The 55259-nt window shown below is 68.2% G+C and carries 57 protein-coding genes (2 of these 57 cut by a window edge); 39 read left to right on the plus strand and 18 right to left on the minus strand.

Translation table 11 applies throughout. From position 1 onward, the window contains the following. From FDA38_RS07080 to FDA38_RS07090, 3 genes are all read right to left on the minus strand, one after another. A protein-coding gene (locus FDA38_RS07080) for an endo-alpha-N-acetylgalactosaminidase family protein (protein WP_137253226.1) crosses the window boundary here: on the minus strand, positions 1–59 show its beginning. Its footprint begins 3694 nt before the window's first position; 59 of the gene's 3753 nt are visible here — the first part of the coding sequence; it begins with the start codon at positions 57–59; its stop codon lies beyond the left edge, outside the window. Positions 60–120: 61 nt separating this feature from the next. Further along, complete coding sequence (gene fahA, locus FDA38_RS07085) at positions 121–1305, minus strand: fumarylacetoacetase (protein WP_137253227.1); 1185 nt, start codon at positions 1303–1305, stop codon at positions 121–123. Continuing rightward, complete coding sequence (locus FDA38_RS07090) at positions 1305–2156, minus strand: hypothetical protein (protein WP_137253228.1); 852 nt, start codon at positions 2154–2156, stop codon at positions 1305–1307. Before FDA38_RS07090 ends, fahA begins: the two co-directional genes overlap by 1 nt. A gap of 74 nt (positions 2157–2230) precedes the next feature. Between FDA38_RS07090 and FDA38_RS07095 the strand changes: the two genes are divergently transcribed. Then, positions 2231–3424 (plus strand): homogentisate 1,2-dioxygenase, encoded by a 1194-nt coding sequence (locus FDA38_RS07095; RefSeq protein WP_137253229.1) that lies wholly within the window; start codon positions 2231–2233, stop codon positions 3422–3424. A 23-nt stretch (positions 3425–3447) separates the two neighbouring features. Next, positions 3448–4164: a hypothetical protein gene (locus FDA38_RS07100; protein ID WP_233714570.1), complete on the plus strand. Its 717-nt coding sequence runs from the start codon at positions 3448–3450 to the stop codon at positions 4162–4164. On the opposite strand, the gene FDA38_RS07105 is transcribed toward FDA38_RS07100, so the two are convergent. Beyond that, positions 4161–4949: a polysaccharide deacetylase family protein gene (locus FDA38_RS07105; RefSeq protein WP_137253230.1), complete on the minus strand. Its 789-nt coding sequence runs from the start codon at positions 4947–4949 to the stop codon at positions 4161–4163. The genes FDA38_RS07100 and FDA38_RS07105 overlap by 4 nt on opposite strands. Positions 4950–5078: 129 nt before the next feature. Here FDA38_RS07105 and FDA38_RS07110 point away from each other — a divergent pair, with 129 nt between their 5' ends. From FDA38_RS07110 to FDA38_RS07130, 5 genes are all read left to right on the plus strand, one after another. Beyond that, positions 5079–6896 (plus strand): bifunctional metallophosphatase/5'-nucleotidase, encoded by a 1818-nt coding sequence (locus FDA38_RS07110; RefSeq protein WP_233714571.1) that lies wholly within the window; start codon positions 5079–5081, stop codon positions 6894–6896. A 414-nt stretch (positions 6897–7310) separates the two neighbouring features. After that, positions 7311–8000: a FadR/GntR family transcriptional regulator gene (locus FDA38_RS07115; protein WP_233714572.1), complete on the plus strand. Its 690-nt coding sequence runs from the start codon at positions 7311–7313 to the stop codon at positions 7998–8000. 11 nt (positions 8001–8011) lie between these two features. Continuing rightward, positions 8012–8740 carry a creatininase family protein gene (locus FDA38_RS07120; RefSeq protein ID WP_170989610.1) on the plus strand — a complete coding sequence of 243 codons (729 nt, stop codon included), beginning with the start codon at positions 8012–8014 and terminating at the stop codon, positions 8738–8740. A gap of 93 nt (positions 8741–8833) precedes the next feature. After that, positions 8834–9754, plus strand: a complete 921-nt coding sequence (locus FDA38_RS07125; RefSeq protein WP_137253233.1) for an alpha/beta hydrolase family esterase — start codon at positions 8834–8836, stop codon at positions 9752–9754. Then, positions 9751–11283: an AbgT family transporter gene (locus FDA38_RS07130; RefSeq protein ID WP_137253234.1), complete on the plus strand. Its 1533-nt coding sequence runs from the start codon at positions 9751–9753 to the stop codon at positions 11281–11283. The genes FDA38_RS07125 and FDA38_RS07130 overlap by 4 nt, the downstream gene beginning before the upstream one ends. On the opposite strand, the gene FDA38_RS07135 is transcribed toward FDA38_RS07130, so the two are convergent. Then, the gene (locus FDA38_RS07135; RefSeq protein ID WP_137253235.1) at positions 11276–11854 is read right to left on the minus strand and encodes a nicotinamidase; all 579 of its coding nucleotides are present in this window, start codon (positions 11852–11854) and stop codon (positions 11276–11278) included. The genes FDA38_RS07130 and FDA38_RS07135 overlap by 8 nt on opposite strands. A 75-nt stretch (positions 11855–11929) precedes the next feature. After that, complete coding sequence (locus FDA38_RS07140) at positions 11930–12709, minus strand: SDR family NAD(P)-dependent oxidoreductase (protein ID WP_137253236.1); 780 nt, start codon at positions 12707–12709, stop codon at positions 11930–11932. A 137-nt stretch (positions 12710–12846) separates the two neighbouring features. On the opposite strand from FDA38_RS07140, the gene FDA38_RS07145 reads away from it, so the two are divergent. Then, positions 12847–13998: a cation:proton antiporter gene (locus FDA38_RS07145; RefSeq protein ID WP_137253237.1), complete on the plus strand. Its 1152-nt coding sequence runs from the start codon at positions 12847–12849 to the stop codon at positions 13996–13998. Beyond that, positions 13995–15032: a DUF2252 family protein gene (locus tag FDA38_RS07150; RefSeq protein ID WP_137253238.1), complete on the plus strand. Its 1038-nt coding sequence runs from the start codon at positions 13995–13997 to the stop codon at positions 15030–15032. The genes FDA38_RS07145 and FDA38_RS07150 overlap by 4 nt, the downstream gene beginning before the upstream one ends. On the opposite strand, the gene FDA38_RS07155 is transcribed toward FDA38_RS07150, so the two are convergent. Continuing rightward, entirely contained in the window at positions 15021–16169 is a 1149-nt protein-coding gene (locus FDA38_RS07155) for an NAD(P)/FAD-dependent oxidoreductase (protein WP_137253239.1), read from the minus strand. The two genes, FDA38_RS07150 and FDA38_RS07155, sit on opposite strands and share 12 nt — an antisense overlap. A gap of 95 nt (positions 16170–16264) precedes the next feature. Here FDA38_RS07155 and sigJ point away from each other — a divergent pair, with 95 nt between their 5' ends. From sigJ to FDA38_RS07175, 4 genes are all read left to right on the plus strand, one after another. Beyond that, entirely contained in the window at positions 16265–17122 is an 858-nt protein-coding gene (sigJ, locus tag FDA38_RS07160) for an RNA polymerase sigma factor SigJ (RefSeq protein WP_137253240.1), read from the plus strand. 79 nt (positions 17123–17201) lie between these two features. After that, on the plus strand, positions 17202–18746 hold the full coding sequence (locus FDA38_RS07165; protein ID WP_137253241.1) for a WD40 repeat domain-containing protein: 1545 nt from the start codon (positions 17202–17204) through the stop codon (positions 18744–18746). A gap of 132 nt (positions 18747–18878) precedes the next feature. Continuing rightward, on the plus strand, positions 18879–20075 hold the full coding sequence (locus tag FDA38_RS07170; RefSeq protein WP_233714573.1) for an MFS transporter: 1197 nt from the start codon (positions 18879–18881) through the stop codon (positions 20073–20075). A 19-nt stretch (positions 20076–20094) separates the two neighbouring features. After that, complete coding sequence (locus tag FDA38_RS07175; protein ID WP_137253243.1) at positions 20095–20859, plus strand: sulfite exporter TauE/SafE family protein; 765 nt, start codon at positions 20095–20097, stop codon at positions 20857–20859. Here FDA38_RS07175 and FDA38_RS07180 read toward each other — a convergent pair. Then, positions 20856–21851, minus strand: a complete 996-nt coding sequence (locus FDA38_RS07180; RefSeq protein ID WP_137253244.1) for a YdcF family protein — start codon at positions 21849–21851, stop codon at positions 20856–20858. The genes FDA38_RS07175 and FDA38_RS07180 overlap by 4 nt on opposite strands. 82 nt (positions 21852–21933) lie before the next feature. Here FDA38_RS07180 and FDA38_RS07185 point away from each other — a divergent pair, with 82 nt between their 5' ends. Further along, positions 21934–23169: a D-arabinono-1,4-lactone oxidase gene (locus FDA38_RS07185; protein ID WP_137253245.1), complete on the plus strand. Its 1236-nt coding sequence runs from the start codon at positions 21934–21936 to the stop codon at positions 23167–23169. Here FDA38_RS07185 and FDA38_RS07190 read toward each other — a convergent pair. Both FDA38_RS07190 and FDA38_RS07195 read right to left on the minus strand, forming a co-directional pair. Further along, positions 23159–23857: a cache domain-containing protein gene (locus tag FDA38_RS07190; RefSeq protein WP_137253246.1), complete on the minus strand. Its 699-nt coding sequence runs from the start codon at positions 23855–23857 to the stop codon at positions 23159–23161. The genes FDA38_RS07185 and FDA38_RS07190 overlap by 11 nt on opposite strands. Further along, positions 23854–24600: a FadR/GntR family transcriptional regulator gene (locus FDA38_RS07195; protein WP_137253247.1), complete on the minus strand. Its 747-nt coding sequence runs from the start codon at positions 24598–24600 to the stop codon at positions 23854–23856. Before FDA38_RS07195 ends, FDA38_RS07190 begins: the two co-directional genes overlap by 4 nt. 119 nt (positions 24601–24719) lie before the next feature. Between FDA38_RS07195 and FDA38_RS07200 the strand changes: the two genes are divergently transcribed. Genes FDA38_RS07200 through FDA38_RS07220 form a run of 5 tightly spaced genes read left to right on the plus strand, consistent with a single transcriptional unit; the run spans position 24720 to position 30125 of the window. Beyond that, positions 24720–26156 (plus strand): aminobutyraldehyde dehydrogenase, encoded by a 1437-nt coding sequence (locus tag FDA38_RS07200; RefSeq protein ID WP_137253248.1) that lies wholly within the window; start codon positions 24720–24722, stop codon positions 26154–26156. After that, entirely contained in the window at positions 26153–27223 is a 1071-nt protein-coding gene (locus FDA38_RS07205; RefSeq protein ID WP_137253249.1) for an ABC transporter ATP-binding protein, read from the plus strand. The genes FDA38_RS07200 and FDA38_RS07205 overlap by 4 nt, the downstream gene beginning before the upstream one ends. Positions 27224–27271: 48 nt before the next feature. Then, positions 27272–28477: an ABC transporter substrate-binding protein gene (locus FDA38_RS07210; RefSeq protein ID WP_137253250.1), complete on the plus strand. Its 1206-nt coding sequence runs from the start codon at positions 27272–27274 to the stop codon at positions 28475–28477. Continuing rightward, positions 28474–29316 (plus strand): ABC transporter permease, encoded by an 843-nt coding sequence (locus FDA38_RS07215; RefSeq protein WP_137253251.1) that lies wholly within the window; start codon positions 28474–28476, stop codon positions 29314–29316. Before FDA38_RS07210 ends, FDA38_RS07215 begins: the two co-directional genes overlap by 4 nt. Next, entirely contained in the window at positions 29316–30125 is an 810-nt protein-coding gene (locus FDA38_RS07220; protein WP_137253252.1) for an ABC transporter permease, read from the plus strand. The genes FDA38_RS07215 and FDA38_RS07220 overlap by 1 nt, the downstream gene beginning before the upstream one ends. Here FDA38_RS07220 and FDA38_RS07225 read toward each other — a convergent pair. Then, on the minus strand, positions 30105–30575 hold the full coding sequence (locus FDA38_RS07225; protein ID WP_137253253.1) for a MarR family winged helix-turn-helix transcriptional regulator: 471 nt from the start codon (positions 30573–30575) through the stop codon (positions 30105–30107). The genes FDA38_RS07220 and FDA38_RS07225 overlap by 21 nt on opposite strands. Then, positions 30572–31861: a nicotinate phosphoribosyltransferase gene (locus tag FDA38_RS07230; RefSeq protein WP_233714666.1), complete on the minus strand. Its 1290-nt coding sequence runs from the start codon at positions 31859–31861 to the stop codon at positions 30572–30574. Before FDA38_RS07230 ends, FDA38_RS07225 begins: the two co-directional genes overlap by 4 nt. Before the next feature lie 106 nt (positions 31862–31967). Between FDA38_RS07230 and clpS the strand changes: the two genes are divergently transcribed. From clpS to FDA38_RS07265, 7 genes are all read left to right on the plus strand, one after another. Then, complete coding sequence (gene clpS / locus FDA38_RS07235) at positions 31968–32255, plus strand: ATP-dependent Clp protease adapter ClpS (RefSeq protein WP_137253255.1); 288 nt, start codon at positions 31968–31970, stop codon at positions 32253–32255. Further along, positions 32252–32803 carry a DUF2017 domain-containing protein gene (locus tag FDA38_RS07240; protein WP_137253256.1) on the plus strand — a complete coding sequence of 184 codons (552 nt, stop codon included), beginning with the start codon at positions 32252–32254 and terminating at the stop codon, positions 32801–32803. Before clpS ends, FDA38_RS07240 begins: the two co-directional genes overlap by 4 nt. A gap of 445 nt (positions 32804–33248) precedes the next feature. Further along, positions 33249–36311, plus strand: a complete 3063-nt coding sequence (ileS, locus tag FDA38_RS07245; protein WP_137253257.1) for an isoleucine--tRNA ligase — start codon at positions 33249–33251, stop codon at positions 36309–36311. Between the two features lie 10 nt (positions 36312–36321). Then, on the plus strand, positions 36322–37299 hold the full coding sequence (locus tag FDA38_RS07250; RefSeq protein ID WP_137253258.1) for an aldo/keto reductase: 978 nt from the start codon (positions 36322–36324) through the stop codon (positions 37297–37299). Positions 37300–37370: 71 nt separating this feature from the next. Beyond that, the gene (locus FDA38_RS07255; protein ID WP_137253259.1) at positions 37371–37829 is read left to right on the plus strand and encodes a Mov34/MPN/PAD-1 family protein; all 459 of its coding nucleotides are present in this window, start codon (positions 37371–37373) and stop codon (positions 37827–37829) included. A gap of 1 nt (position 37830) precedes the next feature. Further along, positions 37831–38109 (plus strand): MoaD family protein, encoded by a 279-nt coding sequence (locus FDA38_RS07260; RefSeq protein ID WP_137253260.1) that lies wholly within the window; start codon positions 37831–37833, stop codon positions 38107–38109. Positions 38110–38111: 2 nt separating this feature from the next. After that, positions 38112–39059, plus strand: a complete 948-nt coding sequence (locus tag FDA38_RS07265; RefSeq protein WP_137253261.1) for a PLP-dependent cysteine synthase family protein — start codon at positions 38112–38114, stop codon at positions 39057–39059. Between the two features lie 84 nt (positions 39060–39143). Here the strand turns inward: FDA38_RS07265 and FDA38_RS07270 are convergent, their stop codons facing one another. Continuing rightward, entirely contained in the window at positions 39144–39437 is a 294-nt protein-coding gene (locus tag FDA38_RS07270) for a hypothetical protein (protein WP_233714574.1), read from the minus strand. Positions 39438–39668: 231 nt separating this feature from the next. Between FDA38_RS07270 and murI the strand changes: the two genes are divergently transcribed. The 3 genes from murI to FDA38_RS07285 all read left to right on the plus strand — a co-directional run bounded on the left by murI (position 39669) and on the right by FDA38_RS07285 (position 42163). Further along, the gene (murI, locus tag FDA38_RS07275) at positions 39669–40472 is read left to right on the plus strand and encodes a glutamate racemase (RefSeq protein WP_137253263.1); all 804 of its coding nucleotides are present in this window, start codon (positions 39669–39671) and stop codon (positions 40470–40472) included. Positions 40473–40599: 127 nt separating this feature from the next. Continuing rightward, entirely contained in the window at positions 40600–41346 is a 747-nt protein-coding gene (locus FDA38_RS07280; RefSeq protein ID WP_137253264.1) for an MBL fold metallo-hydrolase, read from the plus strand. Further along, on the plus strand, positions 41327–42163 hold the full coding sequence (locus tag FDA38_RS07285; RefSeq protein ID WP_137253265.1) for an alpha/beta fold hydrolase: 837 nt from the start codon (positions 41327–41329) through the stop codon (positions 42161–42163). Before FDA38_RS07280 ends, FDA38_RS07285 begins: the two co-directional genes overlap by 20 nt. Here the strand turns inward: FDA38_RS07285 and FDA38_RS07290 are convergent. Beyond that, on the minus strand, positions 42143–42979 hold the full coding sequence (locus FDA38_RS07290; protein WP_137253266.1) for an alpha/beta fold hydrolase: 837 nt from the start codon (positions 42977–42979) through the stop codon (positions 42143–42145). The two genes, FDA38_RS07285 and FDA38_RS07290, sit on opposite strands and share 21 nt — an antisense overlap. Positions 42980–43054: 75 nt before the next feature. Here FDA38_RS07290 and FDA38_RS07295 point away from each other — a divergent pair, with 75 nt between their 5' ends. Genes FDA38_RS07295 through FDA38_RS07305 form a run of 3 tightly spaced genes read left to right on the plus strand, consistent with a single transcriptional unit; the run spans position 43055 to position 45906 of the window. After that, the gene (locus FDA38_RS07295; RefSeq protein WP_137253267.1) at positions 43055–43756 is read left to right on the plus strand and encodes a TetR/AcrR family transcriptional regulator; all 702 of its coding nucleotides are present in this window, start codon (positions 43055–43057) and stop codon (positions 43754–43756) included. Positions 43757–43816: 60 nt separating this feature from the next. Next, positions 43817–45325: a DHA2 family efflux MFS transporter permease subunit gene (locus tag FDA38_RS07300; protein ID WP_170989611.1), complete on the plus strand. Its 1509-nt coding sequence runs from the start codon at positions 43817–43819 to the stop codon at positions 45323–45325. Next, on the plus strand, positions 45322–45906 hold the full coding sequence (locus tag FDA38_RS07305) for an acyl-CoA-like ligand-binding transcription factor (RefSeq protein WP_137253268.1): 585 nt from the start codon (positions 45322–45324) through the stop codon (positions 45904–45906). The genes FDA38_RS07300 and FDA38_RS07305 overlap by 4 nt, the downstream gene beginning before the upstream one ends. On the opposite strand, the gene FDA38_RS07310 is transcribed toward FDA38_RS07305, so the two are convergent. Continuing rightward, the gene (locus FDA38_RS07310; RefSeq protein ID WP_137253269.1) at positions 45907–46707 is read right to left on the minus strand and encodes an SAM hydroxide adenosyltransferase; all 801 of its coding nucleotides are present in this window, start codon (positions 46705–46707) and stop codon (positions 45907–45909) included. 163 nt (positions 46708–46870) lie between these two features. Continuing rightward, positions 46871–48043: a Gfo/Idh/MocA family protein gene (locus FDA38_RS07315; RefSeq protein ID WP_137253270.1), complete on the minus strand. Its 1173-nt coding sequence runs from the start codon at positions 48041–48043 to the stop codon at positions 46871–46873. 146 nt (positions 48044–48189) lie between these two features. On the opposite strand from FDA38_RS07315, the gene FDA38_RS07320 reads away from it, so the two are divergent. Genes FDA38_RS07320 through FDA38_RS07335 form a run of 4 tightly spaced genes read left to right on the plus strand, consistent with a single transcriptional unit; the run spans position 48190 to position 50966 of the window. After that, positions 48190–49044: an SGNH/GDSL hydrolase family protein gene (locus tag FDA38_RS07320; protein WP_137253271.1), complete on the plus strand. Its 855-nt coding sequence runs from the start codon at positions 48190–48192 to the stop codon at positions 49042–49044. Between the two features lie 10 nt (positions 49045–49054). Beyond that, positions 49055–49771, plus strand: coding sequence for a ribonuclease PH (rph, locus tag FDA38_RS07325; protein WP_137253272.1), 717 nt, complete (start codon positions 49055–49057; stop codon positions 49769–49771). After that, complete coding sequence (gene rdgB, locus FDA38_RS07330) at positions 49768–50373, plus strand: RdgB/HAM1 family non-canonical purine NTP pyrophosphatase (RefSeq protein WP_137253273.1); 606 nt, start codon at positions 49768–49770, stop codon at positions 50371–50373. Before rph ends, rdgB begins: the two co-directional genes overlap by 4 nt. 2 nt (positions 50374–50375) lie before the next feature. Beyond that, a complete protein-coding gene (locus FDA38_RS07335; protein WP_137253274.1) occupies positions 50376–50966 on the plus strand; it encodes an ASCH domain-containing protein in 591 nt (196 codons plus the stop codon). Here the strand turns inward: FDA38_RS07335 and FDA38_RS07340 are convergent. Together FDA38_RS07340 and FDA38_RS07345 are read right to left on the minus strand one after the other, a co-directional pair. After that, positions 50963–51559, minus strand: coding sequence for a VOC family protein (locus FDA38_RS07340; protein ID WP_137253275.1), 597 nt, complete (start codon positions 51557–51559; stop codon positions 50963–50965). The genes FDA38_RS07335 and FDA38_RS07340 overlap by 4 nt on opposite strands. After that, entirely contained in the window at positions 51556–51927 is a 372-nt protein-coding gene (locus tag FDA38_RS07345) for a DNA-binding protein (protein ID WP_137253276.1), read from the minus strand. Before FDA38_RS07345 ends, FDA38_RS07340 begins: the two co-directional genes overlap by 4 nt. 73 nt (positions 51928–52000) lie before the next feature. Here FDA38_RS07345 and FDA38_RS07350 point away from each other — a divergent pair, with 73 nt between their 5' ends. From FDA38_RS07350 to FDA38_RS07365, 3 genes are all read left to right on the plus strand, one after another. After that, positions 52001–53230: a PEP/pyruvate-binding domain-containing protein gene (locus FDA38_RS07350; protein ID WP_170989612.1), complete on the plus strand. Its 1230-nt coding sequence runs from the start codon at positions 52001–52003 to the stop codon at positions 53228–53230. Between the two features lie 174 nt (positions 53231–53404). Next, positions 53405–53920: a hypothetical protein gene (locus tag FDA38_RS07355; protein ID WP_137253278.1), complete on the plus strand. Its 516-nt coding sequence runs from the start codon at positions 53405–53407 to the stop codon at positions 53918–53920. A gap of 869 nt (positions 53921–54789) precedes the next feature. After that, on the plus strand, positions 54790–55259 hold the 5' portion of the coding sequence (locus tag FDA38_RS07365) for a hypothetical protein (protein WP_137253279.1). The gene runs 244 nt beyond the window's last position; only the first 470 of its 714 coding nucleotides appear in the window; the start codon lies at positions 54790–54792; the stop codon falls past the right edge of the window.

Below are 55259 nucleotides of genomic sequence, written 5' to 3' on the forward strand. Positions count from 1 at the left end.
CTCAGCACACCGGCAGCCAACGCTACAGCCAGTACTCCACACCCCACTGAACGTTTCATGCGGAGAAAGTTCGCACGTAACAGCCAAGAGGTCAAGAGAAACAAACACTAATGAACAGGATTACGCAGGAATGATGCGCCCGGTGACCTCTCCCAGGCCGAGGCCGTTCGTCCGGGCGGTGATCGTCACCTCGTCGCCGTCTTCCAGAAACGTGTGTTCTTTGCCGTCGACGATGAGGGGTTCGCGGCCGCCCCAGCTCAGTTCGATGAAGGAGCCGCGTTGGTTCTTCTCGGGGCCGCTGACCGTGCCGGACGCGTAGAGGTCGCCGGTGCGGACCGTCGCTCCGTTGACGGTCATGTGGGCGAGCATCTGCGCGGGCGACCAGTAGATCTCCCGGTACGGCGGACTGCTGACCAGGTGGCCGTTGAGGTACACCTCGAAGGTGATGTCGTAGTTGACCAGGTTCTTGCCCGCCAGGTACGGAAGGACGGGCGGATCCTGGGCCGGGAGGGGTACGGCGGATGCCGCGAGGGCGTCGAGTGAGACAACCCACGGCGAGATCGACGTCGCGAAAGACTTGCCGAGGAACGGACCTAGCGGGACGTACTCCCAGGCCTGCAGGTCGCGCGCGGACCAGTCGTTCACGAGCACCACGCCGTACACATGGTCCTCGAAATCGTCAACAGAGACAGGCTTTCCGAGCGTCGACGGCGTACCGACGACATAGCCGAGTTCGACCTCGATATCCAACCGCTGCGACGGCCCGAACGTCGGGGCCGCCGCGTCCGGCGCCTTCCGCTGACCGCTCGGCCTGACGATATCGGTGCCGCTGGCAACGATCGTGCCGGCCCGGCCGTGGTACCCGACCGGGAGGTGTTTCCAGTTCGGCAGCAGCGGCTCGGAGTCCGGGCGGAAGAGCCGGCCGAGGTTCGTCGCGTGCTGCTCGGAAGCGTAGAAGTCGACGTAATCCGCGACTTCGAACGGAAGCTGCATGGTGACTGCGGACTGCGGGATCAGATGCGGCTCGACGGTGTCCCGATCGTTGGCGTTGCGGACCAGCTCGAGCAACCAACTGCGAGTCGCGCGCCAGGCGGGCCGGCCGAGCGCGAGGAACGCGTTCAGTGTCGGCTCGGCGAACAGTTGCGCGCCGTCCAGCATCTGCGCCGACGCGACCGGCGCGAGGTCGATGATCTGGTCTCCGATCGCGGCGCCCACCCGGGGCTCCTCGTCCCCGTGCCGGAACACGCCGAGCGGCAGGTTGTCCGGCCCGAACGGCGAGCCGTCCGGGATGTCGATCCAGCTCATCAGCCCTCCATCAAACCCAGTGTCGTCAGGTCGTTCCGCGGTTCGTCGATGCTGCACGACCCGAACGACGTGAACCACCGCCGCGTACTCATCGCCTGATCGTCGGTCAACTCACCGGCTCGAGCAGCAAGCACCTTGCCGTCCCGCTCGTTCAGAACCGAGACCACCTCATCGTGCGCCGCGCCGTCGAGCGACGCCCGCGTAGCGAGCAGCACATTGAGGAACCCGTGATGCTCGAACCCGGTATCCGAAGCGGTATGCCGGACCGCGTTGTGCAGCCCGGCCGTGCACTTGAAGGCCACCTCACGATCCAGGCAGGCGATGACGAAGGACGCCACCTGCTCCGCCGACGGGAACAACGACACGTCGAGTCCACCGGTCCGCAGCTTGGCGGCGTACCCGGCGTCGGCGACCACGTCGAGCGCGCGCTCCCACGCGCCGTCGAGCCCGATCTCGACGTACGCCGTCTCCTCGTCGAGGCAGTCGTCACACGCGCGGACGACGCGCAGCGCGTTGCGGGACAGATCGTCCTCGTCGCGCAGCCGGACCTCGACTGCGGTCACCTCGACGTCCTTCGACCGGTCTCCCCAGCGGATCGCGGGCTCGATCCCGCCGGCGCCGCCGGAGATCACCACCGACACGCGCAGCGGCCCGTCGCCGGAGCGCGCCGCCTCGGCGGCCACGTCCATCAGGTCCTGGTCGGTGCAGACGAACGGCCCGACGAGGTCGGCGTACGGCGACGTCAGGTGGGACCGGTGTGCGGTGACGGCCTGCGCCATCGGAAGGTTCCCCGGCGGGAACATGGCTGCGTCGTCGACCAGGTGCCGGAACAAGGCGGGGACGGTTGACATGGCCCAGAGCCTAACGGATGCTTTCGGTAAGCGGACGCACGCGTTCGATTATCGGATACTCTGGAGCAATTCTGATGGCGTTCTACCGGCAGGTCGGGGAAGTTCCGCCGAAGCGGCACACCCAGTTCCGGAAACCGGACGGCGGGCTGTACTACGAGGAGCTGATGGGGGAGGAGGGGTTCTCATCGGACTCGTCGCTGCTGTACCACGCCGGCGTGCCGTCCGCGATCGTCGATTCCCAGGTGTGGGACCTTCCCGATCTCGCCACCGTCCCCAACCACCCGCTCACCCCGCGGCACCTCAAGCTGCACGATCTCTTCACCGACACGTCCAAGTCGAACGCGGTCGAGGACCGGCGGCTGGTCCTCGGCAACGGTGACGTCCGGATCTCGTACGTCGTCGCGGAGCAGCCGTCGCCGTACTACCGGAACGCGATCGGCGACGAGTGCGTTTACGTCGAGAAGGGCTCGGCGACCGTGGAGACGGTGTTCGGCGTACTGAACGCCGTCCAGGGCGACTACGTGATCATCCCGCGCGCGACGACGCACCGGTGGCTGCCCGGGCTGGAGGGCGTGCACGCGTACGCCATCGAGGGCAACTCGCACATCGCGCCGCCGAAGCGCTACCTGTCGCGGTTCGGGCAGTTCCTCGAGCACTCGCCGTACTGCGAACGCGACCTGCACCCCACGGCCGAGCCGCTCGTGGTCGAGGGGACGGATGTCGAGGTGCTGGTGAAGCACCGCGGGAACGGCGCCAGCGGGATCGTCGGCAGCCGGATGACGTACGCGACGCATCCGTTCGACGTGGTCGGGTGGGACGGCTGTCTGTACCCGTACACGTTCAACGTGAGCGACTTCGAGCCGATCACCGGGCGGGTGCACCAGCCGCCGCCCGTGCACCAGGTGTTCGAGGGCTACAACTTCGTGGTCTGCAACTTCGTACCGCGGAAGGTCGACTATCACCCGCTGTCGGTGCCGGTGCCGTACTACCACTCGAACGTCGACTCCGACGAGGTGATGTTCTACTGCGGCGGCGACTACGAGGCGCGGAAGGGCTCCGGGATCGGGCTCGGATCGATCTCGCTGCACCCCGGCGGGTACGCGCACGGTCCGCAGCCGTCGGCGATCGAGGCCTCGCTCGGCGCGGAGCGGTTCGAGGAACTGGCCGTCATGGTCGACACCTTCCGCCCGCTCGAACTGGGCGAGGGCGGGCAGGCGGTCGACGACGGCGTGTACGCCTGGACGTGGGCTGGTCGCCGCAAGTCGTAGCTGTTTGTGGGATTCTTTCCTCTGTGAGTGAGGACGGGGACACGTCGCAACAGGTCGTGGAAGAGGTTTCACCGGAGCCGGAGTCGGGCGAATCGCCGGAGGTGGAAGTGCAGATGCCACTGCACGACCCGGAGATGCCCTTTGTCGTCGGCGTCGATCGGGACGCGGTGGTCCGCCGGCGCGAGGTGGTCCGGACCGTGGAGCGTCGCGGTGCCTGGATCACGCTGGCGATCGGCGTGGTAGGTATCGCGGCCGCGCTCTACGCGCTGCTCGCGTTCCGCGGTTCGGGGATGTGGCCGTTCGCGATCTTGTTGATCGTGGCAATGATCCCGCTGGTCCTCAGCACGGTGATGGTCTACCGGCTGCAGGCCGAGCGGCAGCAGTGGTACGACACCAACGAGCTGCAGCCGGTCGCGATGCGGATGTCGCTCAAGGGACTCGAGCTCGCGTGCGACGGAGCGGCGTACCCGGTCGTCCTGCAGTGGCAGACCGTCCGCGGCTTCCGGCAGCAGAAGCTGCTCGGTCAGTACGTCCTCGACCTCGACCTGGTGCCGGGGGTGAGCGCGACCACGGCCGGTGTCCGTGGCCTCGACCAGGCGCCGGTCCGCAGCGTCGTCAAGCCCAATCCGCTCCTACGCCCCACCGGTCTCTTCCTGGTGAAGGCGCTGGACCAGCCCGTCCACATCATCGACGAGGCCATGAAGCACTTCTCCGGCGGTACGGCGCAGGTCCGGCGCTAGCAGGGCAGCGAGCGGTAGGTGTAGCCGAGCTTCGTCAGTTTGGTGAGTGCGCTGTCCAGGGCCGCGACGGTCTGGGAGCGGTTGCCGCCGCCGTCGTGCATCAGGATGATCGCGCCGGGGCGGGCCCCGGACATGATCGCGTGCTCGATGTGGGCGACGCCGGGCTTCTCCCAGTCCTCGGTGTCGACGTCCCAGAGGACCTCGTGCTGGTGGTACGCCGCGGCGATCGCGTGGATCTTGTCGTTGGTAGCGCCCTCCGGCGGGCGCAGGCACTTCGACTTGATGCCGCCGGCGATCTCCTGCCGCACTTTCGCGTCCGGCAGACGGGTCAGCGTCTTGTGGTCGTACGTGTGGTTGCCGACGTGATGCCCGGCGGCGCGCTCGGCCGTGACCAGCTCCGGGAACTGCGCCACCTGGATCCCGATCACGAAGAACGTGGCCTGCGCGTGGTGCTTCCGCAGTACCTGAAGGATCTTCGGCGTCCACTCGTGCTGCGGGCCGTCGTCGAACGTCAGGTACAGGACCTTGCCGTTGTCGGTCAGGTTCCAGTCGTCCGCCGGTGGCTTGGGGGCCGGCGGCTTGACGGCCGGCCGGGTGGGTTTGGTCGACGACGACGTGCCTCGCTTGGACGTGGTCGACGTACTCAGGAGTCCGTGAGTGGGCGCCTTGTCGACGGGTTTCGCGGACGTGGTCGCGTGTTTGGACGGACTGGCGGCTTGGGCTAGGACGGCACCGCAAAGCAGGGCGGCGACCAACGGCAGGAGTTTGCCGGGCGGCTTGGTCATGCACGGCATCCTCTCGCGTCGCACGGTTCATCGAGGCACCGGGTCACCCGTAGGGTGGGCTCTCGTGCCGGAGATCCCGGCGGCAGACCAGTGAGGCGGCTGATGACGAACAGCGGTGAGCGTACGACGATGACCAGACGGACCCTGATCGGCGGAGCATCCGCCCTGGCCGCGGCCGGGTTCACGGCCGTCCCGGCGTACGCCGGCGGAACCGGACACGGCCGGAGTGTCCGCTTGAGCGTCATGGGCACGACCGACCTGCACGGCAACGTCTTCAACTGGGACTACTTCAAGAACGCCGAGTACGACGACTCCGCGCACAACGACATCGGCCTCGCGAAGATCTCCACGCTCGTCACCGCGGTCCGGGACCGCATCGCCGCGGACCGGCACGCGCCGCGTCCGCTGCTGCTCGATGCCGGCGACACGATCCAGGGGACTCCGCTGGCGTATTACTTCGCCAAGATCGAGCCGATCACCGGTGGTCACATCCACCCGATGGCGGCGGCGATGAACCGGATCGGGTACGACGCGGCGGCGCTCGGCAACCACGAGTTCAACTACGGGATCGAGCTGCTGCGCAAGTTCCAGCGGCAGCTGCGGTTCCCGCTGCTCGGGGCGAATGCGCAGGACTGGACGACGGGGCTGCCGGCGTTCCCGCCGTACGTGCTGAAGCGGGTGCACGTGCCGGGCGAGAAGCCGATCACCGTCGGCATCCTCGGCCTGACCAACCCCGGCATCGCGATCTGGGACAAGGCGAACGTCGAGAACAAGCTCAAGTTCGGCGGGATCGTCGAGCTGGCCAAGGTGTGGGTGCCGCGGGTGCGCAAGGCCGGTGCGGACATCGTGATCGCGTCGGTGCACTCGGGGATGGATCTCTCCTCGTCGTACGGCGATGCGCTGCCGTATCCGGAGAACACGTCGGTGCTGCTGGCCGAGACCGTGCCTGGGATCGACGCCGTACTCGTCGGGCATGCGCATCTGGAGATCCCGGAGCGCCTCGTCACGAACAAGACCAGCGGCGAGCAGGTCGTGCTGAGCGAGCCGCTGAAGTGGGGCATGCGGCTGTCGCTGATCGACCTCGACCTGCAGAAGGTCCGCGGTCGGTGGAAGGTCGTCAGCCGGCACAGCCAGGTGCTGAACGCGAACACCGTCGGCGCCGATCCGCGCGTGGTTGAGCTGCTGCAGAAGGATCACGAGAAGGTCGTCTCGTATGTGAACTCGAAGATCGGCACGTGCACCGAGGCGATGTCGGCGGCTACGGCTCCGTGGGAGGACACGGCCGCGCTGGACTTCGTCAACTTCATCCAGGCTGATGCGGTGTCGAAGGCTCTCGTGGGTACGCCGCAGGAGTCGCTGCCTGTGCTGGCGATCGCTGCTCCATTCAACCGGGCGGCTGCGATCCCGGCTGGGGATGTGTCGATCCGCGATGTGGCTGGGTTGTACATCTTCGACAACACGCTGCTCGCGGTGACGATGACGGGGGCGCAGGTGAAGGCGTACCTGGAGTTCTCGGCGGCGTACTACAAGCAGGTGACCGGGGCCGGGCCGTTCCCGTCCGACCAGGTCACCAACGCGCCGACCTCGACTGCGCCTGGTGGAACGCCGGACTACAACTACGACGTCGTCGGCGGTCGGACCAAGCCCCTCACCTACAAGATCGACATCGCGAAGGCGGTCGGGGCGCGGATCACGGACCTTTCGTACGACGGGGTCGCGGTGGCGGCCGACCAGCAGTTCGTCGTCGCAGTGAACAACTACCGCCAGTCGGGCGGAGGCAACTTCCCGCACGTCTCCACGGCGCCGGTCGTCTACAACCGCCAGGTAGAAATCCGCCAACTAATGATCGACTACGTAACCGCCACCGGCTCGGTCGACCCCAACACCTTCCACACAGTCGACTGGTCCCTAACCTCAAACGGCACCCCCATCACCGTCACCAGCTAGCAGCCAGCCCATCGCGGCGCCACGCGCGGCTCGTGGGAATGTGGTCGAGCCCTCGCGGTGCTACGCGCGACTCCTTCGTCGCCGTGCTACGCGCCGCCCCACCCACCCCCGGGCTTATCGCCCGGAGCATCCCTTCCGGCTATCGCCGGGGTGCCCGGCTATCGCCGGATCTTCCGGCTGCCGCCGGGTCTGCGGCTGCCGCCGCGGGTGACCGCCTCGTCGGCGCGCCTACACGTGCTCGGCGACGCGGATCGGGCATCGGCGAGGGAGCCACGCAGCACCGCGAGCATGGTCGATCCGCGCGGTGCTTCGCGTGGCTCACACCCGCCCCGGGCTTATTGCCCGTGCATCCCCCTCAAGCCACCGCTGGCTGTGCTCTTGACCGGGGGAGAGACTAAGTGATTTAGTCAGTTTGTGACTTACTCAGCGGCTGAGGTGCCGCCCAGCCTGTCTGACCGGTTGACCGAGTCGATTCTCGGGATCATCCGGGATGGTGGGTTGGGGCCGGGGGATGCGATTCCTTCTGCGCGGGAGTTGGCGAAGCGGTTCGCGATTACGACGCCGACGGTGCGGGAGGCGTTGCGGAAGTTGGAGGCGACGGGGGCGGTCGAGTTCCGGCACGGGTCCGGTACGTACGTCGGTCCTACGATCAACAACGTCGTACTGGCGAATCCGCACCGCCCGCCGATCACCAAGGACTCGGTGCTGCAGCTGATCAGCGCTCGGCTCGTACTCGAGCCGGCCGTCGCCGCCCAGTCCGCGGTGGCCCGGCAGCCTGAGAATCTTGAACGCCTGGAGGCCGCCGTCACCAACGCGCTCATCCCGCCCGGCGGTCCGGCATTCGCGCTAAACTTTCACGTCGAGCTCGCCGCCGCGTCCGGGAACCCTTTACTGCAAGAGGTTCTGTCGTCCCTGCTGAAGGTACGCGTCCGCGAGCAGCAGCAGATCCGTGCGCTGTACGACAACCGTGAGCGCGACCACGAGGAGCACCAAGCGATCGTCGAGGCCGTCCGCGCCCAGGACGCCGCCGAGGCCGAGCGCCTGACCCGCGAGCACCTCGACAACATCCGCCGCGCCATCGAGTCCGCCCCGGAGTGGTCATGAACCTCGCCGAGATGACGACCGATGAAGCGCTCGTCGCCGTACGCCGGTCCCCGCTGGTGATCGTGCCGGTCGGGGCGCAGGAGCAGCACGGCGGCGGGATGGCGATGTCGACCGACACCGTTCGCGCGGTCGGCGTGGCCGAGCGGGTCGCGGAGCGGTTGGACGGTCGCGCGGTGATCGCACCAGCTGTCCCGTACGGCGTTTCGCCGCACCACATGGCGTTCGCCGGCACCATGACGTTGTCCCCGGCAACGTTCATGCAAGTACTCCGGGATGTCGTCGCCAGCCTGCACGAACACGGCTGGCGCCGGTTCCTGGTGATCACCGGGCACGGTGGGAACAACGCCGCCCTGTCCGTACTCGCGCAGGAGTACGTCCGCAGCGAGCTCACGTTCGCGTGGACCCCGGTCACGTCCGTGGTGTCGGACCTGATCACAGGAGTCAGTGAGGTACACGGTCACGCCGGCGAGGCGGAGACCGCGCAGATGCTGTACCTGGCCCCGGACCTCGTCCAGGCCGATCGCCTGGAGCCGGGCGCCACCATGCTCGACGAACTGACCACGACGGCCCGGCTGTCCCGGCAGTCGCGCGGACCGCGGCTGTCCGTCGGGTTCGACGCGTACCACAAGCGTGGCGTACTGGGTGACCCCCGTCGCGCCACCGCCGAGGACGGCCGTCTCCTGGTGGAGACCGCCGCCGACCGGATAGCCGCCTTCGCCGACGAGCTGCTGTCGGCCTGACGTCGTACCACCCCGAACGCTGGACCTTCGCTCAGGGAGGTCCAGGCGCGAGCCTGCCCGCCCGCAGGCCGCATGCCCGAGGAGGCACCCCTGATGAACCTCGCACGCCCGAAAACACTCAGCGCGCTGCTGGCGTCGGCGGCTCTGGTGACCGCCGCCACCACGTTGCCCACGGCAACCGCATCGGCCGCGTCCACCACGCCCGGCTGTGGCAAGCAGGCCGCCGCGAGTGGCGACTACACCGTGCAGAGCGGTGGTCTGACCCGCACCTACCGCCTGCACGTGCCGAACAACTACAAGAGCTCCAAGCCTGCCGAGCTCATTTTGGTCTACCACGGCCGCGGCAAGACCGGTGCCCAGACCGAAGCCTTCTCCGACCTCTCCAAGCTCGACGCGATCGTTGCCTACCCCAACGGTGTGATCGGCGACGAGGACAAGCAGGCCTGGCAGGGCGCGCCGTACGCCGCCAAGGGCGTGGACGACGTGAAGTTCACCGCCGATCTGCTGGACGACCTCGAGTCGAAGTACTGCGTCGACACCCGCGCCGTCTACGCGACCGGCAAATCCAACGGCGCCGGCTTCACCGGGATTTTGGCATGCCAAATGGCTGACCGGTTCGCGGCGATCGCTCCGGTCTCCGGCGCGTTCTACATCCAGGGCACACACTGCGCGCCGAGCCGTCCGATCCCGGTCCTCGACATCCACGGCACCGGCGACACCACGATCCCGTACGGCGGCGACGGCGAGCGGGACTTGCCGAGTATCCAGACCTGGGTCCGCGACTGGACGGTCCGCGACCACTGCAATCCCGATCCGAAGACGAGTCAGCTCGGTGACGACGTACTGAAGTTCACGTACAAGGGCTGCAAGGCTGACGTCGTACACGTCGCGGTTACCGACGGCGGCCACAGCTGGCCGGGCTCGGACTCCACGTCCGGACCGGGCTACGTGACGCAGACATTCGAGGCGCACGAGCTGATCGGTGCATTCTTCAAGGCGCACAAGCTCTCATGAGTACGACGACTGAGACGAGGGAGCTGCCCCGGCTGGTCCGGGCGATGGCTGTCATCGAACGGGTCGGGAACGCGTTGCCGCATCCGTTCTGGCTGTTCTGGATCCTGTCCGCGATCCTCGCCGTCGTCAGCGCGATCCTGTCTGCCCTCGATGTGTCAGTGCTCTCGCCCAAGGACGGCAAGGAGGTCGCCGTACAGAACCTGCTGTCCGGCGACGGGCTGCAGATGGCGGTCTCGACGGCGATCTCGAACTTCGCCGAGTTCCCTCCGATGGCGACGATCGTGGTCGTGATCATGGGCGTCGCGCTGGCCGAACGGACCGGATTCCTGCAGGCGCTGATGCGGGTCAGCGTGTCCCGCGTGCCTACGTCGATGGTGGTGTTCGCGGTCGCGTTCGCCGGCACGATGGCGCATGTCGCGTCGGCCGCGGCGTACATCATCCTGGTGCCGCTGGGCGGGCTCGCGTTCCGCGCGGTCGGTCGGTCGCCGATCCTCGGCATCGTGGTCGCTTACACGGCGATCGCATCCGGGTACGACGCGAGCCCGATCCCGACCCCCAACGACGCGATCTTCGCCGGCATCACCACCGCGGCCGCGAAGACGATCGACCCGAACGCACACGTCTCGGTGTTGTCGAACTGGTTCTTCAACATCGCGTCGTCGGTCCTACTGGCGCTGGTGATCACGCTCGTCACGCGGCTGGTCTTGAGCAAGAGAACCGACCTCGACGCCGACCCCGACGCGCCAGGTGACGATCCGGATCAGCTGGCCGTTTCAGTTGCCGAGCGCAAGGGTCTGCGCCGGGCCGGCATCGTGTTCCTGGTCGCGGCGGTAGCGATCGTCGCAGTACTGCTGCCGCACGATTCACCGCTGCGGGGCAAGGACGGCAGCATCGTCGACTCGCCGTTCCTGGACGGGATCGCGGTGGTCGTCGCCGTACTGTTCGGCCTCGTCGGCATCACGTACGGCGTGACCGTGAAGGCGATCGAGCGCGCGGCCGACGTACCGAAGCTGATGGCCGAGGGAATCAAGCAGATGGCGCCGGTCCTGGTGCTGTTCTTCGCGATCGCGCAGTTCCTCGCGTACTTCGACTGGAGCAACATCGGCGATCTGCTGTCCGCGGAGTCGGCGCGCTGGCTCGGCGATCTCGGCGCGCCGAAGGTGGTGATCTTCCTCGGCATCCTCGCGCTGCTCACGGTCATCAACGTGCTGGTGACCAGCGGCTCGGCGATGTGGTCGCTGACCGCGCCGATCCTGGTGCCGATGATGCTTCTGCTCAACGTGCCCGCCGAGACCACGCAGGCGCTGTTCCGCATCGCCGACTCGGGCTCGACGGCAATCACCCCGATGAGCCCGTACTTCGTGATGGCGCTCGGCTTCCTGCAGCGCTACCGAAAGGACGCCGGCGTAGGCACCCTCGCGTCGTACACCGTGCCGCTCGCGGTCTCGATGACTATCGCGTGGACCCTGCTGTTCCTGGCGTGGTGGGCCCTTGGCATCCCACTCGGCCCGGGCGCGCCCGTCAGGTGACGTCGACGCCGGCGGCCCGGAGATCCGTCAGGGCCTGTTCGGTCGATGAGGGTGCGACGCCGGCGGTCAGGTTGATCAGGACCGTTGTGCCGAAGCCCTCCTTGCGGGCGTCCAGCGCCGTCGCGCGGACGCAGTAGTCCGTCGCGATGCCGCAGACGTCGACGTCGGTCACGCCCTTGCCGCGCAGCCAGTCGGCCAGGGCGTGACCGCCCTCATGGGACTTTCCTTCGAAGCCTGAGTACGCCGCGGCGTACTCACCTTTGTCGAAGATCGCGTCGAACGGTTGCGGGTCCAGGTTCGGGTGGAAGCTGACCCCGTCCGTCCCGGCCACGCAGTGCCGCGGCCAGGAGTGGACGAAGTCGGGTTCCTTGGAGAAGTGGTCGCCGGGGTCGATGTGGTGGTCGCGGGTGGCCACGACGTACGCGTACTGGCGTTCGTCGGGCTCGGCCTCGTGCCAGTGGTGGAGGAGTTCGCCGATCCGGAACGCGACGTCGGCCCCGCCGGCGACGGCCAGGCTTCCGCCCTCGCAGAAGTCGTTCTGCACATCCACCACGATCAGTGCCCGGGCCATCGCGACGCTCCTTCATCGGGGGAGTTCCCTCTGCCCACGGTACAAGCGTCAACGCCGTCCGGCTGGGATTGCGAGTTATGCGGGCAGCAGGGTCCCGCCGGTCACGCGCAGGATCTGGCCCTGGATCGCCTTGGTTCGCGGTGAGGTGAGGAAGAGGATCGCGTCCGCGAGCTCGGTCGTCTCCGGCAGGTGCCGGGCGCTGAATCCGGCCGCGATCTGCTCCAGTGCGGGCTGCGGTATGACCCGGTGTGCGCCGTTCTCCAGGGTGATTCCGGGCATGACGACGTTGACGAGTACGCCGTCCGCACCCAGGTCGTGCTGCACACTCGCGATCAGCCCGTGCAGCCCTGCCTTGGCCGCGCTGTACGGCCACGACCCGGGCAAGCCACGCTCGGCGAGGTCCGTGGAGATCAGCACCAGCCGCCCGTGCGCGGACCGCCGCAACGCCGGTGCCACCTGCTGCACCAGGTGGTAGTTGCCCTCGAGGTTGGCCCGCATGATCGGCACCCACCACTCGGCCGGCCCGTCCTCGACCTTCGTCGGCCGGTCGTGGAACCCGGCGTTACCCCAATCGACCGCGTTCCCGACCACAGCATCGAGCCCGCCCCAGTGCTCCACCACAGACGCAACAGATGCCGCAATCGTCTCGGGCGCGGAGAGATCCATGGGTACGACGTACGCCGTACCGCCCGCCGCCTCGATCTCCTCGGCGACCGCCTCGGCAGCGTCCTTGCGCGAGTTGTACGTGATCGCGACCCGCGCCCCCTCGGCGCCGAACGCGATCGCCGTCGCCCGCCCGATCCCCGACGACCCGCCCGTCACCAGCACCGCCGCGTCCTTGAATCCCAGGTCCATGACCCGTCCTTCCGGTATTTGTTAGTCGGCTAAGCAGAAAACTTAGCCGACTAACAAATCGAACGCAAGCCGCTGACGTCCGCCGATTCTCAGCGTTCCGGGAGCACAATGGCGCTCTCTGTGGGAAAGGAGCTGCGGTGAGCTTCACCATGCTGGCCGTGGTGGTTGCGGTCGGGTTGATCGGTCCGCTGCTGGCGCTGCCGCGCGGCTGGCACATCCCGGTCGTGCTCGGCGAGTTGCTGGCCGGCGTCGTCCTGGGCAAGACGGGTTTCGGGTACTTCGTCGCGTCCGACGACAAGTTCACGTTCCTCGCCGACATCGGGTTCGGGCTGGTGATGTTCGTTGCCGGGACCCACGTTCCGGTCCGCGACGAGAGCCTGCGCAAGGCGATCCGGCCCGGGCTGCTCCGCGCGGTGGTGACCGGCATCGTCGCGACCGGTCTCGCCTATGCCCTGAACGCGGTCTTCGACACCGGGCACGTCGCGCTGTACGCGGTACTGATGGCGTCCTCGTCCGCGGCGCTGGTCCTGCCGATCGTCGACTCGCTCGGACTGGGCGGGCGGCCGGTGGTCGAGTTGCTGCCCCAGGTCGCGATCGCCGATGCCGCGTGCATCGTGGCGCTGCCGTTGGCGATCGATCCGCCGCACGCCGGCCGGGCGGCGCTCGGTGCGCTGGCGGTCCTCGTGGCCGGCGCTGGGGTGTACGTCCTGCTCAACTGGGCGGAGCGGTCCGGCGCACGGCGTCGGGCGCACAAGGTGTCGGAGGACCGGCAGTTCGCGATCGAGCTGCGGGTCAGTCTGATCGTGCTGTTCGCGCTGGCCGGTCTGGCGACGGCGACGCATGTCTCGATCATGCTGGCCGGGTTCGTACTCGGGCTCGCGGTGGCCGCGGTTGGCGAGCCCCGGCGGCTGGCGCGGCAGTTGTTCGCGTTGACCGAGGGTTTCCTCGGGCCGGTGTTCTTCGTCTGGCTCGGGGCCTCGCTCGATCTGCGGGAGCTCGGCACGAAGCCGGAGTTCATCGGCCTCGGCGCCGCGCTCGGTCTCGGTGCCGTGATCAGCCACCTGTCCGGGATGCTGACCCGGCAGCCCCTGAGTCTCGGTGTGCTGGCGTCGGCCCAGCTCGGGGTCCCGGTGGCGGCGGCCACGGTCGGTACGACGTTGCACGTCCTTCAGCCGGGGGAGCCGTCCGCGCTGATCCTCGGTGCGCTGGTGACGATCGCGGTCGGCGTTGTGGCGGCTGGCATCGCCGTACGACGTGGTCTGGTCACGCCGAAGCCGGTGTCGGGGTGACGGCCGATCCGGTGGCGGCGACCGCGGCGTACGAGCGCTGGCTCGCGACCCGGATTCCCGTGGTGGCAGAGGATCTCGAGCTCAAACATCGCGAACTGGCAGCGGATCCGCTGCGCTTCCTCCGTGGCACGTACTACCTCTGGCTCGAGCGCGTCGCCGAACTGGCGCCGGCGTTGCTGGACGGTCCGCAGGTCCCGGCCGTCGGCGACCTGCATGTGCAGAACTTCGGGACGTGGCTCGACCATCGCGGCGTACGGCGCTGGGGCGTCAACGACCTCGATGAACTCGCCTGGGGCTCGCCCGCACTCGACCTGCTCCGGCTGGCGGTCTCCGCCGTACTGACCCCGCAGGTGACGATCAGCCCGAAGCGGATCTGCCGCCTGCTCCTCGACGCGTGGTCCACGACCAAACCGGGCCGCGCCGTCGATCTGGCCGATCCGAAGGCCGAACATCTGCGGGCGTTGGTGCCGAAGCAGACTGATCCGGAGAGGTACTACGACAAGCTCCGCGCCGGCCCGCCCGCGGATCCGTCGGTCCTGCCACCCGGGGTCCACGCGGCCATCAAGATCGCCGACGCCACCTGGCATCAGCGCCAGGCCGGCACCGGATCCCTCGGGCATCCGCGAATGGTTGCTGTCGGCAAAGACATTGCCCGGGAGGTGAAGGTCGTCGGCCCGCCGACCTCCGACTACGTGCGGGTCGGAGCGCAGCCCGACGACCTTCTCTACGGCCGGGTCCTGAGCGCCGTTCGCGGCCCGGACCCCATGCGCCGCATCGACGGCTGGCAGCTCCGCGCCCTGGCCCCGGACGTCGAACGCATCACGATCGAGTCCCTCCGCCCGAGAGCCGTCGAACTCGTCCTGACCTCGATGGCCCGAGCCGCCGCCGACGTCCACGGCGTCATCCCACACCACCTCCACGACGCCCGCCGGCACCTCGAAGCCCTCCCGGCCGTCTGGCTCCTGGACGCCACTCGCCGACTCGCCGACGACACACGAGCCCGGTACGACGAGTACACCCGCTCACGTAGTTGACACGCGCGGCCCGCCCTTCGGCCACCCCATGGAGCCCGGGTCGTGGGCCTCGCGCCGGATCCTCTTCTCGATGACGAACTTGCAGGCGGTCTCCTTGATCACCGCGCCGAGTCGACCGGCGATGTAGAGGTTCACCGCCGTGTCGTCCTTGCGAGCAAGCTGCCTGATCCCGGCGTGCCGGCCGAGACTCACGCACGCTCCCGTGAAGGCGAGGTCGAGCGCTGCCGGTTCGGTGCCCGCGATGCGACTCAGCACGGTATTGGCGGCCTGCGCCCCGAGCGGCCCAGCGGCGTACGTGCTCATCCGCAACGGCCGACCCGACGGCGCAGCCGCATCACCGGTCGCGACGATGCGATCGTCGTCCACGTTGGTCAATGTCTCGTCGGTCAGTAGCCGACCAAGCGTGTCGGTATGCAGTCCGCTCGCAGAAGCCAACTCCGGTACGCCGAAGCCCGCAGACCAGATCGTCAGCGCACTCTGTCGCACCACTCCGTCTGACAGCACGACCGCATCAGCCCGCACCTCGGTAACCCTCTCCGCCTCGAGTACTGCGACCCCGTGCCGAGCCAGCCACTTCGCGATGTACCGACGACCCTGCGCGCTGAAGGTCGGCGCCAGCTTCCCACCACCGACCAGCGTGACCTTGCGTCCTTGTTCAGCCAGTTCGGCAGCCGTCTCGATACCGGTCAACCCACCGCCGACCACCGTCACCGGAGCATCGCCAGGCAACTGGTCCAACCGGCCGCGCAGGAGTTGCGCAGGCTCGTACTCCGCGATGTCGAACGCGAACTCCGCCGCACCAGGCACCGACAGCGGAATCGCAGCCTTACTGCCGACCGCATAGATGAGGTAGTCGTAGTCCAGCGCTGCGCCCGACGCCAGCCGCACTCGGCGGCCCGCGGTGTCGATGTACGTCGCGCTGTCCACGACCAACCGGATGCCCTCGCCGAGCAGGGTGCCGTAGTCGATCGTGGCGTCGCCGGTCCGCGCGACGAACTGGTGCAGCCGGATTCGTTCGACGAACTTCGGGCGAGGATTGACCAACGTGATGTCGACATCCCCGCGCATCCGTAGGTGGTTCGCCGCGAGTGTTCCGGAGTACCCGCCGCCGATGACGACGACCTTGTGTTCAGACATGGTGAGTGTTCCTCTCGTTGTTCTCACCAGTCCGACCAGCGAGTCCGTCGGAACGTGAGGCCTCACATTTCGCCGCGCTGTGTTGTCGTACGGGCATGAACGAACGGCGCCAGCTGATGAATCTCGCCTACCGCCTGCTCGGCTCCCTGGCCGATGCCGAGGACGTCGTCCAGGAGGCGTACGCCCGGTGGTACGCCATGTCCGCGCAGCAGCGGGACGCGATCGCGTCGCCGGGCGCGTGGCTGACGACGGTCACCAGCCGGCTCTGCCTCACCCTGCTGTCGTCGGCCCGGGTGAGGCGCGAGACGTACGTCGGGGAGTGGATCCCTGAGCCGCTGCCGGAACCGACAAGCCTCGATCCGGCCGACCGGGTCACGCTCGACGAGTCGGTGAACATGGCGTTCCTCGTCGTACTCGAGTCGATGACACCGGCCGAGCGCGTCGCGTTCATCCTGCACGACGTGTTCCGGTACCCGTTCGCCGAAGTCGCCGAGATCGTCGGCCGCAGCCCGGCGGCCTGCCGTCAGCTGGCCTCCTCGGCCCGCCGCCGCATCCGCGACTCGCAGGCGCCCGCGACGCCGGCCGCCCGGCAGGCGCAGATCATCAGGGAGTTCAAGCAGGCCTGGGAGGCCCAGGACATCGAGGCTCTGGTCGGCCTGCTCGACCCCGATGCCACCGTGGTCGCCGACAGCGGCGGCCTGGTCAGCGCCGTACTCGGGCCGATCGAGGGGGCCGAGCGGATCGCGCGCTCGATGCTGAAGTTCGCCGGCAAGCTCCGGGAGTTGACGATCGTCGAACGGACGGTCAACGGGCAGCCCGGGCTGGTCGCGCAGCAGGACGGCGTGACTGTGACGGTGTACGCGTTCGAGGTCGTCGGGGACCGGATCAAGCACATCTGGGGTGTCCGCAACCCCGGCAAGCTCCGGCCCTGGTTTCGCGACAACGTGAGCTGACAGTTACTGTTTGACGGCGCATTGTCACCGAGTCATGGGTCGGCATCTTCCGCCGGAGCGGGCCCAAGGGGGTTCGCTCATGAAGAAGGCTGTCTTGGCAGTTGTCACCGGTGCGGCCGTGGTCGCCGCGGCGCTGGTGCCGTCCGGCCCGGCTGTACAGGCCGCGACCGAGGCAGGTGCGCACAGCGCGCCGCGTGGATTCGGCTCGGCGTTGTCGTCGGTGGAGCAGTTGTCGTGGCAGACGAACGCGAGCGTGAACGCGGTGGCCGTCGCGGGCAACCTGGTGTTCGCGGGTGGCCTGTTCACCCGGGTCCGGCCGCCGGGCAAGGCTCGTGGTGTCGGTGACGTGGCCCGGAAGTACTTCGTGGTGCTGAACCGGACGACCGGCGTACCGACGCGGTTCGCGCCGCAGGTCAACGGGCCGGTGTGGAGTGTCGACACGTCTCCCGACGGCCGGTGGGTTGTGATCGGCGGCGACTTCACCGTCGTCGACGGGGTGTCGCGGTCGCATGTCGCGATGTTCGACACTGCCACCGGCAAGCTCGTCACCGGGTGGGACCCGGTGGTCAACTTCCGGGTCGCGGCGGTGAAGATCACCGACAAGACGGTCTACCTCGGCGGCTCGTTCGGCCTGGTGGACAAGATGACCCGCAACCGTCTCGCCGCGGTCAGGCTCGACACCGGCACGCTGCTGCCGTGGAGCCCGGACGCGAACGACGACGTCCACGCGATCGAGGTGTCCACCGACGGCGAGCGGGTGTTCGTCGGCGGCGGTTTCACCCGGATCGGCGGCCGGAACGATCACGCGCTCGCGATGCTGAACGCGACGACCGGTGCGGTGCTCTCGATGCGCGCGGCCGGGGCGATCCCGGCGAAGACCGAGGGCTGCGACAGTCGGGTGAAGGACCTCGAAGTCCAAGGAAACAAGGTCTTCGCGTCCAACGCCGGTACGGGAAGCGTCAGCTGCTACGACGGCGTCCTCGCCGCGGACGCGACGACCGGCAAGCTGATCTGGCAGAGCCACTGCCAGGGCGCGACCGAGGCGATCAAGGCGATCGGCAACTGGCTGTACAAGGGCTCGCACGCGCACAACTGCAGCGCGGACGGCGGCTTCCCCGACAAGACCGGGATGCACCACCTGCTCGTCTACAGCACGATCACCGGCAAGCTCGGCCCCTGGTTCCCGAACACGGACGCGGGTGGCGAGACTCTCGTCGGCCCGCTGGCGTTCGCGTCCGGCGGCAACGACCTGTGGGCCGGCGGCGATTTCACCGAGGTGAACGGCGTACCGCAGGAAGGTCTGACGCGATTCACCAGCGCCCCGGGCGGAGCCGCGCCGGCCCGACCGGCCGCGCCGAAGGTCGCCAGCGCGCGGGCCAACAAGGTGACGATCAGCTTCCCGACCGTGCTCGACCGCGACAACATCGCGCTGACCTACGTGCTCTACCGCGGCACGACGCGGATCGGTGCCTGGTCGCGCTCGTCGAACTCCTGGACCAAGCCGACCGTCACGACCGTCACCGACCCCGGCCTGTCCAGCGGCCAGAAACTGTCCTACCGCCTCGAGGTCAGCGACGGCCGCAACGTCCAGAAAAGCCCAGCGGCCACCGTCAAGGTCCGCTAGCCTTGGCGGTCGACTAGAAGCCTTCGAGGAGTTGGGGATGCCCGGTCAACCGGGCACGCGCTGACCGCAACCGTCATCGCGTGCCGCCTGCAGAGCATCGAGCGGCACTTTCCCCTGCCCTGGGAGTCTTCTGTGTCGCTGTGGACGCATCGTGACTTCGTTCGGCTCTGGATCGGCCAGAGTGCATCACAACTCGCAAGCTTCGCCGGTCAGGTGACCCTGCCGCTGGTCGCGGTCACCTCGCTCGGCGCCGGCGCCGCCCAACTCGGCGTACTGCGTGCCGTGCAACAACTTCCGATCCTGCTGTTCTCGCTGGTGGTCGGCGTACTGGTCGACCGTTGGCGGTTCCGGTCAGTGCTGGTGGCCGCGGATCTGGGTCGTGCGCTGGTGTTCGCGTCGGTCCCGCTCGGGCTGGGACTCGGCTTGTCGTTCCTGTACGCCGTGGGTTTCGCGGCCGGCGTGTTCACGGTCTGTTTCGATGTGGCATACCAGTCCGCGCTGCCGCGCCTGGTCGAGCGAGATCAGCTTGCCCAAGGCAACAGCATGCTCGAGACGACCCGGTCGGCCGCGCAGATCTCCGGACCGGCGCTCGGCGGCGGCCTCGTGTCGCTGCTGACCGCGCCGCTCGCAGTACTCGCCAGCGCGGCGCTCTTCGCGTTCTCGAGTCTGTCTGTCGGCCGGATCAGCAACCGGACAACGACCGGAGTTCCACGGACAGGGGTACTGCGCCAGATCGGCGAAGGCCTGCGGATCGTGGCTCGTGACTCGTCGCTGCGGGCGATCGCGGCGGCGACCTGTGTGTACCAGTTCGGCTTCACCGCACTGACCACGGTCTACCTGCTCTTCCTGAGTCGGACCCTCAGCCTGCCGAGCGCAATCGTCGGTCTCGTACTCGCGTCCTTCGGCCCGGGTGTGCTGATCGGCTCGTTGCTCTCGGCCTGGCTGCCGAGACGCTTCGGCTACGGCCCGGTCGTGGTCTTCGCCGCCTTGGTCTCGGATCTAGTGATGCTCGTCACGTCGACACTGCGCGGCTCCGGACCGCTCACAGTCGCCGCTCTGGTCACGATCAACGTCCTGTACGGCGCTCTCAGCCAATCCGTCGACGTCGCGGTGACCGCCGTACGGCAACTCGTTACGCCGTTGGACGTCCAAGGCCGGGTCGTTGCCACGATCAACTTTCTCGGACTGGGCCTGACACCGTTCGGAGCGTTGCTCGGCGGCGCACTCGCCGCAGCGGCCGGCGTCCGTACGGCGTTGCTCGTGGCGACGGTCTGGCTGTTCCTCTCGCCACTGTGTCTCACGCGGCTTCGACGTAGTCTGGCGCGGTGAGATCACCCGTGAGCTACGCGTGACGGGGCCGGAGCAACTGGCTGTCGTCGGTGCTGGACTGGGCGCAGGCATTCTGACGTCGACCGTCGGGGTCGCGTCGTTGCTGAGCTTCCCGGTGCTGATCGCGTTGGGGATCCCGCCCGTGGTCGCGAACGCGTCGAACACGCTCGGCTTACTGCCGGGCGCGCTGAGTGGCGCGATCGGCTACCGGCGCGAACTGCGTGAGGTCCCACGAAGTCAGACGGTGGCGGTCGTGGTGATCTGTGCCGTCGGCGCGATCGGCGGTGCCGCACTGCTCCTGGCCCTGCCGTCGCGCGTGTTCGCGTCGGCAGCACCCTGGCTGATCCTCTTCACCTGCCTGATCGTCGGCGTACAGCCGTGGATCTCGAAGTGGCTGCGGGCCCGGTCCAACCATCCGCATGGCACTCAACGATCGATGTCACCGGCAACCACTCTGTTCACCGCACTGACGGGCGTGTACGGCGGTTACTTCGGCGCGGGTGCCGGCGTCATGATGATGGCCGTTCTCGGCCTCGGACTCGACCTGGAGCTCCGGATCGTCAACGGGCTCAAGACCCTCGCGCTCCTCGCCGCGAACCTCGTCGCCAGCATCATCTTCGTCTTCATCGCCGACCTCAACCTCGCCGCGTCCGGACTGCTCGCGGCCGGTTCCATCGTCGGCGGGTACGCCGGCTCCCACATCGGCCGCCGCCTCCCCGCCACCTTGCTGCGCGTCCTGATCGTGCTCGCCGGCGTGGTTGCCGCCGTACTGATGCTGCGCTAGACGTGCTGCCAGATGGCCGCGGCGGCGATGAGTAGGCAGATGCCGCCATTGAGGTACGGGTGGCTGAAGAGGATCGCCACGAACTCGCGGATCGTTGCCGTCGGCCAGTAGTACGCGGCGGTCGGGGAGCCGATCACCTGACCGTTGACCTTGGCCTTGCGTGCCGTCATCGCGGCGCGGAACGCGTGGAAGTTGTTCGTCACGATCAGGCAGCGGTACTTCGGCGTACATGCGACCATCAACTCGCGGCTGAAAGTCAGGTTCTCCCAGGTGCTGGTCGACCGGTCCTCGCGCAGGATCGCCTCGTCCGGGACGCCGCGCTCGATCAGGTACGACGCCATCGCGTGCGACTCGGGCAGGTCCTCGTCGCGGCCTTGGCCGCCGGACGTGATCATCATCGGCGTACGGCCTCGGCTCAGCGCCCGTTCGTACACCTGCTTGCCGCGGTCCAGCCGGCTCGCGAGCAGCGGCGTGACCCGCGAGCCGCGCAGGCCGGCTCCGAGCACGATGACGAAATCGACCTTCCGGGACGAGCGGACCCGGCTGTAGACGAACGCGTACACCAGGAAGCAGACGAACAGGAACGCGATATAGGTCAGCACCCCGATCAGCACCGAGCGCAGCGCTGCGAGCGGCTCCCAGCCGATCTTCTGCACCGCGACGCTGAACACGACGAACCCGATGATGCCGAGCCCGGCGAGCAGCGAGAGCAGGTTCTTCGGCCGGCGGCCCTCCCGGCGCAGCATCGTGATGCCGTTGACGACGAGGAACACCGCGAGCACGGCGATCGCCAGCGGGATGACGGCGAGGATGGCCAGCACCAGCCAGCGGGCCGCGGTGTTGTTGAAGGCGTCGACCACGAAGATCATCCCGATCCCCGCGAAGATCAGCGTCAGGACCAGGAAGATGCCGTTCTTGAACAGTCGCCGGTCCCGCAGGAAGCTGACCGCGAACACGACGAACCAGAACGCGGCGGCGACGAAGGCGTACATCGGGCACATGAAATCACGGCGGCCTGACCAGAAGCTGGAACTCAGGGATTCGTGAGTGTCCGGCGTGTGCGAGGCTGACCGCATGAGCAGCGTGACTAACTGGGCCGGCAACGTCAGGTTCGCCAGCGAGCTGCAGCGGCCTCGGTCCGTCGAGGAGCTGCAGGAGCTGGTCTCGGCGGCGGAGAAGGTGCGGGTGCTCGGCACCGGGCACTCGTTCAACCGCATCGCCGACAGCACCGGGGCGTTGGTGAGCGTCGCTGACCTGCCGTCGGAGATTGCTGTTGACGAGCGTGGGGTCACGGTCTCGGCCGGGCTGCGGTACGGCGAGATCACGGCCGCCCTGGAGGCTCAGGGGCTCGCGCTGCACAACCTCGGTTCACTGCCGCACATCTCGGTGGCCGGGGCATGCTCGACCGGGACGCACGGCTCCGGGGATGGCAACGGCCCGCTGGCGGATGCGGTCAACGCGATCACGTTCGTGGACGCTCGCGGCGAGCTCGTCACGCTGAACCGCGGTGACGAGGACTTCGCCGGGTCGATCGTCTCGCTCGGCGCGCTCGGGGTGACGGTGAGCCTGACGCTCGACGTACAACCGTCGTACCAGATCAGCCAGGTGGTGTACGACGGGTTGCCGGTGGAGCGGCTCGGGACGGACTTCGCCGAGGTGATGGGCAGCGCGTACAGCGTCAGCGCGTTCACCGACTGGGTCGACCCGGATGTGATGGTCTGGCGGAAGTCGCGTGATCTCAGCGCGCCCGCACCGGAGTGGCTGGGTGCTCATCTAGCGGACGGCGCGCGGCATCCGATCAAGGTGATGCCGGCCGACTACGCGACCCAGCAGGGCGGCGTACCGGGTCCTTGGAACGAGCGGCTGCCGCATTTCCGGCTCGAGTTCACCCCGAGCAACGGCGACGAGCTGCAGTCGGAGTACTTCGTGCCGCGCGATCGGGCGGCCGAGGCGTTCGAAGTACTACGGGCCCTGGGCAACCTCTTCGCGCCGGTGATCCAGGTGTCCGAGGTACGGACGATCGCGGCCGACGAGCTGTGGTTGAGCCCGAGTCAGGGCCGGGACACGGTCGCGCTGCACTTCACCTGGATCCAGGACGAGGCTGCGGTCCGCCCGGTCGTCGCTGCGATCGAGGAGGGTCTCGAGTCGCTCGACGTACGACCGCACTGGGGCAAGGTCTTCGCGGCCGACGCCGCGACGCTGGCCGAGCGCTACCCGCGGGTGAAGGACTTCATCGCGCTGGCCGCGAAGTACGACCCGGCGGGCAAGTTCCGTAACGAGTACCTCGACACGTTCCTGCCTACGCGCTGAGCTCGACCAGCGACAGGGGAAGATCCTCGACCCGGTACGCCGGGGCCGGGGTTCGCAGCAGCGTGCCGCCGACGTGGCGGGCGCTGTTGCTGAGCACGATCCGGCCCTGGTCGTTGACGATGGCAACCTTCCGGTGGGTGGCCCGCAGGCACGGCAGGACCGCCTTCTCGAACGTGAAGACCCGGACGTCGGCCCCGGCCACGCCGACGAACCGGTCGCGGACGAGGACCGGCACGGTGAAGGTCAGCGTGTAGTCGTCGGTGCAGAGATAGTCGACGTACGGACCGGTGATGTGCCGGCGGCCGGTCCGCTGCGGTACGTCGTACCAGGGCAGGGCCGCGTAGTCGTAGAAGTTCTCGCCGCGCGGATCGGTGTCGACGATCAGCCGCTCGGTGACGCCGTTGCTGAGCATGAACCACTCGAGCCACCACTGGGCGTCGGCCAGTGCGTCGATCGCCGCGACGAAGCCGGCGCCCTGGATCGATGAGCCCTGGTCCTCGAGCGCGGGCCGGACGAGCTCGATCACGCCGCCGAGGTCCGCCCGGCGGACGGTCGGCTGCCGGTCGAAGACGGCCGCCGTCGCCGCGCCGATCCGGTCCGCCAGCCCGAACGCCTCCCCGACCACGGACTCCACCAGCTCGAGCACCGTCTCGAGCCCGGCGTCGAGGGTCAAAGACTCTGTGCTCATGTGTCCTCCAACGCCAGTCTGAGGTCGATCAGCCGTGCCGTCGAGTCGGCCACCCGTTCCTCCGCGGCGGCGCGGGCCCCGTCGCCGTCGGTGCGGTCGATCGCGGCGACCACTTCGCGGCAACTCCGCACCGTCCGGCGGTGGCTGTCGTCGTCGCCGAACGCGAGCCAGAGCAACGTGCCGACCTCCGCCTGCAGGCTCACCTCGGCCCGGTAGAGCCGGGTCGACTGCGCGGTCGCGGCCACCTCGATATGGAACTGCGCGTCCGCCCGCCGGCGTCCGCCCAGTCCTTCGGCGTTCTCCAGGCCGTCGCAGACCGCGGTCAGTCGGCGTACGTCGTCCGGTGTCGCCCGCTCGGCCGCCAGCCGGGCTGCCGTCCCGGCGATCGCGCTGTAGTGGTCGCCGAGATCCCGCAGCTCCGCCAGGCTCAGCTCGGCCAGCCGGTCGCGGACGATCGCGGTCGATATCTCCTGGTGGGCGCGGACGAAACTGCCGCCGCCGCGACCCCGCCGGGTGTCGATCAGACCGCGCTGCCGCAGCGCCGAGAGCGCCTCCCGGATCGTGGCGGTGGAGACGCCGAAGATGCCGGCCAGGTCGGTCTCGCCGGGCAGCTGCCCGGAGTCGGGGACCAGGCCGAGCGCGATCGCGTCGGTCAGCCGGCGGGCCACCAGTTCCGATCGGCTCAGCGTCTCCAGCGGTGCGAACACCGCGGCCGCGCCACTGCCGTAGAACCGCAGCGCCATCCGGTCTCACCAACCCTCACGACACGACTTCGACACAGGTCGCGGACATTGTCGCCGATCGCTTGAACTTTAACATCTGGTTTCATATGTTTACGCCCAACCGGCGTTCAGGAGTGCTGATGCGAACAGTGCAGAACCTGATCAATGCAGAGCGGCAGGACGCGCGCAGCGGCGCGACCAGCGAGCTGATCGACCCCGCCACCGGCAAGGTCTTCGGCACGGCGCCACTGTCCAGCGACGAGGACGTGGACACGGCGTACCGGGCCGCGGCCGCCGCGGTGCCGAGCTGGGGCGCGATCACGCCGGCCGAGCGACAACGGATGCTGCTCCGGTTCGCCGATCTGGTCGAGGCGCGCGGCGACGACCTGGTCGCCGCCGAGTCCGAGAACACCGGGAAGCCGCTCGAGCTGACCAGGACCGAGGAACTCGCGGTCATGGTCGACCAGCTGCGGTTCTTCGCCGGGGCGGCCCGGCTGCTCGAGGGCAAGTCGGCCGGCGAGTACCTGGCCGGTCACACGTCCTGGGTCCGGCGTGAGCCGATCGGTGTCGTCGGCCAGATCACCCCGTGGAACTACCCGATGATGATGGCGGTCTGGAAGGTCGGCCCGGCGCTCGCTGCCGGGAACACGCTGGTGCTGAAGCCGGCCGAGACCACACCGGTGACAACCGTGATGCTCGCGGAGCTGGCGGCCGAAGTACTGCCGCCCGGAGTCTTCAACGTCGTCTGTGGCGACCGCGCCACCGGCCAGGCCGTGGTCGCGCATCCGACGCCTGGCCTGGTCAGCATCACCGGCTCCACCCGGGCCGGCTCGGAAGTCGCCAGTACGGCGGCTCTCGATCTGAAACGCACCCACCTCGAGCTGGGCGGCAAAGCACCGGTGCTGGTCTTCCCCGACGCGGATCTCGCCGCGGCGGCCGAGGCGATCGGCATCGCCGGCTACTTCAACGCCGGCCAGGACTGTACGGCGGCCTGCCGTGTCCTCGTCCATGCCTCGGTCCACGACGAATTCGTGCAGGCACTGGTCGACTGGGCCCGGGACAACGCGAGACCAGGGCTCGCCGACGACGCCGACGCGCTGTTCGGTCCGCTGAACAGCCGCCTGCAACTGGACCGGGTCCGCGGCTTCCTGGCCCGGATGCCCGGCCACGCCACGATCGCGCTCGGCGGTGAACAGCCCGGCGGAGCTCTTGCCGACGGCTACTTCCTCGAGGCGACCGTGGTCACCGGACTGCGGCAGGACGACGAGATGATCCAGGACGAGATCTTCGGCCCGGTCATCACCGTGCAGTCGTTCGCGGACGACGACGAGGGTCTGCAGAAGGCCAACGACGTCCAGTTCGGGCTCGCGTCGAGTGTCTTCACCGCCGACCACTCGCGCGCCTTGCGGATGTCCAGGGCGCTCGACTTCGGCTGCGTCTGGATCAACACGCACATCCCGCTGGTGGCCGAGATGCCGCACGGAGGCTTCAAGCACTCCGGTCACGGCAAGGACCTGTCGATGTACGGCGTCGAGGACTACACCCGGGTCAAGCACGTGATGTCGGCGATCGGATGACGTCGGTGGACGCGCAGGCGCAGACCGTGGCGACCGAGGCCGCCGCGGTCAGCCTGCGCGGCCTGCGGAAGACGTTCGGCGAGGTCACCGCGGTCGACGGGATCGATCTCGACCTGACCGAGGGCGAGTTCTTCTCGATGCTCGGTCCGTCCGGCTCCGGCAAGACCACGGTGCTGCGGATGATTGCGGGCTTCGAGACGCCCACGGCCGGCCGGATCCTGCTCGGCGGCGCCGACGTCACGGACCAGGCGCCGTACGCACGGGACGTGAACACGGTCTTCCAGGACTACGCGCTCTTCCCGCACATGAGCGTGCTGCAGAACGTCGAGTACGGGTTGCGGGTCAAGGGCGTCGACCGGCGCAACCGTCGTACCCGGGCTGTCGAGGCGCTCGAGACGGTCCGGCTGGAGGGGTACGGCGACCGTCGGCCGAATCAGCTGTCCGGCGGCCAGCAGCAACGCGTCGCGCTGGCGCGAGCGCTGGTGAACCGGCCCAAGGTGCTGTTGCTGGACGAACCGCTGGGCGCGCTCGACCTGAAACTCCGGCGGGAGATGCAGATCGAACTGAAGGCGATGCAGCGCGATGTCGGTATCACCTTCGTGTTCGTCACGCACGACCAGGAAGAGGCGCTGACGATGAGCGACCGGATCGCCGTGTTCAACGGCGGCCGGATCGAGCAGCTGGCCACGCCGGTCGAGCTGTACGAACACCCGGCCAGCGCGTTCGTGGCCGGGTTCGTCGGTACGTCCAACCTGCTCGAGGGCGATGTCGCGACCGCGATTCTCGGGATGGACGGCCTGTTCACGGTCCGGCCGGAGAAGATCCGGCTGCAGTCGCGCGACGCCGCCGCCGAGCCGGGGACGTGTACGGCGACCGGAGTGGTTCGCGAGGTGGTGTACCTGGGATCGGCGACCCAGACGGTCGTCGACCTGGACGCCGGCGGATCGCTGATCGTCCTGCAGCAGAACCGGCAGGGATCCGTGCAGGACAAGCTCGAACTTCGCGGTACCGGGGTCCGGTTGACCTGGGACCGCGAACACACCGTCGCGATCGGCGGTCCGCAGTAACACCGCAGTAGTAGCAGTCTCCGCCCCGAACCCTTCAGGGAGCTTGAGATGAAGAAACTCAGCGTAGCGGTGAGCCTGGCAGTGCTCGCCCTGGTCGCGGCCGCCTGTGGCACCTCGGGCGGCGGTGACTCCGCCGCCAAGGCCGGCAGCAGCACCGGATTCTCCGCACCGGACCTGCCGAAGCTGGACAAGCTCGGAGCCGGGGAGGGGAAGCTCAGCGTGCTGGCCTGGCCCGGGTACGCCGAGGACGGCTCGAACGACCCGAAGGTCGACTGGGTCACGCCGTTCGAGAAGCAGACCGGCTGCCAGGTGACGGTGAAGACCTTCGGTACCTCCGACGAGGCCGTCACGCTGATGAAGACCGGGCAGTACGACGTGGTGTCGGCGTCGGGCGACGCGACGCTGCGGCTGATCGCGGGCGGACAGGTCGAGCCGGTGAACACCGACCTGGTGCCGAACTACGCCGGCGTCTACTCGTTCCTGAAGAACCGCCCGTGGAACTCGGTGAACGGCCAGATGTACGGCATCCCGCACGGCTGGGGCGCGAACCTGCTGATGTGGCGGACCGACAAGGTCAAGCCGGCCCCGACGTCGTGGGGCGTGGTCTTCGACGCGAACTCGCCGTACAAGGGCACGGTGACGGCGTACGACTCGCCGATCTACATCGCCGACGCGGCGATGTACCTGATGGCGACCAAACCGGATCTCGGCATCAAGAACCCGTACGCGCTGGACGACAAGCAGTTCGCCGCGACCGTGGATCTGCTCAAGACCCAGAAGACGCTGGTGTCGGAGTACTGGTCGGACTACCTCAAGGAGGTCCAGGCGTTCACCAGCGCGAACTCCGTGGTCGGGACGACCTGGCAGGTGATCGCGAACGTCGCGACCGGCGAGAAGGTGCCGGTCCAGGTGACCGTGCCGACCGAGGGCGTGACCGGATGGTCGGACACCTGGATGGTCAGCGCCACCTCCAAGCACAAGAACTGCGCGTACCAGTGGCTCAACCACATCATCAGCCCGCAGGCGAACGCGGCGGTCGCGGAGTACTTCGGTGAGGCGCCCGCCAACGGCAAGGCCTGCGCGCTGACCGCGGACAAGAGCCACTGCACGACGTACCACGCCGGCGACGCGACGTACGCCCAGAAGATCTGGTACTGGACCACGCCGATCGCGCAGTGCCTCGACGGCCGCACCGACGTCAAGTGCACCGACTACAGCAAGTGGACCCAAGCCTGGACACAGATCAAGGGATGAGCGCCCGTGGCCCGCGGACCCGGTTGGCGTTGCTGCTCGGGCCGCCGATGCTCTGGCTCGGGGTCGCGTACCTCGGGGCGCTGGCGGCGTTGTTCGTCACCGCGTTGTGGACGCAGAACGGGTTCACCGGACAGATCGAGCGGGTGTGGACGCTGGACAGCTTCAAGACGCTGTTCACCGTCGACGTGTACCGGACGATCGCGTTGCGCACGATCGCGGTCGCCGTCCTGGTGACCGTGATCGACGCGGTGGTGGCGTTCCCGATCGCCGTCTACATGTCGAAGGTGGCCGGCCCGGGGCTGCGGCGGTTCCTGCTGGTGGCGGTGCTGATGCCGTTGTGGGCCAGCTATCTGGTCAAGGCGTACGCGTGGCGCGGGATGTTCTCCGAGGGCGGGCTGGTGTCGTCGGCGTTCGAGGCGGTCGGGCTGAAGTCGCCCGGGTACGGGCTGACCGCGACGGTGGTGACGCTGTCGTACCTGTGGCTGCCGTACATGATCCTGCCGATCTACGCCGGCCTCGAACGGTTGCCCGATTCGTTGCTGGAGGCATCGGCCGATCTCGGCGGCCGGACGCTGCAGACGCTGCGGCGGATCGTCCTGCCGACCGTCGTACCGGCGATGGCGGCGGGTTCGATCTTCACGTTCAGCCTGACGCTGGGTGACTACATCGCCGTCCGGATCGTCGGTGGCACCAATCAGTTGCTGGGCAATGTTGTGTACGACAACGTGGGTGCGGCCAACAACCTGCCGTTCGCGGCCGCGGTGGCGACGATCCCGGTCGTCGTGATGGTGCTGTACCTGGCGGCGGTCCGGCGTACCGGAGCGATGGAGAGCCTCTGATGACGATGTCGCGCTCGACCCGGATCGTGCTGCGGATCCTGACCGTGATCATTCTCGGGCTGATCTACGTGCCGCTGCTGCTGGTGCTGGTGAACTCGTTCAACGTCAGCAACACGTTCGCCTGGCCGCCGCGCGAGTTCACGCTCGAGTGGTGGCGGCGGGCGGCCGAGAGCCAGGGCGCGCTGGACGCCCTCTGGGTCAGCGTCCGGGTCGGGCTGGCGGCGACGGTGATCGCGCTGGTGCTCGGCACGATGATCGCGTTCGCGCTGCAGCGGTTCGCGTTCTACGGCCGGGACGTCGTGTCGTTGCTGGTGATCCTGCCGATCGCGCTGCCGGGCATCGTCACCGGGATCGCGCTGAACAACGCCTTCCGGACCATCTTCGGGTGGCAGCTCGGGTTCGTCACGATCGTGATCGCGCATGCGACGTTCTGCATCGTCACGGTGTTCAACAACGTGATCGCCCGGTTGCGCCGTACCGGCGTCTCCCTGGAGCAGGCCTCGGCGGATCTGGGTGCGTCCGGGTTCACGACGTTCCGCCTGGTGACTTTTCCGATGATCCGGTCGGCCTTGCTGGCGGGGGCGTTGCTCGCGTTCGCGCTGTCGTTCGACGAGATCGTCGTGACCACGTTCACCGCCGGCGCGAACCTGCAGACGCTGCCGATCTGGATCTTCAACAACCTGTTCCGGCCGAACCAAGCGCCGATCGTCAACGTCGTCGCGGCGGCGCTGATCCTGATCTCGGTCGTCCCGGTGTGGCTGGCGCAGAAGTTGTCCGGCGACGCGGAATCACTCGGAGCCGGCCGCTGACGGAAGCCCTTCCAGTGCGCCGGTGATGGTCCAGAGGAGGTTGCGGAGTACGCGGCGGTCCTCGGGGGTGAGGTGCTCCAGGGCGCGGCGGCCGGCGCGATCGTAGATCTGCTGGACGGTGTGGGCCAGCTCGATGCCGCGGTCAGTCAGCTCGATGCCTACCTGGCGGGCGTCGGTTGCGCTCTTGACGCGGCGTACGAGGCCTGCGGCTTCCATTCGCTGGGTGGTCTTGGTCGCGGTCGGTACTTCGACGTCGAGGACCTTCGCGAGCCGTGCGACCGGGAGGGAACCGTGGTGGAGCAGCTTCGCGAGCACCAGCTCCTGTCCGGTGTGCAACCCGCTGCCGGCCAGCTCCTCCGCCACCGCTTTCCGCGCCGCGCGCTCCGCGAACCGCAGAGCGATCAGCACATCCGCCTCGTCGGCCGGCGCATCCGCGGACCATTCGGTCATGTATGACTCCGGGGATGGAACGGGTTGCGGGCGTCGTAGTCGCCCTCGTACTCGGTCGGGATGGCCGGCTCGCCGCGGCTCAGCTGGCTGGCGGAGCGGGGGAGCTCGTCGCGGACCTTCTGGTGGAACGCCTGCGACTCCTGCGGCGTGGTCCGGCCGACGATCTTCCCGGCCTCGACCAGCGACTTCAGCAGCAGCCGGTCATCGCCGTCGTCGACCGGCTGCTCGCCGACCCCGATCAGCTCGAGCTCCGCGACCCCGGCCGCCGACCGGCGCCGCAGCGCCCACTTGCGGCCGCCGATCGAGATCTTGTCCGGGCTCTTCTTCGCGACCGGGACCAGTGCGCCGCTCTCGTCCTCGCGGGCGACCAGCTTGTACACGAACCCGCAGGTCGGGTACCCCGAGCCGGTGACCAGCGATGTACCCACGCCGTACCCGTCGACCGGCGCCGGGGCGAGCGCGGCGATCTGGAACTCGTCCAGGTCGCTCGTCACGATGATCCGGGTCTTGTGCGCGCCGAGCGAGTCCAGCTGCTCGCGGACCTGGCCGGCGAGCGAGGGGAGGTCGCCCGAGTCCAGCCGGACCGCGCCCAGGTCGGGTCCGGTCAGCTCGATCGCGGTGCGGACGGCTTCGGCGACGTCGTACGTGTCGACGAGCAGCGTGGTGCCCTTGCCGAGCGCGTCGACCTGGGACCGGAAGGCGTCCTTCTCGCGGTCGTGGAGCAGGGTGAACGAGTGCGCCGCCGTACCGGCGCTCGGGATGCCGAACCGGCGGGCTGCCTCCAGGTTCGAGGTCGTGGAGAAGCCGGCGATGTACGCCGCCAGTGCGCTCGCGACGGCGGCTTCCTCGTGGGTACGCCGGGAGCCCATCTCGATGCAGGGCCTGCCACCGGCCCACCAGGTCATCCGCGATGCGGCCGAGGCGACGGCGGAGTCGTGGTTGAGGATCGAGAGGAAAACGGTTTCCAGGAGCACTGCCTCGGCGAACGAGGACTCGACCACGAGCACCGGGGAGCCCGGGAAGAAGATCTCGCCGTCGGCGTACCCGGAGATGTCGCCGGTGAACCGGTAGTCCGCCAGCCAGTCCCGGGTAGCCTGGTCCACGACGCCGCGATCGGCCAGGAAGGCGATCGTCTGCTCGTCGAAACGGAACCGCTCGAGCGCGTCGAGCAGCCGGTTCACGCCGGCCACCACGCCGTACCGGCGGCCGTCCGGCAGGCGGCGGGCGAACAGCTCGAAGACCGAGCGGCGTTGCGCCGTGCCGTCGGCCAGGCTGGCCTGCAGCATCGTCAGCTCGTAGTGGTCCGTGAGAAGGGCCGTCGAGTGGGTCGCGGTGTCTGTCACAGGGGCAGCCTATTGCGAGACGGGAACCGATGATGGGGAGAATGGACAGGTGAGCACCGCACCGAGCGAGCTGGAGAGCCCCGAGGTCACCGAGGCGATCCAGTTGAGCCCGCCCTGGATGACCATCGTCTGGAACGATCCGGTCAATCTGATGGACTACGTCACGTTCGTGTTCCAGACGTACTTCGGCTACTCCAAGCAGAAGGCGGAGAAGCTGATGCTGCAGGTGCACCAGGAAGGCAAGTCCGCGGTCTCGAACGGCAACCGGGAAGCGATGGAACGCGACGTGGAAGCGATGCACTCCTACGGCCTGTGGGCCACCTGCGAGAAGTCGTGACGCGGTTCCGCAAGCGCCGCAAGACCGTCGTCGTCAGTTTCGCCGAACACGAGGCGGACATTCTGGCGAACCTGCTCCGCAACCTGGTCGAGCTCCTGTACGACGGCCTGCCGCCGCGCTCGGCCGAGTCGAGCGACCCGCTCGCCGCGCTCCTGGAGTCGGACGGGCCGACGTCACCGCCGGAGGACGTCGTACTGCAGCGGCTGCTGCCGGATGCGTACAAGACCGACGACATGGCGTCGGCGGAGTTCCGGCGGTTCACGGAGCGTGGGTTGCGCGAGGGCAAGGTCACCGACGCCAAGCGGGTCCTGTCGGCGCTGGAGGAGTCGGGCGCTGACGAGATCGCGCTCGAGCCTGACGAGCAGCTCTCCTGGCTCCGCGCCCTGAACGACCTGCGCCTCGCCATCGGCACCCGCCTCGACATCCAGGACGAGGACGACTACACCACCTGGGAAAAACTCCCCGACGACGACCCCCGCCGCCTCACCTACGACTTGTACGACTGGCTCGGCTACCTCCAGTCAGCCCTCCTCCACAACATGCGCTGAGTCAAAGGACACCGCCTTCGGCGGCGACAGTCTTTTGGCGCCTTCGGCGCGCGCGGGTGCTGGTCAGGCGGGGAGTTGTCGGCGGTTCGACTGTGGATCGGCGGTGAATGTGGGACCTTCGGGCCCGCCCCTCGGGGGTTCTGGTGCTGAAAGGACACCGCCTTCGGCGGCGGCTGTTTGTTGGCGCCTTCGGCGCGGGCGCGGGTGCTGGTTAAGCGCCGAGGTGGTCGGCGCGTCAACTGCGGGCCGGCGGTGAGTCGAGCGCTTCGACGCGCGCTCGCGTGTTCTAAAGGGCACCGCCTTCGGCGGCGACAGCCTCTTGGCGCCTTCGGCGCGCGGGTGCTGGTCAGGCGGCTCGGTGGTTGGCGCGTGGAGTGCGGGTCCGGCGGCGGGTCGGGGGCTTTTGCGGTTGGGCTTGGCGACCTCGCGGGTTTTGGTGCATAGCATGCGGTGGGTGAGCTATCCGAGGGTTGGGGTGCCGGGGTTTCCAGAGGTTGAGCTTGGGGTGCTTGCGTACTGGGAGGGGGATGGGACGTTCAGGGCCTCGCTGAAAGGTGAGGAGGAGTTTGTTTTTTATGATGGGCCGCCGTTTGCGAATGGGTTGCCGCATTACGGGCATCTGCTCACCGGGTACGTGAAGGACGTCGTGCCGCGGTACCAGACGATGCGTGGGTATCGGGTGGAGCGGCGGTTCGGGTGGGATACGCATGGGTTGCCGGCTGAGTTGGAGGCTCAGCGGGTGCTGGGGCTGAAGACGAAGGCGGAGATCCTGAAGCTGGGGATCGAGAAGTTCAACGATGCTTGTCGGGCGTCGGTGCTGAAGTACACCGATGAGTGGCGGTCGTATGTGACGCGGCAGGCGCGGTGGGTGGACTTCGAGCATGATTACAAGACGCTGAATCCCGACTACATGGAGTCGGTGATCTGGGCGTTCAAGACGCTTTATGACAAGGGGCTCGTGTACGAGGGGCTGCGCGTCCTTCCGTACTGCTGGAACGACGAGACCCCGCTGTCGAACCACGAGCTGCGGATGGACGACGACGTCTACCAGCCTCGTCAGGACCCGTCGGTGACGGTCGCGGTCGAGCTGGAGACGGGGGAGCGGCTGCTCGCCTGGACCACAACCCCGTGGACTCTGCCGAGCAACCTCGCGATGGCGGTCGGCCCGGACGTGGACTACGTCGTCGTGGACGACGCTGAAGGCCGGCCGACGATCCTGGCGGAGGCGCGGCTCGCGGCCTACGCCGGCTCGCACGGCGACGACGGAGGCCTCGGCACCGAGGTGCGTCGGCGCCTCAAAGGCTCAGACCTGATCGGACTGCACTACACCCCGCTCTTCGACTTCCTCGTCGGCACCGAGAACGCGTTCCAGGTGATCGCGGCCGACCACGTGACCACCGACGACGGTACGGGCGTGGTGCACATGGCTCCGGCGTACGGCGAGGAGGACCAGCTTGCGTGCGACGCGGTCGGCATCCCCACGGTCCTGACCGTCGACGACGCAGCACACTTCACCGCGGTCGTGCCGCCGTACCAAGGCCTGCACGTCTTCGAGGCCAACCGCCCGATCATCCGCGACCTGCGTGCCGCGGGCGCGTTGATCCGCGAGGACAGCATCGTGCACAGCTACCCGCACTGCTGGCGGTGCCGGAATCCGCTGATCTACAAGGCGGTTTCGAGCTGGTTCGTCGAGGTGACCCGGATCCGCGACCGGATGGTCGAGTTGAACGAACAGATCACCTGGGTCCCGGAGCACGTCAAGCACGGGCAGTTCGGCAAGTGGCTGTCCAACGCGCGCGACTGGTCGATCAGCCGCAACCGGTTCTGGGGTTCGCCGATCCCGGTCTGGCGGTCGGACGATCCGGCGTACCCGCGGATCGACGTCTACGGCTCGATCGAGGAGCTGGAGCGCGACTTCGGTGTCGAGGTCCGCGACCTGCATCGCCCGTACGTCGACGAGCTGACCCGGCCCAACCCGGACGACCCGACCGGCCGGTCGACGATGCGGCGGGTGCCGGATGTGCTGGACGTCTGGTTCGACTCGGGCTCGATGAGTTTCGCGCAGGTGCACTACCCGTTCGAGAACCAGGACTGGTTCGAGAATCACTTCCCGGGCGACTTCATCGTCGAGTACATCGGCCAGACCCGCGGCTGGTTCTACACCTTGCACGTGTTGTCGACGGCGCTGTTCGACCGGCCGGCGTTCCGGTCGTGCCTGAGTCACGGGATCGTGCTCGGCAACGACGGGCAGAAGATGAGCAAGTCGCTGCGGAACTACCCGGACGTCACGGAGGTGTTCGATCGCGACGGCGCGGACGCGATGCGCTGGTTCCTGATGTCGAGCCCGATCCTCCGCGGCGGCAACCTCGTCGTCACCGAGCAGGCCATCCGCGACGGCGTCCGCCAGACGCTGATCCCGCTCTGGAACGCCTGGTCCTTCTTCACCCTCTACGCCAACGCCGCAGGCGTCTCCGGCACCCGGTCCACCGCCTCGCCGCATGTCCTGGACCGCTACCTCCTCGCCAGCCTCCGCGAGTGTGTCGCCGACGTCCAGACCCACCTCGATCGCTACGACATCGCATCCGCATGCGACGCAGTCCAGAGCTACACCGAGGTCCTCACCAACTGGTACATCCGCCGCTCCCGAGACCGCTTCTGGTCCGGCGAACAGGACGCGATCAACACGCTCTACACCGCCCTCGAGGTCCTGTGCCGTACGGCGGCACCGCTCCTTCCGCTGGTCACCGAGGACATCTGGCGCGGCCTCACCGGCGAACGCTCGGTGCACCTGACCGATTGGCCTTCGTACGGCGAACTCCCCGACGACCCCGAGCTGGTAGAGCGGATGGAACGCGCCCGCGAGGTGTGTTCGGTCGCGTCCTCGATCCGCAAGGCGAGCGGGATCCGGGCGCGCCAACCGCTACGCACCCTGACCGTCGCGACCGCGGCCGACCTTGCCGATCTCGCGCCGTTGATCGCCGCCGAGGTCAACGTCCGCGACGTCGTGCTGACCTCCGCCGACGCCGTCGATGCGCCGGTCTCACAGCGGTTGACCGTGAACGCGCGCGCAGCCGGCCCGCGCCTCGGTCGCGACGTACAGCAGGTGATCAAGGCATCGAAGTCCGGCGACTGGTCGGTCTCCGCCGACGGCGTAGTAGTTGCTGGCGGCATCGAACTGCAGGACGGCGAGTACACGCTGGAGACCACGCTCGCGGACGGGCACGAGGCGAGTGCGCTGCTCCCGGGCGGTGGGTTCGTCGTACTGGACACGACGATCACACCCGATCTGGAGGCGGAAGGTGTCGCGCGGGACGTCGTACGGGCGATCCAGCAGGCGCGGCGCGATGCCGGGTTCGAGGTGACGGATCGGGTCCGGCTGACGCTGACCGCGGACCCGTCGACCGCGGCCGCCGTACAGACGCATCGTGAGCTGATCATGGGCGAGACACTGGCGACCGCGCTGGAGGTTGTGGAGGGCACCGAGCTGACGGTCGGCGTGACTGCTTAAGGTGGCGCTCATGGAGACGCGGAGGCTTGGACGGACCGGTCGGGACGTGGGCGTGGTCGGGCTCGGTGCGTGGCAGTTGGGCGCGGACTGGGGCGCGGTGGACGAGAGCGACGCGCTCGGCGTGCTGCACGCGGCGATCGAGGGCGGCGTCACGTTCATCGACACGGCTGATGTGTACGGCGATGGGCGGAGCGAGCGCCTCGTCGGACAGGTGCTGAAGACACACGATGGGCTGACCGTCGCCACCAAGATGGGCCGCCGCGTCGAGCAGGTGCCGGAGAACTACAACCTCGACAACTTCCGCGCCTGGAACGACCGTTCCCGGCAGAACCTCGGCGTCGACACGATCGACCTGGTCCAGCTGCACTGCCCGCCGACGCCCGTGTACTCGAACGACGAGGTGTTCGACGCGCTCGACTCGATGGTCGAGGAGGGACGGATCGCGGCGTACGGCGTGAGCGTCGAGACCAGCGCCGAGGCCCTCACCGCGATCGCCCGGCCGAACGTTGCGTCCGTGCAGATCATCCTGAACGCGTTCCGTCTGAAGCCTCTCGACGAGGTGCTCCCCGCGGCGCAGGCGGCCGGCGTCGGCATCATCGCCCGGGTCCCGCTGGCGAGCGGTCTGCTCTCCGGCAAGTACGACGAGCACACTACGTTCTCGGCCGACGACCACCGCACGTACAACCGTCACGGCGAGGCCTTCGACGTCGGCGAGACCTTCTCCGGCGTCGACTTCGCCACCGGCCTGGCCGCCGTACGGCGCCTGATGCCCTGGCTCCCGGCCGGTACCACGATGGCCCAGTTCGCCCTCCGCTGGATCCTCGACCAGCCCGGCGTCTCCGTCGTCATCCCCGGCGCCCGCAACCCCGAACAGGTAGCCGGCAATGTCTCGGCCGCCGCCATCCCGCCCCTCACCGACGATCAGTTGGCCGCGGTCCGGGATGCGTACGACGAGCTGATCCGCCCGCAGATCCACGACCGCTGGTAACGCGCTGTCCGCATTGTGGACCGACTCCGTGGTTGGCGGGGTCGGTGCGGCGCTCGCCGTACCGTGGAGGCGTGTTGGTGATCGAGAAGTCGACGTACGACGCGATCGTGGCCCATGCCCGGAAGGACCATCCGGACGAGGCGTGCGGTGTGGTCGCGGGTGCGGAGGGGTCGGACCGGGCCACCCGGTTCCTCCCGATGCTGAACGCGGCGATGTCGCCGACGTTCTACGAGTTCGACTCCGGCGACCTGTTCCGGCTGTACAAGGAGCTCGACGAGCGGGACGAGGAGCCGGTGGTGATCTACCACTCGCACACCGCCACCGAGGCGTACCCGTCGCGCACCGACATCAACCTCGCCCAGGAGCCCGGCGCGCACTACGTGCTGGTGTCGACGCGGGACGGCGCGGACTCCCCGGCGTACGACGGGTCGGTCGAGTTCCGCTCGTACCGGATCGTCGACGGCGAGGTCACGGAAGAAGAAGTACGCGTGGTTGGTTCCTATGAAGAAACCTCTGAAGGAGAGCACTGACATGGCGATCGAGCTGCGCGTGCCGACGATCCTGCGCACCTACACCGGTGGCGCGAAGGCGGTCGACGGCGACGGCGCGACCCTGGCCGAGTTCATCGACAACGTGAACGGCAACCACCCGGGCCTCAAGGAGCGCATCGTGGAGGGCGAGCCGGAGGAACTGCGCCGGTTCGTGAACGTCTACGTGAACGACGAAGACGTCCGGTTCACCGGCGGCCTGAAGACCGAGATCAAGGACGGCGACGTCGTCGTCGTACTGCCCGCGGTCGCCGGCGGCTGATCATGCGCTTCGACAGCCTGCTGGATTCGGTCGGAGGTACGCCGCTGGTCGGGCTGCCGAAGCTCTCGCCGTCGGGTGAGGTGCGCCTCTGGGCCAAGCTCGAGGACCACAACCCGACCGGCTCGATCAAGGACCGGGCCGCGCTGCGGATGCTGCTGGACGCGGAGAAGGACGGCCGGCTCCGCCCGGGCAACACGATCCTCGAGCCGACGTCGGGCAACACCGGGATCTCGCTGGCGATGGCGGCCAAGCTGCGCGGCTACCGGATGGTCTGTGTGATGCCGGAGAACACCTCTGAGGAGCGCCGCCAGATCCTGCGGATGTGGGGCGTCGAGATCATCTCGTCGCCGGCCGCGGGTGGGTCCAACGAAGCGGTCCGGGTCGCCAAACAGGTCGCTGAGGACCACCCCGACTGGGTGATGCTGTACCAGTACGGCAACCCGTCGAACGCGCTCGCCCACTACGACGGCACCGCGCGGGAGATCTTCACGGACCTGCCGTCGGTGACGCATTTCGTCGCGGGTCTCGGCACGACCGGCACGCTGATGGGCGCCGGCCGGTTCTTCCGCGAGCACAAGCCCGAGGTCAAGATCGTCGCCGCCGAGCCGCGGTACGGCGAACTCGTCTACGGCCTGCGCAACCTCGACGAGGGTTTCGTCCCCGAGCTGTACGACGAGACGCTGATCGACGCCCGCTTCTCGGTCGGCCCGCGTGACGCCGTCCGGCGGGTGCGTGAACTGCTCGACAACGAGGGCATCTTCGCGGGTATCTCGACCGGAGCGATCCTGCACGCCGCGCTCGGTCAGGCGGCGAAGTGCGTGCGTGACGGCGAGACCGCGGACATCGCGTTCGTGGTCGCTGACGGCGGCTGGAAGTATCTGTCGACCGGTGCCTACGAGGGCACGATCGACGAGGCCGAGGACCGCCTCGAAGGTCAACTCTGGGCCTGATGGCCGGGCCGGCGGGCGGAGTGCCGGTCCGGACGCGATGCCCTTAGTTGCCCTGGGCATCTAAAACGATCAGGTCATACCCGCCTACTGTTGTTTGAAGAAGAGCTTGCGGCCCAGCCGGGGCTGGATCCCGCGACCCTTGCAGCTGCTGCAGGGGCGTTGGGCGTAGCTGAAGATGCTGCCGTGGTGCCGGCCGGCACCTTTGCATCGGCCGCATTTCGCGTTCGGGTGCAGGGACAGTGAGACGACGTACAACGCGAACGCCGCCATCAGGAGCAGCAACAGCATGCCGGTCGGCCCGATGGCCGTCAGCACGTCTGCCGCGGTGCCCGTGTTGGAATCCGTGGCCTGACTGGCCGCCTGTCCTGCGGCGGTCACGTGATCAGGTTGTGGAGTTGGTGCGGTGCCCAGTACCACCGCGGTGTAATGCGCCAAGTTCATGGCATCACGAGGGGCGGTCGAACAAACATCGCTCCAGAGTGGCGTGCATCACGCGAAAAGGCAATTCCATAACGTAAAGATGTGGACAACTCCGGCGTGTCGTTCGACAAGGTTAGGTAAGGCTCCCTTCGCGACTGCCCGGAAACAGACTTGTATAAGCTCTCCTCCGTGGCAGACGCACCGGTGGGGATCTTCGATTCAGGCTTCGGCGGACTCACCGTCGCCCGCGCGGTTCTCGATCAGTTGCCGCACGAACCGATCCTGTATCTCGGCGACACCGCCCGCCAGCCGTACGGTCCGAAGCCGATCGCCGAGGTGCGTGAGTACGCGCTGGAGTGTCTCGATCACCTGGTCGAGGCCGGCGTGAAGATGCTCGTGATCGCGTGCAACTCCGCCAGCGCCGCGATGCTGCGCGACGCCCGCGAGCGGTACGACGTACCGGTCGTCGAGGTGATCCTGCCCGCGGCCCGGCGAGCGGTTGCCGCGACGCGCAACCAGCGCGTCGGCGTGATCTGCACCAGGGCAACAGCTCAATCGCTTGCGTACGAAGACGGTTTCGCCGCGGCGCCGCAGATCGAGCTGTTCACGCAGGCGTGTCCGAAGTTCGTACCGTTCGTCGAGGCCGGTGTGACGTCCGGGCCCGAGCTGATCGAGGCCGCGCACGAGTACCTCGATCCGATGGTCGAAGCGGGCGTCGACACGCTGATCCTTGGTTGCACCCACTACCCGCTGCTCACGGGCGTGATCTCGTACGTGATGGGTGACAACGTCACCCTGGTCAGCAGCGCCGACGAGTGCGCCAAGGACGTCTACAGCGTGCTGACGAAGACCGGTCTGCTGCGCCCGGACAACCTGCCTGCCCCGCAGCACCGCTTCGTCACGACCGGCAGCCCGGACGTGTTCGCGGCGATCGGCTCGCGCTTCCTCGGGCCGGTGCTGTCCAGCGTCGACCAGTTCGCCTGGGTCCGCTGAACTGTGACCTGGGTCGCACCCGGATGTTGTCAGCGGCATCGGACCGCGGTGGATCGCCTGTGTGGCAGGCGGATCGACGCGTCGGGCCTGTCTGCAAACGTCGGAACTCGCCGGTAGTGTTCGAAGTATGAAGCTCACCGTGATCGGTTGCTCCGGGTCTGTGCCCGGGCCGGACTCGGCCGCCTCGAGCTATCTGGTCACTGCCGAGGGGTTCAACCTGATCCTCGACCTCGGCAGCGGTGCGCTCGGTTCGCTCCAGCGGCACCTCGCGGTGCCGGAGATCGGAGCGATCGGCCTGTCCCACTTGCATCCTGACCACTGCATGGATCTGTGCGGTCTGTACGTCGCGGCGAAGTACGCGCCGGGCTCGCCGATCCCGCGGATCCCCGTCTACGGCCCACCCGGTACTGCGCAGCGGATGGCGCTCGCCTACGACCTGCCGCTTGATCCGGGGATGGAGGAGCAGCTGGACTTCCATGCCTGGCAGGAAGTCCAGACCATCGGGCCTTTCACGATCCGCACGGCGCCGATGGTGCACCCGGTTCCGGCGTACGCGATCCGCGTTGAGCACGGCAACAAGTCGCTCGTCTACACCGGCGACACCGGGCCGAACGACGCGTTGATCGACCTCGCCCGCGGCGCCGACGTGCTGCTGTCCGAGGCGGCGCTGCCGGACAACGATTCGCACAACCCGACCGACCTGCACCTGACCCCGGCCGACGCCGGTGAGCACGCCAAGAAGGCCGGCGTGAAACGGCTCGTGATCACCCACGTCCCACCGTGGTACGACCGCGTCACCCAGGCCGAGAACGCCCGCCGTACCTTCTCCGGTCCGGTCGAGATCGCCACCCCACATGCCGTTTTCGACATCTGACGGCGTGCGGTTGTGGACCGCAACCAGTGGTACGGCAACCTCCGCGGCGCCGGTCGTCATCCTGCACGGGGGACCGGGGCTGTGGGACGACTACGCCGTGCTCGCGGAGATGATCGACGACCTCACCGTGGTCCATCGCTTCGACCAGCGCGGCTGCGGCAGGTCCGATCCGTCCGAGGTCCAGACGATGGCCCGACTCGCGCAGGACATCGACGAGCTCCGCGCGTACTTCGGCCATGAGCGGATCGTTGTCCTCGGCCACTCCTTCGGCGCATCGCTCGCGTTGCTGTACGCCGCGACGTACGCCGATCATGCAGCTGGACTGGTCTACCTCGACGGCGTCGGCATCGGCGACTGGCATGCGGCGGCCCAGGCAGAGGCGGAGCGCCGCATGACGCCGGACCAGCGGGCTCGGCTCGAAGGGCTGTCCGGGCGCAAGCGCACACCGGCCGAGGAGACCGAGTTCCGGACACTGTCGTGGTTCACCGATCACGCGGACCGCGACCGTGCGATGGAGTGGGCTCATCGGAGCGCATCGGTCGATCTCCCGATCAACTTCGCCGCCAACAGCGCGCTCAGCGCGGACATGCGGAGCTGGCCGGACGACTACGCCCTCGGCCTCGCCGCGAGCCTTGAGTGCCCGGTCACGTTCATCCACGGCGAGGGCGATCCGCGGCCGGCCTCCGCTGTGCGTGCGTTGGCCGGGGATCATGCCTTCGAGTTGATACCGGCCGCCGGGCATTCGCCGTGGCTGGAGCAGCCGGAGCTGTTTCGGGGTCTGCTGCGACGGATCGTGTCAGGCGAAGAAGGCGCGTAAAGCCTGAGCGACCTCGGCCGGGCCGCCGTCGTTCGTCGGGCCGGAGTGGTCGAGCTTCGGGATGGTGATCCTTGCCGAGCGGGGGAGTACGGCGGTCAGCTCGTCGAGCGAGCGTCCGAAGTACGCCGGACTGCGCGAGCCCGCGAGCAGCAGGACGTCGGCGTCGACGCTCGCATAGTCCTTCGCCGTGCCCGCGAGTTCGTCGATCAGCTGCATGTCGCCGGCCATCGTCGGGACGAGAGCCGGGATCGGTACGTCGTCGCCCTTGGCCGTCCGCTGGAACCGGAGCGCGACGTTCAGCGGCGGGACGAGGATGAAGCGCGGGACCGTGGTGAACACCCGATCGGCCTGCAGACCTTTGAGTGTGCTGACAAGCGCTGCCGCGATCTTGCCGTCGGCGAGCTCGCGGCGGTAGCGCGGCACCCAGTCGACCGGGACCGATCCGTTGACGTCCAGCGGCGGCTCGTAGAGCGCGAGTTTCTCGATGGCCGGCGACACCCGCGCCGTACGAAGGCCGATCAGTGCCCCCGAACTCAGTCCGAACACTCGCGAAGCGCCGGCTTCCTTGAGCAACGCCTGCAGGTCCTCGACCTCGCGGTCGATCCCGTAGTCGGCGCCGTGCGGTCCGCTCAGACCACGCCCCCGACGGTCCGGCACGGTGACGGTGAAGTCGCCGGCCAGCGCTTCGGCCAGCTGCATGAAGTCCTGCGCGGCGAGCATCGACCCGTGCAGCAGGATCACGTCCGGCCCACTCCCGAGCCGCCGGAAGCCGATGGTCGTGCCGTCGGCCGACACGACAGATCCCTTGCGATACATGTTGTCCTCCCCAAACCCGGGCACGCTGTACGCAGTAACGCTACTGCGAACAGCGTGCGCAGTAAACTCCTGCCCATGGACCGACCACCGATCTGGCTCCGCCCGGAGCGAGCCGCCCGCGGGCCGCGGCCGGCGCACAGTCGCGAGGAGATCGCCGCGGCCGCCGTCCGGGTCGCGGACGCCGAAGGGCTCGCGGCCGTGTCGATGCGGCGTGTGGCGACCGAGCTCGGCACCGGCACGACCTCGCTCTACCGGTACGTCGACGGCAAGGACGAGCTCTTCGACCTGATGGTCGATCGCGCGATGGGCGACGGCGAGCCGCCGGTGCCGACCGGCGACTGGCGGGTCGACCTGGCGGCGGTCGCTCACGCGCAACGCGCGATGATGCTGCGCCATCCCTGGCTCGTCCGCCTACCGGCGACCAGGCCGGTCCTTGGTCCGAACACGCTGGCCTGGCTGGAGGCGACGTACGCCGCGGTCGACGTACCGGGCCTGGATGCCGACGAGGTGCTGACGCAGGCGGCGACCTTGCTGACCTTCGTGCGTGGTCACGCGCTGGAGGAGCTGACCGAGCGTGAGGCGGGCTCGACGATGGCGGACTGGCTGACGAAGCAGTCGCAGCAGTACGCCGAGCAGGTGATCGGGAGCGGCGACTACCCGCATCTGAGCCGGATGATGATCGAGGCCGAGACGCCGCACGCGGCCGACCGGTTCGACCGGCTGTTCGCGCGGAGTCTGGAGCACGTGCTGACCGGGCTGGCGGCGGAGCGGGACTAGACATCTCACGATTCTGAGATCTACTCTCAAATTAGAGTTGATCTCAGAAAGGTGTTTGTCATGACCGCGACGACCCTCGACCCGCGCCGGTGGTGGGCGCTGGGCGCGATGTCCATCAGCCTGATCGTGATCGGGCTGGACCTGACCGTGCTGAACGTCGCGCTGCCGACGCTCGCGACCGATCTGCAGGCGTCGACCAGTCAGCTCCAGTGGTTCGCGAACGCGTACACGCTGGTGCTCGCGTCGCTGCTGCTCCCGGCCGGCCTGCTCGGCGACCGCTTCGGGCCGAAGCGGCTGATGCTCGGCGCGCTCGTCGTGTTCGGGCTGGCGTCAGCGGCCTGTGCGTTCGCGAACTCGCCGGGGCAGTTGATCGCGGCCCGGGCGGCGCTCGGGGTCGGCTCGGCGTTCCTGATCCCGCTGTCGATGTCGCTGCTCAACCTGCTGTTCGCGCCGGAGGAGCGGCAGCGGGCGATGACGATCTGGCTGATGGCGAACTCGATCGGGATCCCGCTCGGCCCGCTGCTCGGCGGCTGGCTGCTGGACCACTACCGCTGGGGCTCGATCTTCCTGATCAACCTGCCACTAGTTGCGATCGGACTAGTTGCAGTTGCGCTGCTGATCCCGGCGATGGCCGGCCACCGATCGCGGCGGATCGACGTACCGGGGATTGTCCTCACTGCGACCGGGCTGGTCTCGCTCACGTACGGGTTCATCGCGGCGGGCGAGCACGGGTGGGGTTCGGCCTGGGCGCTCGGTGGGATCGCGGGTGGCGTGGTGTTGCTGACCGCGTTCTGGGCGTGGGCCCGGCGTACGGCGGATCCGTTGGTCGACCTGAAGCTGTTCCGGTCGGCGGGGTTCACCTGGGGGACCGCGCTGGCGACTCTGGCGTCGTTCGCCCTGGTGGGGTTGTTGTTCGTGCTGCCGCAGTTGTTCCAGGCTGTGCAGGGTGCGGATGCGTTCCAGGCCGGGCTGCGGTTGCTGCCGATCATTGGCGGGATGCTGGTCGGCGCGAAGGTGGCGGAGCGGCTGCTCGAGCGGGCCGGGGCTCGGGTGACGGTGGTGATCGGGTTCTCGTTGATGCTGGCCGGGTTGGTGATCGGGGCGTTCACGAAGGTCGGCGACGGCTACGGATTCACGGCGATCTGGGTGAGTCTGGTCGGGGTGAGCATCGGGTTCACGTTGCCGCCGATGAACGGGTTGGCGCTCGCGGCATTGCCGATCGAGCGGAGTGGATCCGGGTCCGCGCTGATCCAGGCGTCCCGTCAGGTCGGCGGCACGCTCGGAGTGGCGATCCTCGGGACGGTGCTCAATGCGGCGTACCGGAGTCATCTGGATGTCAGCGGTCTGCCGCCCGCAGCTGCGGACGTGGCCCGCGACAGTGCGTCGGCCGCGATCGCGATCGGCTCGCCCGGGCTGACGCGCTCGGCGCAGGCGGCGTTCGTGAACGGCATGGACGTGACGCTGTGGGTGTGCGCTGGGCTCGCGGTGGTCTCGATCGGGCTCGCGCTCGGGTTCCTGCCACGTCGGACCCGCGTCGCGGACGAACAAGTTGTCACAATCAATGCATGAGCGGGTTGCGGGAACGGAAGAAGGCCAAGACGCGCGCGGCGATCCAGGAGCACGCGCTGCGGTTGTTCCGGGACCAGGGGTACGCCGAGACGACCGTCCAGGAGATCGCCGCCGCGGCCGAGGTGTCGCCCGCGACGTTCTTCCGGTACTTCCCGACCAAGGAGGACACGATCGTCCTCGACCGGCTCGACCCGGTGATGATCGAACTGTTCCGCAACCAGCCTGCTGAGATGTCTCCGACCGACGCCCTTCGCGCCTCGATCAAGCAGAGCCTCGACACCCTGAGCGAGGAGGAGTGGGCGCTGGAGTCCGAACGCCAGCACCTCGTCATGCATGCTCCCGAACTGCGCGTGCGGATGCTCGACCAGCTGTACGAGGGCATCGACCTGCTGGCCTCCCTCGCAGCAGAACGCACCGGCCGGGCCCCTGACGACATCGCCGTCCGCGCCTGGGCCGGTGCGGTCGTCGGCGTCGTGATGGCGACGTACCAGCAGCTGGAGGTCGACGGCCCGCTCCCGAAGTACCTCGAGACGATGGACCGCGCCTTCGACCAGCTCGGCGGGCTCCGGCTCGAACCGTAGTCAGGCCACCCTCTCAGCCACCTGCACGGACAACGGGTCACCTGGCCGCAGGCCGAAGGCAGCCGCGGCCGAACCGCCGCGGATCACCAGCTCGGTGAAGCCGGTGCCGGAGCTGCCCTGGATGATGCCCGGCGTGTTCCGCGGTACGGCGGTCAGGTGCGGGTAGCAGGTCACGTCCTTGCCCTGGGCAACAGTCACGATGTCGCCGGGGGTGAGGCCGAGGTCGCGGTCGAGTTTGCAGTTGCCGAAGTTATCGACGACGGCAACGAGCGGGTCGTCGTCGAGGGTCTCGGGGATGGCGGTCTCGACCGCGGGTACGGCGCGCTCGTCGGCGACCCATTTCGCCAGCAGCGGCAGGTACCAGAGGCTGCGGAACTGGGTGCCGGCGATCTTGTCGATCTCGTCCGGTGCGAACCCGGCCGCGGTCACGGCCGCGCGGATATCCGTCACGTAGAGGTGGTCGATGCCGAGCTCCCGGCGTATCAAGGAGAGAGCGCGGGCGCTGAAGGTGCTGGCGACGAGGTGCTTGCCGTACCAGAAGAAGCAGAACGGTACGCCGTTCGGCCAGACGCCGTCGCGGGGTGCGATGTTGAGCAGGGTGATGGTCGGGTGGCCGTCCTCGCCCAGGGACTCGGTCGCGAGCAGGCAGTCAAGCAGGGTCAGTGCGGCGAACGACTCCGGATCGGGTCCGTCGGCGGCGACGATGATCGGCGACTGGCCGAACAGGGCGCCGATCCGGGTGCTGAGTCTGGCCCGGGCGTTGCCGTCATGACAGTCGGTGATGTAGGTGATCGGGTACATAAGAGGCTCCATGAGGTGTGCAGCGGTCTGGGAAACGAAAGAGGCCCCCGACATCGGGGGCCTCTCGCTGCAAGCACACGTGCCTACGCCGCTGAAGTCCTCCCGCATCGAGGGCTCAGCATTCGCATAGCGGCGTACCAGGTCACGTCGTGGATGGTAGCACTCAGCGAACCTGGCCATTGTCGAAATACGCGACCAGGGCCGGGTCCAGCGGTGGGATGTCCTGCGGTACGCCGTTCGCGCGGAGCGACTGGGTGGCGGCGTAGCCGGCGGCGACTGCGGCGCGGGCGGCGACCGGGGAAGTGAGCGTCGCGCCGCCGTCGCGGACGAAGTTCACGAACTCGGCCACCAGGTGCGGGTCGGCGCCGCCGTGGTGCTCGGTCTCGCCGGCGATCTCGACCACCTGGTCGGCGTCGTCGCGGTACCCGGAGCGACGGCTGTTCCACACCTTCACCACGCCGCCCGCGGTGTCGCCGAAGTTCTCCAGCCGGCCGTGGGTGCCGATGACGGTGTAGTTACGCCAGTAGTCCGGCGTGTAGTGGCACTGCTCGTAGTTCATCATCACGCCGTTGTCGAGCAGCAGGTTCACCTGCGAGATGTCCTCGACGTCCATCACCGGCGCCAGGCCCTTCTGCTCCAGCGGCGGCCAGTTCTTCTCGCTGACGAACTCCTTGAACCGCTGGTCCGAGCGGTCCTGCCGGTCCGTGATCCCGCCGTACAGCGTGAGCGCGCCCATCGCGTTCACCCGGGTCGTGTAGCCGCCGGCCAGCCAGTGCATCACGTCGATGTCGTGGGCACCCTTCTGCAGCAGCAGTCCGGTGGTACGGCGACGGTCCGCGTGCCAGTCCTTGAAGTAGAAGTCGCCGCCGTGGCCGACGAAGTGCCGGCACCAGATCGCCTTCACGTCGCCGATCGCGCCGTCCTGGATCAGCTTGCGCATCGTCAGTACGACGGACATGTGGCGCATGTTGTGGCCGACGTACAGCCGCGCGCCCGTGTCGTACGCCGCCTGCAGCACGCGATCGCACCCCTCGGTGGTGATCGCCAGCGGCTTCTCCACGAACACGTTGACCCCGGCCCGGAGGAAGTCGATCGCCGGCCCCTCGTGCAGGTCGTCCGGCGTCGTCAGGAAGACGCCGTCGAGCTTCTGCTCCACCAGCTCGTTGTGGTCGCCGTACGCCGATGCCTGCGGGTACGACTCGAGCGCCGCGTCCCGCTGGGGTGCGGACGGGTCGGCGACGGCCACGACCTCCGACCCCTCACCGGGCCGGTGCGCGTACTGCGCGATCCGACTCCGGGCCCCGAGTCCCACCACGCCAAACCGAAGATCACTCATACCAGCCAACTCCTGCACATAGTTGTTTCCAGAAGCCTAACTCCGAGCAGTTCTGCTCCTCAATCACCTGCCTTTGACATGACGTTGCCCCACTCGTCATCCGCCGAACATCACAGTCTCGCTCCGTGCGCCCACCATGGCGGAATGTGAGCCTCCACTACGTGGCACTGGGGGACTCGACCACCGTAGGTGTCGGGGACCCGATGAACGGCAGCAGTACGACCGACCTGTCCGGTGCCGGTGCGCGCCCGGGCGAGGGGTGGCGGGGCTGGGCCTCGCTGCTCGCCGACTCCCTGGCCAGCTCCCACCGTGTGACGTTCTCCAACTTCGCGACCAGCGGCGCCACCGTGCCGATCGTCGCGACCGAGCAACTGCCCGAGGCGGTCGCCAAGGCCGATGGCCAGATCGACATCGCCTCGCTGATCGTCGGGGTGAACGACACCCTGCGATCCACGTTCGACGCCGGCCGGATCCGGGATCACCTGCACCAGATCGCGGACGAGCTGACCGCCCGCGGCGCGCTGCTGCTGACGGTCCGGTTCCACGACCACGGCAAGGTGTTCGGCCTGCCGAAATGGCTGCGGCGACCGCTGTGGCACCGGATCGAGCAGGTCAACCTCGTCTTCGACGACCTGCACACCCGGTACGGCGGGATCCGGCTGGACATGGCCGACTACCCCGAGGTGTACCGGCGGGACTTCTGGAGCATCGACCGGCTGCATCCGGGGGAGCGCGGGCACCGCAAGCTGGCCCGGGCGTTCGCGGACGAGCTGGCGGTCCGCGGGCTGCCGATCGACGTACGGCCGGATCTCGACTGCGCGTACCGGCCGCCGAGCCGGTGGGCGGACACGGTCTGGCTGGTGAAAGAAGGCGTTCCGTGGGTCGGGCGGCGGGCCAACGACCTGCTGCCGTGGGCGGCGCGGATGGCAGTCACTCCGAGAACGAGCCCACTCGCTCTTCCGCCCTCGTCCAATGCGGAGGTCCAGCGTCTGGAGGCATAGGGTCTGATTCATGGCCCGAATTGATGGACGTAACGCTGACCAGCTCCGCCCGGTGACGATCACCAGGAACTGGCTCGACCATGCCGAGGGCTCGGTGCTGGTCGAGTTCGGGCGGACCCGGGTGCTGTGCGCGGCGAGTGTGACCGAGGGCGTGCCGCGCTGGCGGAAGGGCTCCGGGCTCGGCTGGGTCAGCGCGGAGTACGCGATGCTGCCGCGGGCGACCAACACCCGCTCGGACCGCGAGTCGGTGAAGGGCAAGATCGGCGGCCGTACGCACGAGATCTCCCGGCTGATCGGGCGCTCGCTGCGGGCCGTGATCGACTACAAGGCGCTCGGCGAGAACACGATCCTGCTGGACTGCGACGTACTGCAGGCCGACGGCGGGACGCGGACCGCGGCGATCACCGGCGCGTACGTCGCGCTCGCGGACGCGGTGTCGTTCCTGCGCGAGAAGAAGCTGCTGAAGAGCGAGCCGCTGACCGGGACGGTGTCCGCGGTGTCGGTCGGGATCATCGACGGGGCGCCGATGCTGGACCTCTGCTACGAGGAGGACGTCCGGGCCGAGACCGACATGAACCTGGTGATCACCGGCGAGGGCAAGTTCATCGAGGTGCAGGGCACGGCCGAGGGCGCGCCGTTCGACCGCGCCGAGCTGGACAGCCTGCTCTCACTGGGGCTTTCGGGGTGCGCGGAGCTCGCCAAGATCCAGCAGGAGGCACTGGCGTGAGTCGGGTACTGCTGGCGTCGAACAACAAGAAGAAGCTCGAGGAGCTGCGCCGGATCCTGACGCCGATCGTGCCCGGGATCGAGGTGCTCGGGCTCGGCGACGTACCGGCGTACGACGAACCGGCCGAGACCGAGCCGACGTTCGAAGGGAATGCGCTGCTCAAGGCGCATGCCGCACTGGCCGCGACCGGGCTGCCGTCGATCGCGGACGACAGCGGTATCTGCGTCGACGCGCTGAACGGGATGCCCGGCGTACTGTCGGCGCGCTGGTCCGGGCCTTTGAAGGACAACCAGGCCAACAACCTGCTGCTGCTCGGTCAGTTGGAGGACGTGCCGGACGAGCGGCGCGGGGCGTCATTCGTGGCGGCGGTGGCTTTTGTGCGGCCGGACGCCGATGACGAGGTCGTGATCGGGGAGATGCGCGGGTCGGTCATCCGGGAGCTGCGTGGCACCGGCGGGTTCGGGTACGACGTGCTGTTCCAGGCCGAGGGGTACGACCGGACCACGGCGGAACTGTCCATCGAGGAGAAGGACGCGATCAGCCACCGCGGCAAGGCGCTCCGCGCACTGGCGCCACTGGTCGCGAAGGCGTTGGGGAGTTAGCGATGTTGTTCGCAGGATCGGATCGCGACGGTGTCGCGGACGGGAAGATCACCGTCGCCTATCGGCGCTGGGCCGAGCCGCGGGTGGTCGAGGGCCGGATCTACCGCACGAACGCGGGCCGGATCGAGATCGACAGCATCCGTACGGTCAACCCGGAGCTGATCGCGGACACCGATGCCGAGGTCGCTCTCGCCGACCGCCGCAACGCGAAGGACGTGCGTCGACGGCTGCGCGGGGACGAGTCGATGCCGACGTTCCTGATCCGCTTCCACCTGGTCGAAGGGCCGGATCCGCGGGAGGAGCTGGCCGCGCAGACGTCGCTGTCGGCTGATGACCTTGCCGACCTGCGTGCCCGGCTCGCGCAGTTCGACCAGCTGAGCCACCATGGCGCCTGGACTGTTGACACCCTCCGGTTGATCCAGTCGCGGCCTGCGACTCGGGCTGCTGACCTCGCCGCGTCGGTCGGGCGCGAGACGGCGCCGTTCAAGCTCGACGTCCGCAAGCTGAAGAACCTCGGCCTGACCCACAGCCTCGAGGTCGGCTACGAGCTCAGCCCGCGTGGGGCGGCGTACTTGGATGCTCTGGGCAACTAGCGCTTGAGGCCGAGGGTCGCAATCAGGTCCTCGTGGAGCTCGAACCAGACGCGGTGGCAGGAGTCGAGGTCGGAGCGGTCGACCCAGGCCGTCTCGCCTGCTGTGGCACGTTCTAGCGCGGTGGAGAATCTGGTGTCGTAGCCGTGGAAGCGGTTGAGGATGCTGGTGAGGCGGGCGACGATCGGGGCGAGGGCTTGGTCGATCGCCTTGAGCTCGTGGAGAACGCCGGCGTCCCAGGCGGGGTCGGTGTGGTCGTTCGCGGCGAGCGGGTCGGTGGCCGTTGGGCGCAGTTGCCAGTCGGTGCAGGCTTGTTGGAGCAAGGCGTTGAGCGGCAGGAAGTCGTCGTACACCTTGTGGACTGCTTCGGTGTCGTCCAGTTCTTGTGCGAGTAGGCGCTCATTCTCCGCGCGGCCGCTCTCGGTCAGCGACCAGCCGGACGTGTCGGCGAACGTACTGCGTGTTGTCCAGCCCTGCGCCTCGGCGTCGTTGAGCGCTTCCTCGACGGCTTGCTTCGGGAGGTCGAACCGGCGTGCGATCGCGGGGGTGTCCGCGAAGCCCAGCAGTCGTACGGCGTGCAGCACCAGACGCATCATGAGTCCATCCGCGCGGCGAGCCGGTTGAACCGCTGCTGACAGGCCTGCGGGGAACTGAATCCCATCGCGTCGGCCATCTCCGCCCAGGTCAGCCCGGAGCTCCTCGCCAGGAACAGCAGGCCGGACTCGACCTCCTCGACCTCGGCGTGCGCCGCTGGCAACAGGGCCAGCGCGGCCAGCAGGTCGTCGTCGGTCAGGTCGGCCGACCGCCAGGCCGCGAACTGGGTGAGATCCACCGCGGACAAGGGGATCGGAGCCGGCCGCCAGGGTCGCGCAGGCACGTCCTTTGCACCTGCCGCGAGGAGTTGCTCACGGGCCTCGCGCTGACGCTCGGCCTGCACCTGATCGGCGTCCTGCTTGCTTCGCATCCCGCAACAGTGGATCATCAACAGAATGTTGTCAATATTCTGTTGTCAACGTTTCGTTGATCGGGAGGCTGTCGTGCTGGTGCCGCTGGCGGAGGCGACCGCGGACCTGTGTGGCGGCAAGGCCGGTGGGCTGGGCGCACTGATCCGCGCCGGCCTGCCCGTGCCGGACGGCGTGGTCGTGCCTCGCGGTGCGGTTGCGGACGAGCTTGGGCGGTGGCTCGAGCGGATGGGTGATCCGCTGGTCGCCGTACGCTCCTCGGCTGCGAACGAGGACACCGCGCTCACCTCGGCGGCGGGGCAGCACGACAGCTTCCTCGGCGTACGAGGGCTGGCTGCGGTGCTGGACGCCGTACAGGCCTGCCGGGAGTCGGTGTGGTCGCCGCGCGCGGTCGCCTATCGCAATGGCTTTGAGCCGCCGCCGATGGCCGTGATCGTCCAACTGCAGCTGGACTCGGACGTCTCCGGCGTCATGTTCACCGCCGACGACGCCATAACGATCGAGGCGTCCTGGGGCCTCGGCCCGAGCGTCGTCGAAGGTCGCGTGACCCCCGACAGATACGAGGTCGCCGACGGCACGGTCACCCGGACGCTCGCCGACAAACAAACCACCCTCACCCTGTCCGGCGTCCACCAGGTCCCCGTGCCGCGCCGCCGCAGCGCCACCCTCTCCGACGCAACAGCCCGCCAGCTAGCCCACCTAGGCCAGCAGGCCGCAGCAGCCCTAGGCGCCCCTCAAGACCTCGAGTGGGCCATCGCAGACGGCATCCCCTGGCTCCTGCAATCCCGCCCCATCACCGCCAAACCCCGAGCCATCCCCGCAACCGTCGCCCCAGCCACCCGCACCGTCGCCCCAGCCACCCGCACCAGCGCCCTGGGAACCAGCACTGGCGCCCCAGCCACCCGCACCAGCGCCCTGGGAACCAGCACTGGCGCCCCGGGCACCCTCACCGGCACCCCCGGCAGCCACGGCACCGCATCCGGCCCCGCACGCATCGTCCACGGCCCGGCCGACTTCCCTCACGTCCGCCCCGGCGACATCCTCATCTGCCCGTACACCGACCCGGCCTGGACCCCACTCCTAGCCATCGCCGCCGGCGTAATCACCGAACAAGGCGGCCTCCTCTCCCACGCCGCCATCATCGCCAGAGAACGCCACATCCCAGCCGTCCTGGCCGTCCCCGACGCGACCACCAAACTCCCCAACAACACTGGAATAACCATCAACGGCACCACTGGCACCATCAGTGTGACTGAAGGTAACGAACCGGGCAGCTATCTAGCCCCGGACCATTCTTCGGACTAGTCAGCAACCGTTACCCATTGTTACCGTCTGGTCTTTGATCCCGAGGGGGCTCGGGGATGAGGGGGAGCAGTCATGTCCGGAGAGCAGCAACCGCCGTATCACCAACAGCCGTACCAGAACCCACAGCAACCGTTTCCGCCGCCGCAGCAACACATGCGACCGCAGCCCAAGCCTATGAAACGGCGTGGTCGCGCCGTCCTGCTGGCCTTCGGCGCGACAGGTCTCCTCGGGGTCGGGTTCCTCGCTGGCTTGCTCGTCGGGAACGGTGCGGGTGACAACTCCACGCAAGCGGGGATCACGTCCGCATCTAAGGCACCGGACAACGGCCCGACGCCGGATCCGATCATCACACCGACCAATCAGTACACGCCGACGGAGACGGTTCCGGCGTACGCGACGCCGACCGCGAAGGACTTCAAGCTCGCCGTCAAGGTGCTGAAGAAGGAGTGCTTCGGATCGGCCGGCTGCAACCTGACTTATCGGATCCTTGTCACCTACGGCGGCGCTGATCTGGATCCAACACTGACCTATGAGGTCGTGTACGAGGTACGGGGAGGTGAGGACGGCCCTGTCACGAACACGCTGACTGTCACCGGCGACACCTCCAGCGTCGACGAGGAGGAGTTCGTCAGCACCAAGAGCCGATCGACAAAACTCAACGCGATCGCCACGGAGGTCACCAGCCGCTAGGCCCCACTCAGCGGTTGTCGCCGCTGCCGCTCAGCATGTTGCGGGACTGGCGGTCGGCGAGGAAGGCGATGTACCAGAGGGTGTTCTTTCTTCAGGTCGTCGGGGATCCCACTGGGTGAAGTCGCTGTCCTGGTCGCGGACGATCTTCTTCGCCTTCTCGGCGAGTTCGCCTGGTTGCCGACGAGGCCGAGTAGCAGGTGGAAGAGCTCGTTCGGCTTGTCCTTCGGGGCGGCGGTCCGGAGGGCTGCCTGCTGGTACTCGTTCAGGTGCATGTGCCAGAGGCGGGAGTTGCCCGCGTCCACAATCGCCTTGACCTGGGCATCGCCCCTGAACTGCGCAAGCGTCGGATCGAGTCGAATTGAGGAACATCGATTTGCATCCGGCATGGGTACGCCGCACCCAGCGATTTGGTCAAGAACGTGGGGGACGATGTCCCAACAAGACCCGCAGTTCGCCAACCGTGGACAGCTTCCGCCGCCCCGGTTCCAACCGCCCGCGCGGCCGCCGGTACCGAAGAAGCACGTTGTCCGCGACGTCCTTGTCGCCGTCGGCGCAGTCATCGCCGTGCTGATCGGCATCGGCCTGGCATCCCGCGGGCAGACAACGCCACTCAGTTCGGCGCGCCGACCCCCTGCGGCCACCGCGCCGGCGCGAACTCCCCGCCCGGGCGTAATCAGCTAGCGCCAAGCGTCACCTAGTGCTGCCGACAGCCGATACGGGACCATCCTCCGGTGAGCAATGAACCTGCAGTCCCCGAATCGAAGGATCCCGAACGAGCCGGTCCTCCGGTATCGCATCGCCTCACGAGACTAGAGCGTGGCTCGGCTGCGTTCGCTGCCGTGGCTGCCGGCGGCGGAGGACTGTGCGGCGTGTTCCAGGAAGGCACGAACACGGGCGGCGTACCAGTCCTGCTCGTGGTGGCCGCGTTCTTCGGATACCTGGCCGTTTCCGGGCAGCGGCTGACGAGCCTGAAGTTCGGCGACAACGAGGCCAGGTTCGACCGCGTCGCCGACCGCGTCGCTCGGGATGTGCTCGAGGATCCCGCGGTCCCGACTGCTGTGAAGGCCGAGGTTGCTGAGGCGCTCGATTCCTACCAGGGCGATCTCCCGGCCAGGTCCCGGCGAGCGATTGATATGGCGATCGTTGAGGGACGTCGCGAGGAGGCCTACCGCGCGTCTGCGCTGAACGCGTTCCTTCGGGACGTGCTGCCGTCGAGTGTGGAGATCCAAGGATGGACAAGCACGTACGACACGAACGTGGGACGTGCGTTGCTCTTTGTGGGCGAGCAGCCTGGCGTCGCCGTCACGGCTGGCATCGCGCCTGATGACGAGTCGGTCTG

This window comes from Kribbella jiaozuonensis, assembly GCF_005233875.1.
Taxonomy (GTDB): domain Bacteria; phylum Actinomycetota; class Actinomycetes; order Propionibacteriales; family Kribbellaceae; genus Kribbella; species Kribbella jiaozuonensis.

Excerpts from the sequence above, each read along its gene's own strand:
- FDA38_RS07345 (WP_137253276.1), bottom strand. The coding sequence starts at position 51,927 with ATGCGAAGCAAGCAGGACGCCGATCAGGTGCAGGCCGAGCGTCAGCGC.
- fahA (WP_137253227.1), bottom strand. The coding sequence starts at position 1,305 with ATGAGCTGGATCGACATCCCGGACGGCTCGCCGTTCGGGCCGGACAAC.
- FDA38_RS07250 (WP_137253258.1), top strand. The coding sequence starts at position 36,322 with ATGGAGACGCGGAGGCTTGGACGGACCGGTCGGGACGTGGGCGTGGTC.
- FDA38_RS07295 (WP_137253267.1), top strand. The coding sequence starts at position 43,055 with ATGGACCGACCACCGATCTGGCTCCGCCCGGAGCGAGCCGCCCGCGGG.
- FDA38_RS07105 (WP_137253230.1), bottom strand. The coding sequence starts at position 4,949 with ATGACCAAGCCGCCCGGCAAACTCCTGCCGTTGGTCGCCGCCCTGCTT.
- FDA38_RS07155 (WP_137253239.1), bottom strand. The coding sequence starts at position 16,169 with ATGTCTGAACACAAGGTCGTCGTCATCGGCGGCGGGTACTCCGGAACA.
- sigJ (WP_137253240.1), top strand. The coding sequence starts at position 16,265 with ATGAACGAACGGCGCCAGCTGATGAATCTCGCCTACCGCCTGCTCGGC.
- FDA38_RS07300 (WP_170989611.1), top strand. The coding sequence starts at position 43,817 with ATGACCGCGACGACCCTCGACCCGCGCCGGTGGTGGGCGCTGGGCGCG.
- FDA38_RS07095 (WP_137253229.1), top strand. The coding sequence starts at position 2,231 with ATGGCGTTCTACCGGCAGGTCGGGGAAGTTCCGCCGAAGCGGCACACC.
- FDA38_RS07210 (WP_137253250.1), top strand. The coding sequence starts at position 27,272 with ATGAAGAAACTCAGCGTAGCGGTGAGCCTGGCAGTGCTCGCCCTGGTC.
- FDA38_RS07305 (WP_137253268.1), top strand. The coding sequence starts at position 45,322 with ATGAGCGGGTTGCGGGAACGGAAGAAGGCCAAGACGCGCGCGGCGATC.
- rph (WP_137253272.1), top strand. The coding sequence starts at position 49,055 with ATGGCCCGAATTGATGGACGTAACGCTGACCAGCTCCGCCCGGTGACG.
- FDA38_RS07140 (WP_137253236.1), bottom strand. The coding sequence starts at position 12,709 with ATGGACCTGGGATTCAAGGACGCGGCGGTGCTGGTGACGGGCGGGTCG.
- ileS (WP_137253257.1), top strand. The coding sequence starts at position 33,249 with ATGCGGTGGGTGAGCTATCCGAGGGTTGGGGTGCCGGGGTTTCCAGAG.
- FDA38_RS07290 (WP_137253266.1), bottom strand. The coding sequence starts at position 42,979 with ATGTATCGCAAGGGATCTGTCGTGTCGGCCGACGGCACGACCATCGGC.
- FDA38_RS07195 (WP_137253247.1), bottom strand. The coding sequence starts at position 24,600 with ATGGCGCTGCGGTTCTACGGCAGTGGCGCGGCCGCGGTGTTCGCACCG.
- FDA38_RS07310 (WP_137253269.1), bottom strand. The coding sequence starts at position 46,707 with ATGTACCCGATCACCTACATCACCGACTGTCATGACGGCAACGCCCGG.
- FDA38_RS07225 (WP_137253253.1), bottom strand. The coding sequence starts at position 30,575 with ATGACCGAATGGTCCGCGGATGCGCCGGCCGACGAGGCGGATGTGCTG.
- FDA38_RS07090 (WP_137253228.1), bottom strand. The coding sequence starts at position 2,156 with ATGTCAACCGTCCCCGCCTTGTTCCGGCACCTGGTCGACGACGCAGCC.
- FDA38_RS07220 (WP_137253252.1), top strand. The coding sequence starts at position 29,316 with ATGACGATGTCGCGCTCGACCCGGATCGTGCTGCGGATCCTGACCGTG.
- FDA38_RS07200 (WP_137253248.1), top strand. The coding sequence starts at position 24,720 with ATGCGAACAGTGCAGAACCTGATCAATGCAGAGCGGCAGGACGCGCGC.
- FDA38_RS07260 (WP_137253260.1), top strand. The coding sequence starts at position 37,831 with ATGGCGATCGAGCTGCGCGTGCCGACGATCCTGCGCACCTACACCGGT.
- FDA38_RS07135 (WP_137253235.1), bottom strand. The coding sequence starts at position 11,854 with ATGGCCCGGGCACTGATCGTGGTGGATGTGCAGAACGACTTCTGCGAG.
- FDA38_RS07190 (WP_137253246.1), bottom strand. The coding sequence starts at position 23,857 with ATGAGCACAGAGTCTTTGACCCTCGACGCCGGGCTCGAGACGGTGCTC.
- FDA38_RS07205 (WP_137253249.1), top strand. The coding sequence starts at position 26,153 with ATGACGTCGGTGGACGCGCAGGCGCAGACCGTGGCGACCGAGGCCGCC.
- FDA38_RS07230 (WP_233714666.1), bottom strand. The coding sequence starts at position 31,861 with ATGCTGCAGGCCAGCCTGGCCGACGGCACGGCGCAACGCCGCTCGGTC.
- FDA38_RS07265 (WP_137253261.1), top strand. The coding sequence starts at position 38,112 with ATGCGCTTCGACAGCCTGCTGGATTCGGTCGGAGGTACGCCGCTGGTC.
- FDA38_RS07110 (WP_233714571.1), top strand. The coding sequence starts at position 5,079 with ATGACCAGACGGACCCTGATCGGCGGAGCATCCGCCCTGGCCGCGGCC.
- FDA38_RS07180 (WP_137253244.1), bottom strand. The coding sequence starts at position 21,851 with ATGTACGCCTTCGTCGCCGCCGCGTTCTGGTTCGTCGTGTTCGCGGTC.
- FDA38_RS07280 (WP_137253264.1), top strand. The coding sequence starts at position 40,600 with ATGAAGCTCACCGTGATCGGTTGCTCCGGGTCTGTGCCCGGGCCGGAC.
- FDA38_RS07165 (WP_137253241.1), top strand. The coding sequence starts at position 17,202 with ATGAAGAAGGCTGTCTTGGCAGTTGTCACCGGTGCGGCCGTGGTCGCC.
- FDA38_RS07130 (WP_137253234.1), top strand. The coding sequence starts at position 9,751 with ATGAGTACGACGACTGAGACGAGGGAGCTGCCCCGGCTGGTCCGGGCG.
- FDA38_RS07315 (WP_137253270.1), bottom strand. The coding sequence starts at position 48,043 with ATGAGTGATCTTCGGTTTGGCGTGGTGGGACTCGGGGCCCGGAGTCGG.
- FDA38_RS07355 (WP_137253278.1), top strand. The coding sequence starts at position 53,405 with ATGAAACGGCGTGGTCGCGCCGTCCTGCTGGCCTTCGGCGCGACAGGT.
- FDA38_RS07285 (WP_137253265.1), top strand. The coding sequence starts at position 41,327 with ATGCCGTTTTCGACATCTGACGGCGTGCGGTTGTGGACCGCAACCAGT.
- FDA38_RS07215 (WP_137253251.1), top strand. The coding sequence starts at position 28,474 with ATGAGCGCCCGTGGCCCGCGGACCCGGTTGGCGTTGCTGCTCGGGCCG.
- FDA38_RS07340 (WP_137253275.1), bottom strand. The coding sequence starts at position 51,559 with ATGATGCGTCTGGTGCTGCACGCCGTACGACTGCTGGGCTTCGCGGAC.
- FDA38_RS07185 (WP_137253245.1), top strand. The coding sequence starts at position 21,934 with ATGAGCAGCGTGACTAACTGGGCCGGCAACGTCAGGTTCGCCAGCGAG.
- FDA38_RS07335 (WP_137253274.1), top strand. The coding sequence starts at position 50,376 with ATGTTGTTCGCAGGATCGGATCGCGACGGTGTCGCGGACGGGAAGATC.
- FDA38_RS07120 (WP_170989610.1), top strand. The coding sequence starts at position 8,012 with ATGACGACCGATGAAGCGCTCGTCGCCGTACGCCGGTCCCCGCTGGTG.
- FDA38_RS07125 (WP_137253233.1), top strand. The coding sequence starts at position 8,834 with ATGAACCTCGCACGCCCGAAAACACTCAGCGCGCTGCTGGCGTCGGCG.